Origin of the sequence: Streptomyces sp. BE20 (assembly GCF_036322525.1) — a bacterium.
GTDB lineage: Bacteria > Actinomycetota > Actinomycetes > Streptomycetales > Streptomycetaceae > Kitasatospora.
This window is the reverse complement of record NZ_JAQYWW010001223.1, coordinates 506,126-563,796: the sequence shown is the minus strand read 5'-3', so window position 1 is coordinate 563,796 and position 57,671 is coordinate 506,126. Positions and strand designations below refer to the sequence as shown.

Below are 57,671 nucleotides of genomic sequence, written 5' to 3'. Positions count from 1 at the left end.
TCGACGATCTCCGGAACTGGAAATCGTTATCGCTTCCGATAGTGGCCATGCTATCCGGGGTTTCGGGTGGTTCGCCGGAGGGAAGTGAGGATTGCCTCTAAAGGGTGATGCGAGGTTGCCGTTCCGGGAGTGGCCCCGGTTCATTACCCTCGGGTAGGTGAGCACTGGAACAGATCCCCTCGCCCCGCTGGCCCAGCTCCCCGGGGTGCCCGACGCGGTGGCCGAGGTGCGCAAGGCCGTCGACCGCCTCTACGGCCACCGGGTGATGCGCCGCCGCGCGGCCGAGGTCACCTCGGAGTCCGCCCTGCGGGGCGCCCGGGCCTCCGCCGCGCTGGCGGGGGCGGACTGGCCGCTGGAGGAGGTCCGGCGACGCAGCGACTTCGGCGCCGACCCCGAGGCCCGGGCGGTCGGCGCCGCTCTGCGGATCTCGGCCGAGGCCGGCCAGCTGCTCAGCGTCTGGCGGCACTCGCCGCTCCAGGTGCTGGCCCGGCTGCACCTGCTCGCGGTGGGGGACTCCGACGCCCCCGCGGGGCGGCCGCGCCAGGCGGGCGAGGGTGCCGACGATCCGTTCCCGCTGGAACTGAAGCCGGTGGAGGGCGTCGAGTCCGCGGTGCCGGGTGCGGTGGACGGGCCGGTGCCCGTGCTGCCCCCGGCGCCGGGTTCGGAGGAGGTCGCCGCCAGGCTCGACCAGCTCTCCCGGCTGCTGGTGGCCCGTGCGGAGGGGCAGGGCGTCGGCACACCGGCCCTGGTGGTCGCCTCGGTGGTGCACGGCGAGCTCCTGGCGCTGCGGCCGTTCGGCTCCCACAACGGCCTGATCGCCCGGGCCGCCCAGCGGATCGTGCTGATCGCCGAGGGGCTCGACCCGAAGTCGATCTGCCCGGCCGAGGTCGGCCTGGCGGAGCTGGGGACCGACGCCTACCGGCGGGCGCTGGCCGGCTACCTGGCGGGGACGCCGGAGGGGCTGGCCGCCTGGATCGGCCACTGCGGCCGGGCCCTGCGGCTCGGGGTTCGGGAGTCCACGGCGGTCTGCGAGGCGATGCAGCGCGGCATGGTCTGACCGGACGCGCGGTCCGACCGGCGTCAAGGGCGGTCGAGGGGGGGGCGGCCGGGGGTCCCGGGCCGGGAGGCGCCGGGACGAAAAGATGCGGCGGCACCTGATCCTGCCGGGTGCCGCCGCTGGCACAGATGCCGGGTGACCATGCATGCACCGGAAGTGCCCATCAGACGGGGATCCTGCCCGTTCGTCTGGTGCGGCGGCCCGACAGCGGGTCGGCTGCATGTGGGTGCTCAGTCATCTGTACGCGGTCCGTGGGGCCTGAACTGCGTTGTCGGTTTGACCTCTTAGGGGTCCTGACCGGGTCTCGCGGGCCGTGCTTCATTTGTATCGCGTTTCGGGCGAAAGGGGAACCCGAAACGAGAAGTCTTCGGCTTTTGCCCGTTTTGCCCCTCGGCTCGACGGTGGGTGCCCGGTGCTTCCCGCAGGGGTCAGGCCGTCGGGCGCCGCCGTCGCGCCACGTACCAGATCACCCCGGCCGTGAGCACCGCCGTGCCGATCGCCACCGCGGTCAGCACCGAGCCGCTCGGCGCCGAGAACTCCGGGAGCCGACGCCGGAGTTCCACCGGCCGGTCGAAGACCAGCACCGGCCACTCCCGGGCGACCGCCTCCTTGCGCAGCGCGCGGTCCGGGTTGACCGCCGAGGGGTGGCCGACCGCCTCGAGCAGCGGCAGGTCGGTCGACGAGTCGCTGTAGGCGTAGCACTCGGCGAGGTCGTAGCCCTCGCGCTCGGCCAACTCCCGGATGGCGGCGGCCTTGTTCTCGGCGTAGGCGTAGTACTCGATCTCGCCGGTGTAGCAGCCGTCCTCGATCTTCAGCCGGGTGGCGATCACGTGGTCGGCGCCGAGCAGCGCACCGATCGGCTCGACGACCTCGGAGCCGGAGCTGCTGACGATGACGACGTCGCGACCGGCCGCGTGGTGCTGCTCGATGAGTGAGGCGGCCTCGTCGTAGATGATCGGGTCGATCAGGTTGTGCAGGGTCTCGGCGACGATCTCGCGGACCTGCTGAACGTTCCAGCCCCGGGTGAGTGCGGAGAGGTACTCGCGCATCTTCTCCATCTGGTCGTGGTCCGCGCCGCCCACCAGGAAGACGAACTGGGCGTACGCACTTCGCAGGACGGCCCGACGGTTGATCAGGCCACCCTGGTAGAAGGGGCGGCTGAACGCGAGGGCGCTCGACTTGGCGATGATGGTCTTGTCGAGATCGAAGAAGGCCGCGGTCCGCGGGCCCGCCGGACGCGCCGGGGCGGCCGGCGGGCCGGTCAGGGGTGTCGCGTCCGACCCGGGCGCCCCGGCTGCCCCGGCCGCTCCGTCGCTCCCCGGGGCTTCGGCGGCTCCGGCGGTGGAGTCCGGGGACTCGTCGGCGTACTCGTCGGCGTTCTCGGTGGTGTCCACGGGAACCGAGGATAGAGGGCACCACAAAACGGCCCGCCATTCGGTGTACTCGTGGGCGTGCGGGTTTGTGTTTCTGGCCGCTCGGGTACACCATGGAAGTCACGGATCGTTCGCGACCGTGCTAACCCGGTCCGGCTCCTCCCCCCCGAGTCGGGCCGTGGATAGACGACCCCCGCTCTCCCCCCCGGCGGGGGTCGTCGCACGTCCGGGGCCATTTTCAGGGCTTGAACGGCTACTGTCGGGGAATCGGCCCGCCGGCCCGGCGGACATCTACGGGGGGTGTCGACGACGGGCCCCTTCGGGCGATTTGGTCACTCTCCGTAGATCATTGATCATGGCTGCCCTCAGCCCCTCGAACGCGCGGAATGGCCGGTCGAGGCGGCTCCCGCAGCAGCGCCCGGAGCGGTTGCTTCCCCTTGGTGCGGTCTATACCGGTTCTTCTCGGTGAGCCCGTTTCGTCAATTCTTTGCTCAATAGCCCCCCTTCCGAGTGAACGTTTTCCTCCACAACCCCCGAGTTGTCCACAGGGAATCGGAACCCGGCGGACGGAATCCGGATCACCGCCCACCGTGAGGGTCGGCAGCGGTCGCCGGGTCCGTGCTGCGGGCCCGCGGCCGGATGTCGCACCGACCGGACGTGTGCCCGGCCCGCCCCGTGCGGCCGGGCACCCGCACAGGGGAGCCGCCATGTCGAAGCCCACCACCGACCACGCCACCGCCAACGGTCCGGCGCCCACCCGACCGCTCGTCCTCACCGGGGACCCCGGCCTGGCCGAGCACCTGCTGCGGATCTGCGCGGCGGCCGGCACCGAACCGCGGCTGCTCCGGGGAACGTCGCCGCCGCGCGAGCTCTGGGAGGGATCGTCGCTGGTCCTGGTCGGCGACGACCGGGCCGAGCAGTGCGCCGGTCTGCCCCGTCGGGCCGGGGTGCTGCTGCTGGGGCTGGACCTCGACGACCCGGGGGTCTGGGTCAGAGCCGTCCAACTCGGCGCCGAGCACGTGCTCTTCCTGCCCGACGCGGAGGCCTGGCTGCTCGATCGGATCGCCGACGCCGTGGAGGGCGTCGGCACCCCTGCGCTCACCGTCGCGGTGCTCGGCGGGAGGGGAGGCGCGGGCGCGTCCACCCTGGCGTGCGCGCTCGCCGTGACCGCCGCCCGCCGCGGACGGCGGACCGTCCTCGTCGACGGCGATCCGTTGGGGGGCGGGCTCGACCTCCTGCTCGGCAGCGAGACGGCCGCCGGCCTGCGATGGCCGGACCTGGCCGCCTCACGCGGCCGGGTGAGCGGCGCCGAGCTGACCCGGGCGCTGCCCGCGCCCAAGCGGCTCACCGCGCTGTCCTGCCTGTCCTGGGACCGGAGCGACACGCTGGCCGTGCCCCCCGAGGCCATGCGCAGCGTGCTGGCCGCCGCCCGCCGCCGCGGTGGTCTGGTGGTGGTCGACGTGCCCCGGCGGCTCGACCCGGCGGCCGGGCAGGCGTTGGAGCAGTCCGACACGGCCCTGTTGGTGGTGCCGGCCGAGCTGCGCGCGGTGGCGGCCTCCGACCGGGTCTGCGCGTCCGCCCGGATGCGGATCGAGGACGTCAGGGTCGTGGTGCGGCCCGTGGGGCCCTTCGGCATCCCGGCCCGGAAGATCGCGCAGGGACTGCGGCTGCAGCTCGCCGGCGTGCTGGAGCCGGAGCCCGGCCTGGCCGCCGACACCGAGCAGGGCGTGCCGCCGGGCATCCGGGAGAGCGGCCCGCTCGCCCGCTTCTGCGAGACCTTTCTGGACGAGGTGCTGCCGCCGGTTCCGGCGGTCGGGGGAGGTGTGTACTGATGGTCCGTCTGCGGAGAGCGGGAGGCTCGGACGGCGTCGCGGGCCGCCGCGTCGGCGCGTACGAACAGCGGTCGCTCCGGAGCGTGCCCGTCGCAGGGCGCGTGCCCGCGCTCGGGCCGCCGCCCGAGCCGAACCCCTACGGACGGACGGCCCGGGAGGCACGGGCGGCGGCGCTGGTCGACGCCGTCCGGCTGCGGCTGGCCGAGTCCGGGGCCGCCCCGACGGCCGGTGCCGTCGCGGCCGCGCTGCGCGCCACCCGGCCGCCGCTCGGCGGCGACGACGTCCTCGACACCGTGCGCTCGCTGTGCGCCGAACTGGTGGGTGCGGGCCCGCTGGACCGGCTGCTGGCGGCGCCCGACGTCACGGACGTCCTCGTCAACGGACCGGACGAGGTCTGGGTCGACCGCGGCGGGGTCCTGCGCCGGGCGACCGGCGTCCGTTTCGCGGACGCCGGTGCGGTGCGGCGGCTGGCCCACCGCCTGGCCACGGCGGCCGGACGGCGGCTCGACGACGCACGGCCCTGGGTGGACGCCAGGCTGCCGGACGGCACCAGGCTGCACGCGGTGCTGCCGCCGATCGCGGCCGGCTGCACCCACATCTCGCTGCGGGTCTGCCGCCCCAGGCCCTTCACCCTCGACGAGCTGGTGACCGGCGGGGCCGTGCCGCCGAGCGGCGCGGAGCTGCTCGCGGGCCTCGTGCGGGCCCGGCTCTCGATGCTGGTCAGCGGCGGCACCGGCACGGGGAAGACCACGCTGCTGGCGGCGTTGCTGGGTCTGGTCGGTCCGGAGGAGCGGATCGTCATCGCCGAGGACTCCGCCGAGCTGCGTCCGGACCACCCGCACGTGGTCCGGCTGCAGAGTCGCCCGCCGAACCAGGAGGGGCTGGGCGAGCTGACCCTTCGGGACCTGGTCCGCCAGGCACTGCGGATGCGGCCCGACCGGCTGGTGGTCGGGGAGGTGCGCGGGGCCGAGGTGTCGGATCTCCTGGCCGCCCTCAACACCGGCCACGATGGCGGCACCGGGACCGTCCACGCCAACACCGCGGCGGACGTCCCGGTCCGGCTGGAGGCGCTCGGTTCGCTGGCCGGGCTGGACCGGGCGGCCGTGCACAGCCAACTCCGCGCGGCGCTGGACGTGGTGGTGCACCTCGTGCGGGAGCCGGCCACCGGGAGGCGACGGATCGCTGAGATCCACACCTTGGCCGGCGACCGGCAGGGACTGGCCGTCACCACCCCCGCGGTGACGTTCACGGCTGACGGCGGCGCGGTGCCGGGGGCCGGCTGGGAGCGGTTGACCCGGTTGCTGGCCGACCGGGGGGTTCGGCTCGCGGGCGGGCCGCCGTGACGGCGGCCTCGGTGCAGGTGGCGTTCGTCCTGCTGCTGGGTGGGTGCGGGGTGGGCGCGGTGCTGTTGCTCGGTCCCTGGAACGGGAGAACTCGGCGAGAGGCTGGTGGCGGACGTGGCGGTTGACCGGGTCGAACTCTGTTGGGCGGCGGCCCTCTGCGGGGCGGCGGCGGCCGGCCGGTGGTGCCTGCAGCGGCAGTTGGCGGGTGTCCGGCGGGCCGGGCACCTGCTCGCCGGCCGGGCCGGTGAGTCCGGCGAGGCCGGCGGATCCCGGGGATCCGCCGGTCACGGGCGGGGGCGTAGGCCCCGGCGGCGTGGAGCCGGGCCGTTCGGCAGCCGGGTGGGCGCGTCCTGGCGGGCCGCCAGGGGTGCACCCGAACTGCTGCTCCTGCCCGGTGGACTGGCGGCCGGATGGGTGACGGTCTCGCCCGTTCCGGCCCTGGCCGCCGCACTGGCCGCCCTGCCGCTGCGGAGGTGGCGGCTGCGGCGTGCGGCGGCGGCCGGGGCCGGACGCCGGGCGGCCGCGGTGGTGGAGCTCTGTGCCGGACTGGCGGGTGAGTTGCGCAGCGGAGCGACGCCCGAACAGGCGCTGCACGTGGTGACCACGCGGATCGCCGCCGACCGGGCGGAGCTGGGCCGGCTCGGGGCGGAGCCGGTCGCCCGGCTCGCGGCCGGCCGGTACGGCGCGGATGTGCCCGCCGCACTCCTGCTGCTCGCCGAGTTGCCGGGAGGCCGTGGAGCGGCTGCGATCGCCGCCTGCTGGCGGGTGGCCTCCGACGGTGGAACGGGCCTGGCGGCCGGTCTGGACGGGGTGGCCGAGGCACTGCGCGTCGAACGGGCGCTGTCCGAGGAGATCGCCGCCGAGCTGGCGGCGCCGCGCGCCACGGTCGCGGTCCTGGCCGGGTTGCCGCTCGTGGGGCTGTTGCTCGGCGCGGCCATCGGCGCCCGACCGGTGGACGTCCTGCTCCACACACCCGCCGGGCTGGCCTGCCTGGTCGCGGGGGCGGCACTGGAAGCGATCGGCCTGGCCTGGACGTCGCGCATCGTCCGGTCGGCGTCGGAGGACGCCCGGGAAACGGGTCCGTTCCGCGGCCGGACGGCCGAGGGCCGCCCGGAGCCCGGGTCCGGCCGGCGGTGCGGGATCACCCGGACCCGCCCTCGGGAGGGACGGTCGAGCGGATCGTTCGCAGGGAAGGTGAGGTCGGCGTGATGCGGGCGATGGACTGGACCGTCCTGGGCCCGGCCATGGCGGCGGGTGCGCTGCCGCTGAGCGGGTGGCGTGTCCGAAGGACGGCCCGGCGGCGGGCGGCGAAGTGGCGAACGGCCAGGGCACCGACAGCGGGGCCGCCAAGGGCCGGAGACGCCCCGGCCCGCCGGTGGCCGGGCGGTGTTCGGGCGGAGCCCGCCAACAGGGGAGCCGCCGTGGCGGAGCGGGCTCGGCGGGGGGTCGCGGCGCTCTCTGCGGGGATCGGTGCAGCGGCGTTCCTCGGCGGTGGGGCAGGCCCGGTGGTGGGTCTACTGGTGGCGGTGGGGTTGTACCGGCGGCTGCCGCGGGCCCGGTCCCCGGCGGAGCGGCGAGCCCTGTCGGACGAACAACGGCTGGTCCGACAGCTGCCACTCACCGCGGAGCTGTTGGCGGCCTGCCTCGGCTCGGCGGGCTCGCCGGCGGAGGCCGTCGCAGCGGTCGGCCGGAGCGTGGGAGCCCCGATGGGTCCCCGGCTGATGGCAGCGGCGGCGGAACTCGCCCTGGGCGCGCCGCCGGAACACTGCTGGCGCCGACTGGGCGAGGAGCATCCGCGATTGGCACCGCTGGCCCGCTGCCTGGTCCGGACGAGCCTCAGCGGGACCCCGGCGGCCGAGGCGCTCACCGGACTGGCGGGCGGCCAACGAGCGGAGGCCGTACGGGCGGCGCACACGCGGGTCCGCCGGGCCGGCGTGCTGGCCACCGTGCCGCTCGGGCTCTGCTTCCTCCCGGCCTTCGTCCTGCTGGGTGTGGTCCCGGTGGTGGTGGGGCTCACCTCTCGCTTCACACAGCAAATGTGACGCCTCGTCAAAAAAGTCGATCGGCACCGGACGCAGTGTGCGGAGGGCGCACGGTGGACGCCGCTCCGCCCGGCCCGGTCGACACCTGAATCGATCCAAGGAGAGAGAACCATGGATGCAGTGCTCAAGCCCGTGTTCGACAGCGGCAGTTCGCTCGGCCGACTGGTGCGGATGGGGAGGCGACGGGGCCGCTGGGCGATCCGTCGGATCCGGCGGGCCGGCCGGGCGAGGGCCCGCTCGGACGCCGGGATGACCACGGCGGGTATCGCGGCACATGCCGTGTCCCACAGCAATCGTGTCTCACTTCGGCGCCGCCATCTGAAGCTGTCGCGTCCTAGGGTGCAGCCTCAGTGTGTCGCATAACGAAGTGGCAGAACACTATCAGTGTGGGCGAGATCACGCTGGTGGGCCTCCCCATCGGCCTTCGGCCGATCCGGCAGTGCCGCGCCCGCTCCGCTACGCCCGGCCGGACGGCGGCCACAGTGCCCTTCCGCTGGACGAGCTTGGCTTCCAGCCGCGCGGAAGCCCCGGCGGGGGCTCCTCCGGACCCCGCCCCCGCCGGATCCGGTGGCACCGTGATCCATCGTGGCGACTGTGCCGATACGGCTCGCCGGCTAGCGCATGGGCGACCCTCTGGGTTCTGCCCGCAGCCGACATCAACGCTGCGGCCGCGGACTCGGGCTGTCTGGGCGCCAACGCCGCCGCCATCGGACTACGCTCTGTTCGCACGGATAGTCGGCGACAGGGCAAGGGCCCCAGTAGTCAGGGGCTCCCGCACTTTGCAGTGGGAGAGATCAGATGTGGGCAGAACTGGGGTTCCGGCAAAGTCCCTACGCGACAGATCCAGTGCCGGCGAATGAGGAGGGCGAGAGCCTCTTCGTAGGCCGGGGAAAGGTGGCAGAGAAGCTAACCCGGCGACTCACATCCACTCGAAAGCATCCGACGATCGAGGGAGAGAATGGGGTTGGGAAGACCAGTCTTGTCTCGATCGTCGGTTATCGCCTATATCAGGACTTCAAGCAAGGCCGCACAAGCTGTGCCCTGATTCCCCTGCCCAAGCCTTTCCAGCTCTCCGCAGAGGATAAAGCTGAATCTCTTGAGCGGCGGGTCTTGCTTTCGGTTGCGTCAGAATTGGTGAAGCGCCATGACGAGCTAAAGCAAGGCGGAGTTGACGTCCCCAATATTTCAAATCTTGAGAAGTGGCTCACCTTTCCCACCATTACCAGCGGGGGTGGAGGTGGGTCCGTCCTAGGCTTTGGCGCCACCGCAACTCGGGGGACTGCGGCAAATACGTCCTCCGGATTTAGCGAGGCGGGCTTCAAACAGATCGTCGACGACTATCTGAGGCAGTGCTTCCCAGCGCCGGAGTCTGGGGGTTTCATCTGCGTGCTGGATAATCTGGAACTTCTAGAGACGTCCCAAGCGGCGCGTACTCAGCTGGAGTCAATCCGAGACGGAATCCTTGCCCAGCATGGGCTACGGTGGGTCCTGTGTGGTGCGCGAGGGATCGTGCGTACCAGTGCCTCTTCCCCCAGGATGGAAGGTCGCCTCGCTGAGCCGCTTGACCTGCTGCCGATTGACGACGGAAGTATCTCCGAGGTAATTCAGCGTCGAATCCAGGCGTACCAGATCGAAGGTGCCGACGTGAAGGTGCCGGTTGGTCCGGAGTCATTTCGGAAGCTGTATGACATTCTCAACAGGAATCTTCGAAACGCTTTGGCGTACAGCGAAGACTTCTCACTTTGGGTGTACGAGGAGGAAGGGGCGGAGCTTTCGTCGGAGAGATTTGCAGTCGTTTTTGATGAATGGGTCCGCGCCACGGCCGCCAGGCATAATGACGACACGAGCCTAGGGGGGCGAGCGTGGGAGGTGTTCGATCGCTTGGCTGGAAATGGAGGAAGCTGCTCTCCGGGTGACTTTTCCGAGTTTGATTTCGAGTCCAGTCAAGCCATGCGCCCCCATGTGAAGAACCTTGAGGAGGCGAATCTGGTGATCAGCTCGGCCTCCGAGGAGGACAAGCGCCGGAAGACAATCTCTCTAACTCCGCGGGGATGGCTGGTGCGGTACGCGCGAAGCGGATTCGAGCTTCCTGCCGCCAGTACGGCCTGAGCCTTTCCAGGCAGGCTGGGGTCGCGTTTCCACGAGCGACCCCAGCCTGCCTGGACGGGTTGTGCTGGGGCCTTAGTAGTTCCAGGTGGAGCCGGTGCCTCGGTATTCCTCGACCGGGATCGGCTGGATGCCGGAGCGCATCCGGTCGGTGTAGAGCATGCCGTTGAGGTGGTCGATCTCGTGCGCGATCAGTCGTGCGAGGCCGAACTCGTAGGGCACCGTGGTCACGGTGCCGTCGAGGGCTGTGGAGGTGACGTCCATCCGCAGGGGCCGGGGGACCATGCCGCGGATGTCGAAGAAGCTGAGGCAGCCCTCGTACTGCTCGTCGGTCTCGTCGGAGACGGCGGTGACCTTGGGATTGAGCAGGATGATCGGCTCCGCGCCGGGGGTGGGCCGCAGCACGATTGCGACGGCGCGGGGGATGCCGATCTGCGGGGCGGCGAGGCCCATGCCCTTGGCGAAGGAGTGGACGCGGCCGATCCGGTCGATGGCGGCGAACAGTTCGTCGATCACCGTCTGAGCGGAGGCGCCCTCGGCTGGCAGATCGAACGGCTCCGCTTGGCGGTTGAGGATGGGGGTTCCCTGCTGGACGACGCCGAGGGACTGCATCTGCTGGCTGGGCCGCACCTCGATCACCTGGTCTCCTTGGTCTGCTGCTGGTCGGGACTGGCGCGGAAGCGCCATTCGAGGCGGAAGCGTGCGTGCAGCGGCGGGTCGTCGGTGGCCCAGGCGAAGCGCCGGCGGTCGCCAACATTGTGCCGGTCGACGGCGGTTCGAAGCGGGGCGGCCTCGGCGGTCATCGATGTCTCGGTGCCCCACACGACCGGGTCGAGGTCAGCAGGGAAGTCGAGGCGGACTGTGAGGTGCTCGGTGGGCAGCCGTACGGCGCGCTGGAACCAGCGGCCCCAATTGTCGGCGCCCACCGAGTAGGCGTACTCGATCCAGGTCGCCTCACCCGGATACAGCGGGAAGCGTCCCTGTTCGTTGTCGAACAGGAGCCAGACCTCCTTGAAGGCGTCCCGGTCGTGCTTGGCTTGCCACCGCATCTCCTCGCCCTGACATGAGGACGTGAGGTTCAACTCGGTCCAGGTGAGCGGGTGTTCGCGGTAGTGCGCGTTGGACCGCTCAGGCTCGCCCGGGTAGCGGTCGACGGCGATGCGGATCAGGTAGCGCGTGATCGGCTCAGTCCCGGTGTTCCTCAGCCTTCGGCGCATCGTCAGCCGGTAGGTCTTGCCGTCGAATTCGAGAACGGCCTCGTCGTGCTCGACCAGGATCGCGGAACCGGAAGCGTACGGCTGCTCGGGCCGACGCGGAACGGCCGGCCCCGCCTGCGGCCGGCTCCTCGCGCGGGCCCCCTCGTATTCGGTCCAGCGCCTCCAGATGGCCTTGCCCGCGTTCAGTGCCTCGTCGGCCCGGCGGGCGAAGTCCTCCGTCGGCTTGTGGCGGCCGGACTCCACGTGGCTGACGTAGGAGGGGTCGAAACCCATCTGACGGGCCAGCGCGCGCTTGGACAGCCCACGCACTTCCCGCCAGTGGGCGACCTCGGCAGCGAACGCTTCCGCCGCCGGGTCGACCACGTCGTCGTCGGCCTGCGTCTCCATCCGCCCCGCCCCCAGGTGAGTGATGAATGAACCGTGAGTGACCTTAACTCACCATCCCGTCACGACCCCGTCTGCGGCTGTCGTTACCCCATCGGCCGTGCACCTCAAGCGTCCGAACTGCAAGAACTTTCCATCTGCCGCCCCAACGCGAGGAGTTCGCCGTGCCCGAGTCCGCCAGTCGCCAGCGGGGCAAGCACCACGACCCCGTCGGAACGGTGCTCGGTGCGCTCTGGGCACTGGGCCACGCGGCCGTGATCGGTCTGCTTGGCATCGCCGTGCACAACCAGGCCGACCCCGGCCACCTCGGCGCCGAACGGGCCGCCAGCTACGTGCCCGACAGCGAGCCGCTCGCATAGCCCCTTGGGCTCCCGCCGTCCACCGGTCGGCGGGCGCGTCACCAGTACCACCCATCGCACAGGAAGGCCCCTTGATCGGGGCCGGACCCGATCGGAGTGCAACGACATGGAAACCAGGAACGTGATCGTCCCTGTCCACGACGGACCCCTCGACCTCTCCCGCCCGCACTTCGTGGGCATCGGCGGCGCCGGTATGTCGGCCGTGGCCCGCCTGCTGCTGGAGAGCGGCAGCCGCGTCTCCGGCTCGGACACGAGCGACACCGCCGCCCTGCGTGCGCTGGAGGACACCGGAGCCCGGGTCTTCGTCGGCCACACCGCCGCCAACCTGCCCGCCGACGCCACCATCCTGGTGTGGTCCAGCGCGGTGACGCCGAGCAACCCCGAGGTCGCCGCCGCCCGCCGCTCCGGCATCCCGGTCGTGCACCGCTCGGACGTGCTGGCCCACCTGATCGCCAGCGCCGAGCAGTCCGTCGCCGTCGCCGGCACCCACGGCAAGACCATGACCACCGGCATCCTCAGCGCCGCGCTGGGCCACCTCGACCCGTCGTACGCCATCGGTGGCACCCCCGTCGGTCGCCCCAACGCCCACCACGGCACCGGCGGCCTCCTGATCGCCGAGGCGGACGAAAGCGACCGCACCGCGGGCCGCTACCACCCGCGGGTCGCCATCGTCCTCAACGTGGACGACGACCACCCCGAGCAGTACGTCGACCTGAACGACGTCCTCGACACCATCGAGCGCCTGGCCCGCAATAGCTCCATCCTGGTCGTCTCCGCCGACGACCACGGCGCCCGGCTGCTGGCTGAGCGCCTGCAGCTCGCCCCCGGCCCGCGCGTCGTGACCGTGGGCGAGAGCCGGGACGCGGACGTGCGCGTGATGCGCGTCCTGTGGGACGGGGAGGCCAGCCACGTCACCGTGCAGGACACGGACGGGGCCTGGTACCAGTTCATCCTGGCCGTCCCCGGCCGCCACAACGCGATGAACGCCGCCGCCGCGTTCGCCGCCGGCCGCACGCTCGGAGCCGAGCCCGCCGACCTGGTGGACGGCATCAACGCCTTCCAGGGCGTCCAGCGCAGGCTCACCACTACCGGTCGGCACGGCGGGGTGACGGTGCTGGACTCCTACGCTCACCACCCGAGTGAGATCGCCGCCGACCTGACCACCGCCCGGATGCTCACCGAGGGCCGGGTGATCGCCGTGTTCGAGCCCACCGGCTGGACCCGCACCGCCGCCCTCGGCGAGGAGATGGGCCGCCGCCTCGCCGCCGCCGACGAGGTCGTACTCCTCGACGTGCACGCCACGGTCGAGTCTCCGCTCACCGGGGTCAGTACCGCGCCGATCGCCGCCAAGGTGGCCGAGCTGGGCGGCCGGGCCCACACCGCCGGTGACGACCGCGAGATCGAAGACCTGGTCGCCGAGATGGCCGGGCCCGGCGACCTCGTGGTGACGATGGGCACCGGGACAGCCAGCCGCGTCGGCAGGGCCGTCCTGCTGAGGCTGGCCGACGCTCCGGTGGCCGCACCGGCCGCGTAGTTAGAGCGTGATGTCCACGGCGTCGGGTTTGGCGAGCCGCATCGCGGTGTCCTCCAGCCCGACGCTGTGGGAGCCCTTGATCAGCACCACGTCTCCGGCGCGGAGGCAGGTCAGCAGCAGGTCGAGGGCGGCGTCCCGGTCCGGCACCAAGGTGGCCGTCACTCCGCCCTCGACCGCGCTCGCGCACACCAGGGCGGCTTCCGCTCCGCCGACCACGATGAGGTCCGTGACACCGGCCCGGGCCACCACTCGGCCCAGCTCCGCGTGGTGGGCGTTCGATTCCTCGCCCAGCTCACGCATTTCGCCCAGGACCGCAACTGCCCTTCGCCCGCTGGCCGCCATGGCGGCCAGCGCGGCCAGGGCCACTGCCATCGAATCGGGGTTCGCGTTGAACGCGTCGTTGATCACCGTCACCCCGTCCGGGCGCTCGGTGACGTCCATCCGCCCCGGCGTCAGCTGCTGGGCGCCGCTCAGCGCCTCGGCCGCCTGCCGCACGCTCGCACCGAGGCCGATCGCCACGGCAGCGGCGGCCGCCGCGTTGGCGACGTGGTGGGCACCGTGCAGCCCGAGCGTCACGCGTGCCTGTTCGCCCTGGTGGGTCAGGGTGAACGATGGGCGGCCCGCGGCATCCAGCGCAACGTCGATGGCCCGCACGTCCCCGACCTGCCGGCCGAAGGTGAGGACCGGTGCGAGCGTCCGCGGCGCCATCGACATCACGTACGGGTCGTCGGCGTTCAGCACCGCGAGGCCGTCGGCGGGAAGCGCCTCGACGAGTTCGCCCTTCGCGGCGGCGATCGATTCCTTCCCGCCCCCGAACTCGCCCATGTGCGCGGTCCCGACGTTCAGCACCAGGCCCACCTTCGGCGGGACGATGCCGGTCAGGTACTTGATGTGCCCGGCACCGCGCGAGCCCATCTCCAGGACCAGCAGGCGGGTGCTCTCGTCCGCCCGGAAGACGGTCAGCGGCAGGCCGATCTCGCCGTTGAACGACAGCGGCGTGGCCACCGTGGTGTCCATGGTCTGCAGCACCTGGGCGAGCAGGTCCTTGGTGCTGGTCTTCCCAGCCGAGCCGGTCAGGCCGATCACCGTCGGCGCGTTCAGCCGCTCCAGCACCGCGCGGGCCAGCGCGCCCATCGCGTCCTGCACGTCCGGCACCACGATCGCTGGCACCCCGACAGGCCGGGCCGCCAGCACCGCCACCGCACCCGCGGCCACGGCGGCCTCGGCGAAGCGGTGCCCGTCGGTGTGCTCACCGGGCAGCGCGATGAACAGCGCTCCTGGCTCCACCATCCGGGAGTCGATGACGCCGGGCCGGTCCACGAGCGCGTCCGGGTCCGGGGCGTCGTGCAGGGCGCCCCCGACGGCCTCGGCGATCTCTTGCAAGGTCATGGGGACCACGGTGGCTCCGATCCATCGACACCCGCCCCGACTCGGGGCGTCCTTCCATCGACGCTATCGGCTCCCCGGACCCTTGCCCGAAGTACCACGCATTCCGAACCAGACTGTGACAAAAAGGAAGATGGGCATGTCTGCTGAACGTCGTATCGCACTCGTCACCGGCGGCCGTTCCGGTGAGCGCGACCGCTCGCTGATCACCGGCGAGGCCGTCCGTGAGTCGCTGGTCCGCCAGCACCTGGCGCACGTCGTGCTCGACCCGACCGACAAGGACTTCACCGACCGCGTCCGCGAGACGGACGTGGCCTTCCTCGCCATCGCCGGCCAGTGGGCCGAGGACGGCAAGCTCCAGGGCCTCCTCGACAGCCTCAGCGTGCCCTACACCGGCTCCGGGGTACTGGCCAGCGCGATGGCGATGCACAAGCCGACCGCGAAGACACTGGTCCTCGCCGGTGGGGTCACCGTCCTGCCGCACATCCCGCTGCGAGGCCATGGGGACCCGCTGGAGGCCGCCCAGGACTGCGTGGCCGAACTCGGCCTGCCCGTCATCCTCAAGCCCGCCTCGGAGGGCGGCTCGATCGGCATGCGTGTGTTCCGGGACCTGAACTCGCTCGCCACCACGCTCACCCACGACACCCGCGGCGGCGAGTGGTTCATCGAGCCCTTCAAGGAGGGCACCGCGGTCACCTGCGGCGTCCTGGAGAAGGACGGCGCTCTGATGACGCTCCCACCGCTGGAGACCGTCCCCACCACCGCCGACTTCTACGACTACAAGGCCAAGCGCAACCCTGCCGGCCACCGTTACCGCTGCCCGGCCAAGCTCTCGGATGCCGCCCTGGCCACCATCTCCCACTCGGCCGTCCGGGCCCACCAGGTGCTGAACTGCGCGGGCTACTCGCGCTCGGACTTCCTCGTCAGCGAGGCCGGCGACGTGTACTGGCTGGAGCTCAACACGCTGCCCGGCCTGTCCCCGGGCGGCAACCTCGCCACCATGGCCAAGGCCTCCGGGATCAGCTATGACGACTTGATCCGCACCGTGCTGGCCAGTGTCCACACCGACGGGTACCGGCCGTGAGCGCCGCCCTTCCGCTGGCAGCGGCCGACGTCTACGACGCCCAGCGCAGACTACGCGGAGTCTCCGTCTCCACCCCCGCACTCTCCCACCCCGCGCTGGACGAGATCGCCGGACGGAGCGTGATCTGCAAGGTCGAAGCCCTGCAGCGGACCGGCTCGTTCAAGTTTCGTGGCGCCTACAACGCCGTCGTTGCCCTCAGCCCGGGTGGCCGCCAGCGCGGCGTGATCGGCGCCTCCTCCGGCAACCACGCCCAGGCCCTCGCGCTGGCAGGCCGCCTGCTTGGGGTGCCGGTCACGGTGGTCGTCCCGCACGACATCCCGCAGGGCAAGGTGGACGGCGCCCTCGCGCTCGGCGCCGACATCGTCACCCACCACCGCCAGCGCGAGGACCGCGACGCGATCGTCGAGCGCCTGGCCGCCGACCGCGGCTTCACCGTCCTCCCCTCCGCCAACTCCCAGGCGGTGATGGCCGGAGCGGGCACCGCCGCACTGGAACTGCTCTGGCAGGCTCCGGTGTTGACGGCGATCCTCGTGCCGGTTGGCGGAGGCGGACTGGCGGCGGGCACTGCCGTCGCGGCCAAGCACATCAACCCGAACATCAAGGTCATCGGGGTCGAGCCCCAGGCCGCCGACGACACCGCCGCCTCCCTGCGGGCCGGCCAGCTCGCCGAGCTGGCGGCCGTTCCGGACACCATCGCCGACGGGCTGCGGCACACCAGCCCAGCACCGCTGCCTTGGGAGATCAACCGCCAACTGCTGCACGGTGTTGTGACTGTGACGGATACCCAGATCGTGCAGGCTATGGGCTGGGCGTTCAAGTACCTCAAGGTCGTCGCCGAGCCGTCGGGGGCCGTCGCGCTCGCGGCCCTGGCCGGTCTCGACCTGCCGGCCGGACCGGTCGGTGTGATCATCTCCGGCGGTTCGGTGGACCTGGACGCCTTCCACCGCCTCGTGGCCACCCCACCGACAGCGAAGGAAGCAGCTCTTGCCTGACCAGCCCAAGCGCCACCCGATCCCACTGATCACCCAGTACGCCACCCCGGGCCTGATCAACGCCATCGCCTACGAAGGCCACCCGCCCGGAGACGACGACAACTGGCAGACCAGCGGGGCCCCCGACAAGGCCGCCTACGGCCACTGGTGCACCCGCATCTGCGGTATGGCCTGCCTGAGGATGGCCCTGTTTGCCCGCGACGGCCAGGCACCCACCCTCTTCGACCTCCTGAACGGGTGCCTCGCCTACGGCGGCTACGTCGAGCGGGAGGACGGCGGCGTCGGCGGCCTCTACTACCGGCCGTTCACCGAGTACGCCCTCGCCGCTCACGGGCTCCAGTCGGAGATCATCACCGACCTCACCCCCGACCGGCTGGTCACCGAGCTCGACCAGGGACGCCTGGTGATCGCCTCCGTCCACAAGGAGATCCGCCGGCCCGACCTGCCCACACCTGGCCGCGGAGGGCACCTCGTGCTCGTCACCGGTCACCGGGACGGCCAGGTGTCCTTCCGCAACCCGTCCGGCCACACCGCCGGAACTGTGGATGCCACCCTGCCGCTCGACCTGCTCGACTGCTTCGCCGCACAGCGCGGCATCGCACTGCACCTGTAAGTCGACCCGACCTTCTGCCGCTGTCGAGGCATCAGCCGCCGGGAGGCACATGACTCCAGGCAGTCCGGGCAGTCAGTCCGAAGAGGGCACGGCAGCGGCACCGTCGATGGAGGGGGTACATGCCGAACGGAGGCCATCGTCAGTAGGTGCGCAGGCGAAGGTGTACAGCTCGTCGAGGGAGAGTCCCAGCTCCGTGGCCAGGGCTCCAACGGTGAAGAACTCTGGCGTAGACGTGCGGCCCTTCTCAATGCTGCGAATGGTCTCGACCGAGATGCCAGCACCGCGAGCAACGACCTCGGCCGAGCGACCGGAAGCCCGGCGGGCCTGAGTCAAGCGAGAGGCCAGAGTCTGCCCGCGGCGCTGAGCGGCAGGATCTAGGCTTCTTCGTGACATGGGTGTAACTATACCTGTATAGTTACACCCATGACGGCAACCGCAGCATCCCCTGCCCCCAGTTGGCCTGAAGATGCGCTGCGCCTGAACGCCGTCTGCCCGTACTACACGATGTTTCCGCTGGACTTCCCACTTCAGCAGCTTGCCGCGCGCCCTGATGCCACCCGAGTGCTGGACCCGTTCTGTGGGCGAGGTACCACCCTCTACGCTGCCCGGCTGGCCGGCCTGCCCTCGGTCGGAATCGACATCAACCCCGTGGCCGCGGCCATTGCCCAAGCCAAACTCACCCGGATCACCCCCGGTGCGGTAGTCCGCCTTGCCCAGGAGATCCTGGGCGGCAGTGCGCGAGGTGCTGTGCCTGAGGGCGAGTTCTGGCAGTGGTGCTTCGAGCAGGAGACCCTGCGTGAGCTGGTGACGCTGCGCGAGGCCCTGCTGGGCATGAGCACTCCGACGGCAGTCATGCTGCGGGCAATTCTGCTCGGCATCCTGCATGGCCCCCGCAACAAGTACCTCCCGTCGTACCTGTCTAACCAGATGCCGCGCACCTATGCTTCCAAGCCCGCCTACGCGGTGAAGTTCTGGAAGACGCGAGACATGGAACCGGTGCGCATTCCGACTCTGGAGGTCATCGAGCGGCGGGCCAAGCGCCTGTTGGACGCGGCTCCGCTCGCCCATGGTGGCCGTGTCTACCTCGGCGACTCCGTCCAGGCGCTCAACGGCCTGCGGCAGAAGTTCGACCTGGTGGTCACATCCCCCCCGTACTACGGCATGCGGACCTACGTGGCCGACCAGTGGCTGCGCTCGTGGTTCCTCGGTGGACCTGAAGAAGTCCCGTACGGCTCGCATGGGCAGATCGCACGCCAGCCGAACCAGGAAGCATTCATCCAGGCACTCGCTGAGGTGTGGGCCGCCACCGCCCGCCGCTGCCGGCCGGGCGCTCGGCTGGCGATCCGCTTCGGCGCCCTGCCTTCCGCCCTGACCAACCCGGAGCACATGCTGCTGGCCTCCGTGAAGGAAGCTAAGGCCGGATGGGTCGTAAAGGAAGTCCGCCAAGCTGGCATCCCCTCCAGGAAGACCCGCCAAGCCGAACAGTTCGGTAAGGCCGGCAACGCTGTTGAGGAGATCGACATGATCGCGGAGCTGATCGGCCTGCCTCGCTGACCGAGTAACCCGGTTACTTTCCACAACTCCATAACGGATTGTCAGTGCACCGTGTCATGCTGTGGGGCCAGAGGAGTGAATCACTCGTCTGTGACGGCCCGAGCGTGGTGTGGGGAGAGTCATGTTCGACGCGGACCAGATCAAGGAGCTCAAGCAGCTGATCGGCGACCAGGTCGAAGCCGGCCGCGCGGAGCTGGACAAGCTGGTCGAGCAGGCCCATGCCATCCGCTCCGAGGTCCGGGTGATCAGGCCGCGGACAGCGACGTCGGTCGCACTGATGTCCTCCGACGGCGGCAACAACCAGGTAGCCTTCAACCCCTTCTACCTCCAGGTTGTCCGGGTCGTCGACTCCAGCGGCAAGGAGCTGTGCATGGAGGTCGTCTCCCCGATCTCCGATATCGACGCCCTCAGCCGCCGGCAGTTCCACGAAGACGGCAGCCCGCGGACCGCCCTCGGCAGGATGATGCACGGCCTTGGTGTCGCGAGGCTCCAGGATCTCTCGCCGATGATGTCCGGCAAGTCCGCCAGCTGGGTGCAGGTCTTCCGAGACCTCTGTGAGTGGGCCACGCTGTACGACCTGATCTGCCATCGCGACTACGCAGTGGACACCCTGATCGTCCGCGACGGCCTGCTCCGCAGCAAGATCTTCCATCGTGATCTGTTCGTCAAGATGGGCGAGTTGATCTACAAGGCCATCGAGCGCATCCAGCGCGAGGACCGCCGCAAGGTGTGGCTGGTCGGACTGGCGAAGAAGACCCAAGTCCTGGAGTACTACCGGCTGGCGATCTCACTATCCGGCGTGTTCGACAACGGTGCCGCCTGTTTCGCCAAGGTCCCCACCGAGATGCTGGACCAGGTGTACCTCTGGGACGAGTACACGAGGGACATCGAGGACGTGTCCACGGGCGAAAAGCCGAAGTTCAACATCGGCTCGATGTACTTCGTCCGCTTCGGGCCGTACTCCGGTGATCCGATCTGGACGGTGGATGTCATGTCCCGTCAGGACAAGGAAGCCCAGGCCATCTTCGGCTACCTGCAGGCCGATGCCGTGGCTGGCTTCCCCATCCCGCTCTACCCCAACTGCATCCAGCAGGCTGACAGCTTCTCCCGTGTCGCCGACCTGGACATGGACATCATCGAGGACTACCTCGTCGACGCCGTCCGCGGCCAAGTCGGTGCAGACAAGGCCCCGGTCATCGACGCCCTGCGGTTGGCCTCCGACGTAGCCGCTCGCCGCTACGAGTAACACCTCTTTCTGTCCGCCCCGCGCACTGTGGAGCAAGAACCGTCATGAGCCTGTTCGAGCGAGACAAAGTCGTCGGCACCTTCCGAGGCTTCGCCGAAAGCGGCATGGAGTTCCACGCCGATCTCGTCCTGCCGCACCACGACGACTTCCAGACCATGGCCATGCACGGCCAGTTCGTCCTCGTCCAGCTCGAACACGAGCGTGAGGCCATCCTGGGGCGAATCACCACCATCTCCTCGCAGGGCCGCTTGGTGTCCCCCATCGGCGAGGACTACGCCACTCGTGCCGTGCGCGATCAGCGGCCCATCCCCGACGAGCTGCGCGAGCGTTACCTGAAGTACAAGGTCGACATCCGCATCCTCGGTGTCCTCCGCATGGAGGGCGACAAGCACATCTTCGTTCCCAGCCACCGTCGGCTCCCGCATGTTGGTGCCCAGGTCGCGCTCCTGGGCGACGACCTGCTCGCCGAGGTCGTCAACGCCAAGGACACCGAGGACGGCGCGGTGCCCATCGGCTACCTCGCCTTCGGCGAATTCGTCTACGCTGGTAACGACAAGCGCGTGGGTGACACCTCCTGGATGCAGGTCCAGCAGCCTGCGATCATGCCGACCTTCCAGATCGACAAGCTCGTCGCACGCCGCAGCTTCGTCTTCGCCCGTGCCGGCTTCGGCAAGTCGAACCTAGTCAAGCTGCTCTTCTCCGCCCTGTACGAGACTCAGCCCACCGTCCCGCGCCGTTCCGGCGAGGCCCCGGTCGGCACGGTCATCTTCGACCCGGACGGCGAGTACTTCTGGCCCGACTTCAAGGGCCGCCCAGCGCTGTGCGACGTGCCTCACCTGCGCGACAAGCTGGTGGTCTTCACCAATCGCAAGGGCCCCAGCGACTTCTACCAGTCGTTCGTCGTCAACGGCGTCAAGCTGAACATCAAGGAGCTGCAGGCCTCGCGCGTCCTGGGCATCGCGCTGCCGCCCGAGAAGCAGGACCAGCAGAACGTCGTCAAGCTCAAGTCCCTCGACACCCCGCGGTGGAGCCGTCTCGTCGACCTGATCTACCGCGACAAGTACGGCGCGGACCGCGACCAGGTCCGGGAGATCCTGAACCTCACCGAAAGCCAGGAGGCCGAGACCAACGCCGCTATCGGCAACATGGCCCGCGTCGTCAACGCGCTCCACGACCCTGACAGCCGGCTCCTGAGCGCCCTGAAGGACTGCCTGTCCCAGGGCAAGCTCTGTGTGGTGGACATCTCCCAGATGCGCGGCTCTCAAGGACTCCAGCTCGCCGGCGTGATCCTTGGTGACATCTTCGAGCACAACCAGAACCAGTTCACCGAGGCCGACCCCAAGTCCATCCCCACCATCGCCGTTATCGAGGAGGCTCAGTCCGTCCTTGGCGGCTCCAGCCAGAGTGAGGACGGCCCCTTCATCTCATGGGTGAAGGAAGGCCGGAAGTACGACCTCGGTGCCCTGCTCATCACGCAGCAGCCAGGCAGCCTTCCGCAGGAACTGCTCAGCCAGGGCGACAACTTCTTCGTCTTCCACCTTCTCTCGCAGGGCGACTTGCTCTCCCTGAAGAAGGCCAACGCCCACTTCTCCGAGGACCTGCTGGCCACCCTCCTCAACGAGCCGCTCGTCGGCAACGGCATCTACTGGTCCAGCGCACCCGGCACGGACCGCCACTCGCGCCCCTACCCGATCTCTGTGCGTGTCCTCAGCTTTGAGGACTCATACACGATGGCCGACCCCGACTACTCGCTCCCGGCGCCCGACAGCTTCGCCGCCAAATCCCGCGCCGCCGTCGAAGAACGACGCTCCGAAGCGCTGGCCGCCTCCGTCAGTCTCGCGGCCACCCACTCCCAGGGCACCTCCAGCGCGGTCGCTGGAGAGGATCTCGCGGTAGACGACAGTGCCATCGCGATTGTCCACCTGCGTGACAACAAGCCCGAGTTCCACAGGGTGATCAACACGCCCCGCGGCATCAAATGGGGTCGGGTTGCCCACATGCTGGCTGAGAAGGCACCAGCTCATGCCCAGCGCGACGGGTCAGCCTTCACCTGGGGCAACGCACTGGTCAAGCAGGCCGTCGACCAGCTCTACCCGGGCCAGTGGATCTCTGTGGCCCGAGAGGACGCAGGCAAGTTCCCCAAGTTCATCATGCTCAAGGAGCACGCGCCGAAGGCCGAGCCGGAAGCGAACCAGCAAGCGGACGAGAAGCACGACGATGCTCTGTTCGACGTGGTAGAGACCGGTGAGGAGCCGCCCTTCTAGGCTCGTGCGTGCCGTCACCGAGAGAGGTGGGTCATGATCGACAGCGAAGGCACCCCACTGACCCGGGCCGAGAACGATCTCTTTGAGACGCTCTCGGCCCGGTGGACGATGCACATCCTGCTGGCTCTCCAGAACTCCGGTGAGTGTCGATTTGGTGAGGTCCAGGACGCTGTGTCTGGCATCTCCAACCGTGTGCTCTCCAGCCGCCTTGCTGGTTTGGAGATCAGCGATCTTGTGCTCCGAACCGTCACCGCGACCCGGCCCGTCACCATCACCTACGGGCTCACCGCCCATGGAAGGCGTGTTGCGGGCGCTCTGAATCGGGTGCGTGACATAGCTAGGGAACGTCCTGACAACGAGGGAGTCCCCAACGAGGAGGTCAGCCACATAGTCGGCGAAGGCTGAACAGAAGGCCAGCACACCCGCCCAGCCGTACCCACCCCAGCGCGGTGCCGGGCCGGGGTGGGTGTCCCTACCTGGTTGCGGGGACCCATTGTCAGCGAGGGTGACATGACGGCTGTGCCGGGTAGCCTTGCCGGACTGCACCCCTCTGTATGCGCGAACCACCGCTTGGAGGGGGTAACGGGAGGTGAGTGTGGAGCTGCGCTGGGAGGCCGATGGCCACCTTCGGCCTGGCCGGTACCAGGTTGACCTCGAAGAAGCCGAGAGCCTTCTCGTTCACGACCCGCAGTTCGCCGGGTCCCCCACGCGGGTGGACATCTGGAACGGGCTCGAGCGCTACCTTGTCCGGTTCTGGTCACTTGAAAACGACTACCAGTCGGTACTGGGCGGGCGCTCGCTGGTGGACCGCCTGTGGCTTGGCGGCAGCTTTGTTAGTAGCCGCTTCGATCCGAACAATATCGACTTGACGGTCTTCATCGACCACGAGGCCGAGTCTCTCCTACGCAATCGCGAGGGTGCAGGGTGGCTGACTAAAGCGTTCGAACGCAAGAAAGCTCTCGAGGAATTCCGCGTCAGTCCCCTGCCTGTCCGGTACCACAAGGTGGTGTCCCCCTTTCGGCTGAAGGAACTCAGCCAGGTCGAGCGCGATTACCTTGCTGGTCGCGGGGGCTGGGATGACTGGTGGCAGCGCAGGCGGGCTTCCGATCACGTCAAAGATGGCCCTACCGTGGAGACGGTCCGGCCCGTGCGAGGCTACCTGGAGGTGACGCTGTGAGTGCCACCCGTGCCCGCCTTCTCGCCAAGCACCAAGCCGAGCTCGACCAGTGGCACCTGGAGCAGGCCGGCCAGCCGGTGCTATCGGAGGACGAGTACGACACCCTCCAACGAGTCCAGTGGCTGGAGGGCGCCCGTTCCTACGATCCGGGTGCGAACCTGGCGGAGGAGTTCGTCCTTCGCCTGCGCGGGGAGGCCGCCGAGGCTGGTGGCCTCGACCTCTCAGTGGGTGGGGCCCTGCTCAAACCGCTCCATGAGATGGTCGCGGCGGCAGCGGAGCGCGACGTCAAGCTCCTGCTGGTCGGCGTCTCCCCGGGCAGCACCGTTCTCCACTTCAGGCCGCAGGACGAGGTGCCGGCCGCCGTTGACGGTGACCAGTCCCAGCTGCCCGTCGAATCCGCGGTACGGAAGATCATCGAGCTCGTCGATGCTGCGGAGGCTGGGACACGGTCCGAGGTCTGGGGGGAGACAGAGAAGGGTCTGGGGCATCTCGCCCGGGTCCTCGACAACTTCGACCTGACAGCGGACTTCCGCTGGATGGACTCGGCAGGTGGGGTGAAGTCGTCCTCACTCACTGAGCGCGGACGGGCGAACGTCCTGACCTGGCACGCTCCTGTTCCCTTGGCCGAGCCGTTCCAGATGGGCATCAGCGGCCGGATCACCGAACTCAAGGGTGACTCTGGCGAAGCCAAGGTCAAAACGGGGGCCTCGCGGAAATCGAAGGCCTACACGGTGCACTTCGAACCAGGGCAGCTCATCAGCCTGCACCTGACACTCGGGACGAGCGTGGCCTTCACCGTCGAGGAGCGCACCCGGATCACCCGGGGTGGGGACGTGGTCTCGGAATACCACTTTGTGAGCTGGGACAACCCTCCGTCTGAGTGAGACCCGGCTCCCGGGGCCGCCCGGAGTTGGCCCCCGGGAGCCGACGTCCTCACCCGCCACCATCACCGCAACCGTCCGCCCGACCGCGACGTTGTTGCCATGGCCCCCTGGTCCTCCGGCAGCGCCGTCACCGGATACCGCCGGGCCGGGCAGTGGCCCACCGGAAACCGGGTAGGCATCGCCCTGCACGCGTGAATCCGGCTTGCCTTCTGTCACCAGCGGAACGCAGGCCGAGAGGCTGTGGCGGGTCGGCCGCCAAGGTACAAGTCTGTGCTACTGCTGCTGGCCTACCGGCTCGGCCGATTCGGGTTCACGCGGGCCCTGACCGGCAGGGTGGTGATGTTCTCCGGGTGGGCGAGCGCCTTGCGGAGACGCTGGATCTCGTCGTGTTGGGCGGCGAGCCGGGACAGCGCAAGGGTCTGGAACTCGACCAGTTCTGCGATCCGGGTATCGCGCCGGGTGACGCGCTCCCTCAGGTCCGCGTTGTCGGCCTTCAGGCGGGCGATCTGGCTCTGCCTGGGGTCAACGATCTCCCCAGCGTCCTGGAGGGCCTTCAGGCGGCGCTCGAACTCCTCGGCGAGGTGCTGGTAGGGGCCGGGCCGAGTGGTGCCGTCCCGGTTCTTCTTCGGGTAGAAGCCGGTGCGGGTAACCCCGGCCTCCGTGGCCAGCGTCTTCAGGTCGGCCTTGCCTCCGGGCGGCAGGTCGCCCCGCAGGAGCCGGTCGATGGCCGCGCGGATGGCCTCCTCGTTGCGAGCGCGGGTGTCGTCGCTGATCCGGGCCATCTCATTCCCCTCCGTGGGCCGCGTTAGCCGTGATGATCTCGTCGACCACCCGCTGGGCCCGCTCCAGTTCCGGCATCAGCCGCGTTTTCTCTCCCTTGGGGAAGCGCGGGTTGGCCAGGAAGACCTTGTTGGTGGCGGCCTGACTCTGCCATACGGGCAGGTGGCAGGGGTGGTGGGTGGCCTGTGGGCAGCGGGCCGAGTCGCACATCCCCGCCAGCGGCTTGGTAGCCTCAGGCGTCCCGGCGAGCTTCAGGCACAGGGCCTTGGACGGGTCGCGGAACCAGCAGTAGTTCGCCGCCTGCAGGTGGAGGCTCTTGGACTGCTGCCGCAGCAGCATCTCCAGGCGGCGCTCATTGTCGAGCACTGCGGCGGTGCCCACCTCGTGGTCCTTCAGGGCGGCGTCGATGTGCTCGAACGCCTTGATCAGGTCCCGGGCGCCGGGGCCTGCCGGCATCCTTCCGGCCCGGTAGTCGTTGAACGCTTGCCGGGTCAGCTCCAGGTGGTGGCCTGCCGCCGCACGCTGCACCTCGGCCTGCAGCGAGCCCTGCGATCCGCCGGGCCGCATCGCGTAGCCCTCGGTGGTGACCACGCTGATGTGCTTCAGATGGATCTTGGCCGCCAGTAGGCCGCCAGGACGGTGGGACAGCTCCAGCGCGAGGGTCTTGCGGAGCATCCGGCCGTTGACCGGGCCCGGTGGGATCGCGGCCAGCCCCAGCCGCTGACCGGCGGGGCCGTTGACCCACTGCCGCAGTCGGCTGTGGAGATGGGACATGTGCCCGGCGAAGACCGGGTCCTTGCCCCCAGCTTGCCTCAGCTGGGCCGCGAGCTTGACCGCCCGCCAGGCGGGCTCCAGCACGACCCATTCCTCATCGACGCCGCCCAGCGGCTTGCCCTTGATGAGCTTGCTCGCCAGGCGGAACCGCGAGGTGCCGCCGCGCACCTCGACCGGTTCCTGCGCGGAGTCGCCTGTCAGCTCGTCCAACTCGCTGGCACGCATGCCGCTCAAGGCCGCCACCAGAACCCGGCACGCCGCCGCGGTGATCTGGACTAGATCCCGCAGGCCGTCGGCCGTCAGCGGTTCTGTCCACGGCACCAGCGTGTCCGGTGCGTCCGCTCGGGGAACGAGCGCCGCGTTGCGTCCGAACGCGCCCGCCACTCCTACCCGGTCTAGCGCTTCCATCAACAGCGGCCGGAGGAGCGGGATATGGGCGTCGAAGACCGAGCCGTAGCCGGTGGCCTCCCTCCAAGGGGCACTGAAGTCCAGCCGCAGCATCGGGTCGTTCGGTGCCCAGCCGCGTGTGACGCGCCTGTTCACGAGGCGCTCGTTGCACTCCGGCAGCGGCGACTGCTCGCGGACGTAGCGGTCCAGGACCGCCTGGAACGCAGCCATATGCTCGGCGGTGATCCGCTCCACGCACTGGGACTCGAGCCGGCTCTCCAGGGTCTCGAACTCCGCCGTGAGGAGCGGGCCCACAGTCTCCACCAGGAACAAGGCCGCGGCAACGGTGGGAGCGAACACCTCCTCCGCGACCGGAAGGGTGTCGCCCGCGTAGTTGACCTTGCGGCCCACCACCTTGACGATCGTCTGCTTCGGCCACGGCTTGAAGCCGGGCCGGTAGGCATCGGCGCTGAACACCTTCCCGTATCCGGCCAGCTCCTGCACCGGCTTGAGAACGTTGGCCATCGTGCCCGGGGCGATCTCCCGTCCGTTGCCGCGCACTCCCTGGACTCGCAAAGCCTGGTAGGCATCGCAGTGCTCCTGCAACACCTCGGCCAGACTGCCCAGTCCCTGCCCGGTGACGAAATTCATCCAGGCCACTGTCGCCTTGGTGAGGTGCGAGACCGTCGCGGGCTTCACCGGAGCGCGATTCGCGTCCGGGAGAGCAAGCACGGTCTCGTGCATGGGCGCCAGCACCGCGAAGACGTACTCCTTGGCTGTCAGCCGCAACGACGGGTCCACGATCTTGGTGAAGTCCGCACGACGGCTGCTGGGAGCTAGCGCCCTGGGCAGACCGACCACACCGGAGAAGTCCCAGAAGTCCTCGTCGAACACCGGGACCTGGAAACCCGCTTCCACCTCCCAACCCGCAGCCTGGCACACGTCCAGACCCGCGAATGGCGACGCCGCCGCCCACTCGCGCGGGATCGGCCCGGCTGCGACCGTGACAACCTTCCGGTGTCGACGCTCGTTCATTCGCTGGTCTCCTCAGGGCGAAGCGGCAGCTCGGCGTCGATGTCCTGCACCGTGGCAGACGCCTGCGCGAGCACGGCGGGGTCAAAGCGAGACAAGATGTCGTGGGTGAGCCGGTCGGCGTACGGGCCGAACACCGCGATGAACTGATCAACGGTCATGCGGCGCGACTGCCGGGCGAAGTACGCCTTCAACCGCAGCAGGTTCGGCGCATGGCTGGGCGCGAACACGGCCAGCGGGCACAGCAGGCACACCCACGGCCGTGCCGGGCACGGCTTGCCGGCGGGCCCGTGCAACCCGGCGTACTGGTTCGCACAGGCGGCCGTGAAGACGTCCATCTCGCCGCTCAGCAGCGCGGCCAGCGACTCGTCGTCCAAGCCCAGCCGCTCGAACGCCTCCGGCTGCCGGGCGGCGAACTCGGCCGCCTGCTCGTCCGTGAGGACGATCGCAGGCCGTGCCCGCCGCAGAACATCCGCCTGGGCATCCTCGATGATCGCCGCGATGGCCTCCGCCTGTGCGGGAGTCGTCGTCGAGACGTAGTGGCTGCCTTCGACGTCGCGCGTGTGATTGGGGTCGATGCGAGTGCGGCCCGTCCAACCCTGCCGGGCCAGCCGGTTGTGGTAGGTCGTCCGTATGCGCCCGGAATGCAGCACCACCGGAAGGCCCTGGTGATCCTTCAGACCGATCTCCGCCGAAAGGGCCCTGCGGGCCTTGTTGCCCGCCGTCCTGACGGCGGCGAGCGAGCTGATCGCGAGCACCTCCGGCCCGTCAGACCTGTGCTGATCCGCGAACAGCCACAGGTCCGAGGCGACATCCGCACGGGCCAGCCGCCGCAGCGGCGCCGACAGCTCCAGCCAGGCCTCGAACAGGCGAATCGCGCGGGCCGGCAGGGTCACCGACTCCGGGCCCCGCCGGTGCTTGACGTAGTCCATCAGCGCGGACCGGTCGCCGGTCCAGGTGAAGTCCTCCAGACCCAGGTCCCTGATCCCGTCCGGGACCACCCCGCTGTAGACGCCGAACAGCAGCTTGGCGGCCACCGTGATCCGGCCCGGGGGGAACAGCGCGTCGCGGACCTCAAGCAGTTCCTTGCTGCGGCCGTAGGTGAACGCGACCGTCGACACACCCAGTGCCGTCGCGGCGTCGTGCACCTTCAGCGGGCCGCGCGCCGCGAACAGTCGAGCGTAGTTCCGCCGGTTCAGGCCCCGGTCCGAGGGGTCCGGGTCCTGCTCTGACAGCGCCAATACCTCACGCTGAAGCGCGAGATGGCCCTTCACAACCGCGCGCAGTGCCGCCTCGATCTGCCGCGACTGGTCCTCCGTGTACGGCTCCAGCGGTTTGTCCCTCGGGCGGGGCTTGACGGGGGTGCCCTCCAAGTGTGCGCGCAAGCTCGCGTCGACGCGGTCGCCGCACCCCTGCAACAGTCTCCGACTCGACGCGACACGCTGCCCGGTCGTGGCTAGCCAGAAGGGCAGCATGTGGACGGGACGAAGGTCTTCGACACCGCCGAGGAACCCCGCTTCCGCGAGCAGGGCGACCGTTGTCCGTAGCTGAGACGTCATCACCACGGCGGTGCCGCGGCTCTTCCACGGCCCGAGCGGGTGCGTGAGCTGCACAATGCCGTGCGCCAGGTCCTCCGTCAGCCGCGGGTTCGCGGACCCCTCAAGATGGCCGGCCCAGGCGGTGCCGTCGGGAAACGTGAACTCTATCCGCAGCGGCTCGTGTTCGACTCGGGTCACCATGAGCCGTCCTCCTCTTCCTCGAACTCCGTCATCGCTTCCGCCCAGGCCGGGTCGCCGTCCCTGCCCGCGGACTCGTACAGCTCCGCGTAGATCCGGTGAACGTCCAGGCGCTGGATGTAGATCTCCGTGGTCGTGACACTGGAATGGCCGAGAAGGTCCCGCAGGACCAGGAGGGGGTCCTGCTTGGTGAGGTATAGCGCGAGCGCGGCGTCCTCGTGGGCGTTCGCGACCAGCGCGGCGGCCTGCTGGTAGTAGCCCTTGACCAGCAGTTCCAGCGTCGCCATCGCGAAGGTGTGTCTCACGACGTGGGGGCCGACGATCGGAAAGCGGGGCTCGAAGTCCCGTCGGATGCGCTCCGAGGTGCGGCGGAAGACCGTGGCCCAGTCGGTGAACGGCGTGCCGTCTGACTTCAGCGCGATGATCGCCGGAGTCCCCTCCGGCGTCACCAGCCGCAGCCGCTCGTTCAGCGTTAGCTTCCGCCACGACACCCGGCGCCCGTTGACCTTCCCGCCCTCCCAGTCCGGGGCGGTGATCAGCAACGGCTCACCCAAGCGAGGGTCGGGCCGGTATTCACGGCCGTCCGTGAGGGAGGCGCGGTCCAGCTCGATGTACTGGCGCATCCCCGTCAACGCGTCCCAGTCGGCCCACGTCTCGCGGGCCTTCTTACCCTTCGTGATCTGCGCGGCCAGCGGGAACCGTACCGGCACCTCGGTATGACGTGCAGGCGGCGCCGGCAGCTCGTACGTCAGCAGGTGAGTAAACTCCTGGGCCCGCAAGCCGCTCGACTTCACTAGCGCGCCCATGGCGGCGTTTCGACCCAGATGACGACCGCGGAAACCGTCCAACTCGCCGTCCGGCCGCAGCCCCGCGAGCGCTCGGACGAACACCTGCCAGAAGTCCGATTCCAGGTACTTCACCGTCACATGCGGCTTCGCCCGCCGTACCGTCGCCGTGTTTCGCAGCGTCGTCTTCACGCCAGCCTCGGTCAACCGACGGACGACCGCATACGTGAACGGCACCGCGGCGCAGTACCCCTCATCGACAGCCCACCTGTAGAAGCGCGCCACCGTGTTGACGCTCTGGTTCCAGGTGCCTTCGTCCCACCGGGCATCCAGCGGCCCGGCGAACCGGTACTCCGAGAAAGCGCTGAGCGCGGCCCGCACCTCGTCACGGTCGCCGAACGGGTCGACCTTCGAGGTGGCGAGGAACTCCAACCAACTCCTGATGGCTTGTGCGTACGACTTCCAGGTGTTCCTGGCCGGGGCGCCGCTGATCGGCAGTTCCCGCAGCCACAGGTTCGCCACAGATGCTGGGCGGAGGGTGCCGCTCTCCTCGAAGACCAGGTCGTCATCCACCAGCACCGGCATGCCCTCGGGGATCAGCGGGCGTCGACCGAGGCCCCAGGTCTCCCAGTCGTTGGGCTTGAAGAAGATCAAGTGCATGTCCCGGAGACTAGCTATGCAACACGCAAGAGTGCAATAGATAATGACTGTGCTTCAGATTGTCGACCAGTCCAAAGAGACACCAGAACTAAGCAAGGATTACGGCGGAATACGCGGTCGGCACGCTCGGGGCGTGCGCGCTGGCTGCCGGGCTCTACAAGGTGGTGACCAGCCCGGCGGTCATCGGAGCCCTCACCGACGTCCTGGACCGTGCGCTCCATGCGACCTGAGACACCGTCCGCAGGGCGGTGTGCCCGGCTGCTTCCTGCCGGCTGCGGCCCCTGTGCCACCCGTTCCGGTCGGCTCGCCCCGACCGGCCGGAACGGGCGGCGCCGGCGGCGGGGCGACGGTGGCTTCGTCACCGCCGAAACCGCTGTCGCGCTGCCGGCGCTGGTGCTGCTGGCCGCGATGCTGGTCTGGGCCGTACTCGCGGCGGGTGCCCAGGTGCGGTGCGTGGATGCGGCGAGGGAAGGAGCAAGGGCGGCGGCGCGGGGCGAGGCGGATGCCGCCGGGATCGCGCGGGCGGTCGCCCCGCCGGGGGCGGAGGTCCGGATCGACCTGGCGGCGGACACGGTCCGGGTCACCGTGGACGCGCCGTCCACGGCACCGGGCGGGCTCGGGAGCGTGCTCTCGGTCCGGCTGGGTGCGGCGGCCGTGGCAGCGCGGGAGGACACCTTGCGGGGCGGAGAGGGAGGTGCCGGCCCGTGGCCGACCTGACGCGCGCCGTGGCTCGGGCGCGCAGCTCGCTGCGGTTCCGCTCCGGTCGGGCGGGGGCCCGCGGCGGCGGGCACGACGGCGGGTCCGCGACGGTCTGGCTGGTCGTGTGCGCGCTGTTGGGCTGCGCGGCGTTCACCGTCCTGCTGTCGGTGGGTGTGGCGGTCGGCGCCCGCCACCGCGCGGAGTCCGCCGCCGACCTTGCGGCGCTCGCGGCGGCCGACCGGCTGCTGCTGGACGCGGACGGCGGCTGCGACCGGGCCCGGGCCGTGGCGGCCGCGCAGGCGGCCACGGTGGTCTCCTGCACGGTGGACCGGGAGGCCGATGCCGTCGACGTGGTGGCGGAGGTGCCGGTCACCGGGCTTCCGGTCCGCCTGCCGGTCGGGCCGGCGCGTGCCAGGTCTCGGGCCGGCCCGATCCGTGCGGCGGTCGCCCCGACGGACGAGGAGGCGCGCGCCGCGGTCGGCGAGGCCGTCACCGCAGTGGTCGGCCCGGCGGTGACGGCCGCCCAGACCGAGGGCACGGGCTCATGAACCTCCGGCTTCCCCGGCTTCGCACGCCTCCCCGACGTCCCCGACCTCCCCGGCCGCGGTCGTCCGTCCCTCAGGCTCCGCTTCGACCGCGTCCGCCGCTTCCGCCGGTTCGGAGCCGTCCGCCTCCCCGGTGGCCGCTGCCGGTTCCAGCCGCTCCGCGGCCGGCACGGCGGGCGCTCCTGCGAGCAGCACGTCCAGCATCCGGACGGCCGCCGCCTTGTCCAGCGGGTCGTTCCCGTTGCCGCACTTGGGCGACTGCACGCAGGAGGGGCAGCCGCGTTCGCACTCACAGGCCGCGATCGCCTCCCGGGTGGCCGTCAGCCACTGGACGGCCCGCTGGAAGCCCCGCTCGGCGAATCCGGCACCGCCGGGGTGGCCGTCGTAGACGAAGACGGTGGGCAGTCCGGTGTCCGGGTGGAGCGGTACCGAGACGCCGCCGATGTCCCAGCGGTCGCAGGTGGCGAAGAGCGGGAGCAGCCCGATCGAGGCGTGCTCGGCGGCGTGGGCGGCGCCGGGCAACTGGTCGAGCGGGATGTCCGCGTCGAGGAGCTGGTCCTCGGTGACGGACCACCAGACCGCGCGGGTGCGCAGGGTGCGCGGCGGCAGGTCGAGCTTGCTCTCGCCCATGATCTCGCCGGTGGAGATCCGCTTGCGGAGGTAGCCGACCACCTGGTTGACCACCTCGACGGAGCCGAAACTGAGTCGGCCCTCGCCCCAGTCGACGGTGGTGTCGGTGGAGAGCACCGAGATGGAGGTGATGTCGCGGGCGGCGGTCGTGTAGGGCGGGTCGGCGGGTTCGACCAGCGCGACCGAGTTGTCGAGGTCGAACTCCCGGACGAGGTAGCTGCGGCCCCGGTGGAGGTGGACGGCGCCGGTGTGGACGGTGGTGTGGGCGGCGGAGGCGTCCACGGTGCCGAGCAGCCGCCCGGTCGGGGCCTCGACGATCTGCACCGGGCTGCCGCCGCTGCCCCGCAGGTCGACGCCGTCGGCGGCCCGTTCGCGGCGGGTCCAGTACCAGGCGTCGCCGCGACGGCGGAGCAGCCCGCGTCGCTCCAGTATCGGCAGCAGCGGTCCGGCGGAGGGGCCGAACAGTTCCACGTCGGTGTCGGTCAGCGGGAGCTCGGCGGCGGCCGCGCACAGGTGCGGGGCGAGGACGTGCGGATTGTCGGGGTCCAGCACGGTGGCCTCGACCGGGGTGGCGAACAGCGCCTCCGGATGGTGCACCAGGTAGGTGTCCAGCGGGTCGTCCCGGGCGATCAGGACGGCGAGGGCGCCCTGGGCCTCGCGCCCGGCCCGTCCGGCCTGCTGCCAGAGCGAGGCCCGGGTGCCGGGGTAGCCGGCCATCAGGACGGCGTCCAGGCCGGAGATGTCGACACCGAGCTCCAGTGCGGAGGTGGAGGCGAGGCCGAGCAGCCGGCCGGAGTGCAGATCGCGTTCCAGGGCGCGGCGCTCGTCGGCGAGGTAGCCCCCGCGGTAGGCGGCCACCCGGTCGGCGAGCGGGCGGCCGAGCTGGTCCTGGGTCTGCAGGGCGACCAGCTCGGCGGAGCGGCGGGAGCGGACGAAGACGACGGTGCGGATCTCCCGTTCGACGAGGTCGGTGAGGAGGTGGGCGGCCTCGGCGGTGGCGGTCCGGCGGACCGGCGCCCCGTGCTCGCCGACGTTCTCGGTGAGCGGCGGCTCCCAGAGCCCGAAGACCACGGGCCCGCGCGGGGAGGCGTCCTCGGTGACCGCGTCGGCGGGCAGGCCGGTGAGCCGCCGTGCGGTGACGGCCGGGTCGGCGGTGGTGGCGGAGGCGAGGAGGAAGGTGGGGTCGGATCCGTACCGGGCGCAGATCCGGCGCAGCCGCCGCAGCACCTGGGCGACGTGCGAGCCGAACACGCCGCGGTAGCTGTGGCACTCGTCGATCACGACGTAGCGCAGGGTCTTGAGGAAGGAGGACCAGCGGGCGTGGGCGGGCAGGATGCCGCGGTGCAGCATGTCCGGGTTGGTGAGCACGTACGAGGCGTACTGGCGGACCCACTCGCGTTCCTCGGGCGGGGTGTCGCCGTCGTAGAGGGCGGCCCGGACCCGGGGCGGCGCGAGGTCCGCGGTCCGGCGGCGCTGGTCGGCGGCGAGTGCCTTGGTGGGGGCGAGGTAGAGCGCGGTGGCGCCGCGCCCGTTGCGGGCTTCGGTTCCGTCCAGCAGATCGGAGAGGACGGGGGCCAGGTAGCCGAGGGACTTGCCCGAGGCGGTTCCTGTGGCGATCACCACAGTATGGCCGGATTTGGCCAGATTCATTGCTTCTGCCTGATGGGCCCAGGGGCGTTCCACGCCCAGGGCCCGGGCGGACTCGACGATCTCGGGCCGGATCCAGTCGGGCCACGGTGAATAGCGGGCGGCCCGGGCGGGAAGGTGCTCCGTATGGGTGAGCCGGTCCGACCGCCCGCGGGTGGTGGACAGGGTCGTGAGCAGTGCCTCGGGCAGGCTGTGACGCGGCGGCATGAGGACCCAGTGTGTCACCGGAGTGACGGAGAATCGTCCCAAGCCATCGTGCGGGCATGGTCACAAGTGGTTGAATGTGGCCGTGTCGGCCGTACGGCCGGGGGTCGCAGCGCCGAGGCTTGCCGCATTGGCTGGGCGTGCCCGAGGCTTGTGACCATGCGGTGGCGGCCGTCCGGCCGAGGATCGCAATGACGTAGCAAGGCAAGGTGCTGGAGGTTCCGTGGACCTGTCCCTGTCGACCCGTACAGTCGGCGATCGCACGGTCGTCGAGGTTGGCGGCGAGATCGATGTGTACACCGCCCCGAAGCTGCGTGAGCAGCTGGTCGAGCTCGTCAACGACGGCAGCTACCACCTCGTCGTCGACATGGAGGGCGTGGACTTCCTGGACTCCACCGGGCTCGGTGTGCTGGTGGGCGGTTTGAAGCGGGTGCGCGCCCACGAGGGTTCGCTGCGACTGGTCTGCAACCAGGAGCGCATCCTCAAGATCTTCCGCATCACCGGCCTGACCAAGGTCTTCCCGATCCACAACTCGGTGGACGACGCGGTCAACGCGACCGACTGACCCGACCGATCCGGCCGGGTCGGCCCTCCGTGGTCGGCCCGCCCGATTCTCAACGCGGCCGGGAGCCGGGGCCCTGTTGCGGCCCCGGCCCGTCGGTCCGCCCAGGGGCCGGCTGACGTCGGCCCGCAGCGGCCGTATGCCCGGCCCCGGTCGGAGCACCCCGAGGGGGAGAGATGGCAACCGTCGAACTTCGATTCAGTGCGCTTCCCGAGCACGTCCGTACGGCCCGGCTGGTCGCCGCGGCAGTCGCCAGACGAGTCGGGGTCGACGAGTCGGTGCTCGACGAGGTGCGGCTCGCCGTCGGTGAGGCATGCTCCCGCGCGGTCGGTCTGCACCAGCGTGGTGGCATCACCGGCGCGGTGCGGGTGGCCCTCATCGACCAGGAGAAGCGTTTCCTCATCGAGGTCGAGGACGAGGCCGGCCTCGACACCGTCCCGACCGCCGCCGGTTCGGCGGAAGGCGTCGACCCGGACGAGGACACGCTCGGTCTCGCGGTGCTCACCGGCCTGGTCGAGGACCTTGAGGTCACCAGCGGCACCGGTGGCGGTCTGATCCGGATGAGCTGGCCGGTCCCGGCCGACGTGCTCACGGGCTGACCGGCTGGTCCCGGCAGGCCCGCCGGAGGTCGTCGCTCGCGGGCCGTGCGATGACGGCTGGCCGGACACCGGTGGTCGATCACCCGGGGCGCCACGCCTCTTCGAGCGGGAGCCCTCCCTCGCAGTTCCTCCCTGCTGCGTGCCTCGTCGTACCTTCGGCACGCCCTCGAACTGTCTCCGTTCCGACCTTCCGGCGACGATCGGAGCACAGGCGCGGCCCGTACGGGCGGGAACCGGGGGTCGTGCGGCGGCCGTGTAGGTTCGCTGTTCGACGACCGAAACCGAAAGGGCTTCTCCCGGTGAACAAGCGACTGCTGGCCGTACCCGCGCTCGGCGCGCTGCTTGCGTTCGGCGCCGTCGGCTGCGGCGACGACAACAGCAAGCAGCTGGACTCCTGGGCGGTGAAGGTGTGCGGCGGGGCCAAGGACCCGATCGCCCAGGCGCAGGCCGCGCTGGCGGACACCGGCCAGGTGAAGACCGGCGAGGTCCCGGTCGACCTCCAGAAGCGTCTCTCGGCGGACATCGGGCGGCTGGCCAAGACCAACCAGGACATCGCTGCGGCCATCGACGGCGCGGGAGCGCCGAAGGTGGACGACGGGGCCACTCTCCAGAAGGACACCGTCGCCGAGCTCACCAAGGCGGCCGACGGGTACCTGGAGGTCCAGAAGAAGCTGGACGCGCTGCCCAACACCGACCAGGGGAAGTTCGCCGACGGACTCCGCAGCATCTCCGACCAGATTCAGCAGCTGGCCTCGCTCTCCACACAGGCACAGGGCAAGCTGCAGCGCGGCGAGCTGGGTGCGGCGATGGCCAAGCAGGAGGGCTGCAAGCCGGGCACGGCTGCCGCGGCTCCGTCGGCGGGCGCCACGGGCACGGCGGCTCCCGGTACTCCGGCTCCCGGCACGGCGGACGGTACGAGCCCGGCGGGCAGCCCCGCCGCGACGGATCCCGCCGCCGCTCAGCCTTCCTCCGCCCCCGTCCCCTCGGCGAGCTGACGGACCGCACCCGCACCTCCCGCACCCGCACCTCCCGCACCCGCACCGGTATCCCCGACCGAGCCGTTGTCGCCGTCGGACCCGCTGTTCCGCCCCCCTCGTCCGCCGCCCCTCGGCCGCCCCTCGCCCGACCTGCCGAGGGGGCGTTCGTGCTGCTCGAATCGCTGTCCGCCCGGTGGGACGTCCCTCCGGGCCCGACCCGGCCCCGGAGCCCCGCCGCGGGGTCGGCGCGTGGACCTGCACGGATCCGTCACGGGGCCGTTGAGGAGCTTTCGGGGGACCTTCGAGGGGTTGCCGAGGGGAGCGGGGGCGACCGGGCGGGGGACAATGTCGGGGTGATCAGTAGCCCCGTTCTCGACCCGACCCGCCTCGCCAGACTGCGCGAGGCCCTGCTCGCCGCCTCGTACACCGCCGACGGCTGCCTGGACCTGCTCGGGCCCACCGGGTACGCGGCGCTGGCCCGCAGCGAGGCGGTGCCCGCGCTGCGGGCGACCCGCGGCGGCAGCCCGCTGGAGACGCTGGTGCGGCTCTTCCTGCTGCAGCAGCCCGTGCCGTACCAGGCGGCCGCCGCCGCGCTGCCCGTCGAGGACTGCCTGACCGACGGTTGGCTGCGGACGGACGGCGATCTGGTGCGGGCCACCGTCGACGTCCGCCCGTACGCCGACGAGGTCGCCGGTCTGCCGAGCGCGGACGCCTGGGTGGTCTCCGACCTGGGTTGTGCGGTCGGCGGCGCCGGCGGGATCGGGTCCGGTGAGACCGCGCACGGGGTGGCCCGCAAGGACCTGGTGCTCGGTGTGGGGGGCGCGTCCACCACGCTGGCCAACATCACGGTGCGCCGGCCGGTCAGGTCCGCGCTGGACCTCGGCTCGGGCTCGGGTGTGCAGGCGCTTCACGCGGCCCGGCACGCCCAGCGGGTCACCGCGACCGACGTCAACGCGCGGGCGCTGCGCTTCACCGAGCTCACTCTGGCGCTGTCCGGTTTCGACCACGCCGAGACCGCCGAGGGAAGCCTCTTCGAGCCGGTCGGGGAGCGGAAGTTCGACCTGATCGTCTCCAACCCGCCGTTCGTGATCTCGCCGACCGGCCGGTTCACCTACCGGGACGGCGGCATGGCCGGCGACGACCTCTGCCGCAGCCTGGTCCGCTCCGCCGCCGCCCGGCTGGAACCGGGTGGCTACTGCCAGCTGCTGGCCAACTGGCAGCACGTCAAGGGCGAGGACTGGCACGACCGGCTGTCCGGCTGGGTCGCGGGCACCGGGCTGGACGCCTGGATCGTCCAGCGTGAGGTGCAGGACGTCGCCCAGTACGCCGAGCTGTGGCTGCGTGACGGCGGTGACCACCGCGGTCCCGGTGGCGACTACCAGGCCCGGTACGGGGAGTGGCTGGACGCGTTCGAGGCAGGGCGGGTCGAGGGAATCGGCTTCGGCTGGATCACGTTGCGCGCGGGTGGCGCCGAGCGGCCGACCGTCCGGGTCGAGGAGTGGCCGCACCCGGTCGAGCAGCCGCTCGGCCCGCACATCGAGGAGTGGTTCGACCGGCAGGACTTCCTGCGGACGCACGACGACGCGGCCCTGCTGGCGGCCCGGTACGTGCTGGCCGACGAGGTCGTCCAGGAGCAGGTCGGTGCGCCCGGGGCGGAGGACCCGGAGCACGTGGTCCTGCGCCACAACCGGGGCATGCGGCGCGCCACCAAGGTGGACACGGTGGGCGCCGGGTTCGTCGGCGTCTGCGACGGGACGCTGTCGGCGGGCGAGATCGTGGACGCGATCGCGCAGTTGCTCGGCGAGGACCGGGTGGTGCTGCGGGACCGGGTGCCGGAGTCGCTGCGCATGCTCACGGAGCAGGGGTTCATCAGCCCCGTGGCCTGATCGCGCCCTTCGCGACGTCCCGTCGTTTCACGCCCCCGCCGCCACGCGCAGCCAAGCGCGATGCCTTGCGCTCCCTCGCGCTCCCTCGGGGTCGTTCGGGGGCCCTTGGGGTTCCCCGCGTCCTTCCGGGTCGGCTTCGGGCCGTCTGCGGTCGTCCGATTCACCTCTCCGTATCCCCTGGTTCGCCGGACGGCCTCCGGGTGTCTGTCCCCCGTTGGCCCCCGACTGTGAGGCTCTGTCCACAGGCTGTGGACAAGGCTGGGGGCTCGGGGTGGAGACGACGACGGCGACGGTCGGGGGCCTGATACTTGCCCTCTTCGGCGGCGCACTCCTGTTCTGGTGCGCCGCCGAAGTGCGCCTTCGCCACCGGGTGCGCCGTCGGGGCGTGCCGACCGTGGCCACGGTGGTCGCCGAGTCCGATCCGCACGGCGGACTCGACAGCGCACCACTGCTCTCCTACTCCGCGTCCGTGCAGGCCGGGTACGCCGCGCCGGCCGCCGTCCGGGCCGGGACGGCGGGAACGGCGGTGGCCGCCACGGCGGCGCCGGGCCGGATCGGCGAACTGGTGCTGACCCGCCCGCGCGGCCGTACCCCGCTGCGCCGCCCGGCCGGTCTGTCGCCCGGCGCGTCCGTCCGCATCGCCTACGACCCGCGCCGCCCCGGGCTGGCGGTGCTGGCGGCGGAGGAAGGCCCTCGGGCGGTGGTCGCCGACCTGCTGTGGGCGACGCTCGGCCTGGTTTGCCTGTCGGCCGGGGCACTCCTGCTGGTGGCCGCCTCCTCGGCCTGAGACCGGCCCGAGACCGCGCGCGATCTGGACCTCTATCCGGGCCGCGACCTGGCCCGAGACCGCCGAGGCCCGGCCCGCGACCCGTCCCGGGCGCCGTTCCGTGCCGGCCGCCGCGGTCCGGAGTTTCCGTACCGCCGGCGTCCCCGCCGGCCCGTGCCGGTCCCCGCAGGCCCTGCCGCCCGTCTGCCGCCCGCCTACCGTCGGCTCGGCGCAGGCCGACCGGATTCTTTGTTGACAGATTTGGAAATCCGTCATTCCATCCTTCGGAACCCACCGAAGCGCCCTCCGCAGGGCGCGATCCTCCGTCGTCGGGTTACCGTTCGAGTGGCGTCGGTCGGCCTTGCCGGTGAAAAAGCAGGATCCGTCCGTTTGACAAGGGTGGCCGGGGTACGGTCACACTCCGCTGGTGGGGTCGTCGTACAGCGGCGGCCCCGGGTCGGTGGAGGGGTCGGGCGGAGCGCAGCCCGTGCTGCCAGCGCCGACCAGCTCACATAACGACCGGGAGAGAAGAGCGAAGGTGTCCCCGAGCAGCGAGACCGCGCACGGACAGCGACTCGTCATTGTCGAGTCGCCGGCCAAGGCGAAGACGATCAAGGGCTACCTTGGCCCCGGCTACATCGTCGAGGCGAGCGTCGGGCACATCCGCGACCTGCCGAGCACGGCCGCCGAGGTCCCGGACAAGTACACCGGCGAGGTGCGTCGCCTGGGCGTGGACGTGGATCACGACTTCGCTCCCATCTATGTGGTCAACGCTGACAAGAAGTCCCAGGTCAGCAAATTGAAGTCGCTGCTCGCGGAGTCCGACGAGCTCTTCCTCGCCACCGATGAGGACCGCGAGGGCGAGGCCATCGCGTGGCACCTCCAGCAGGTGCTCAAGCCCAAGGTGCCGGTGCACCGGATGGTGTTCCACGAGATCACCAAGGCCGCCATCCAGGAGGCGGTGCGCAACCCGCGCGAGCTGAACCAGCGCCTGGTCGACGCCCAGGAGACCCGCCGCATCCTCGACCGCCTCTACGGCTTCGAGGTCTCGCCGGTGCTCTGGAAGAAGGTCATGCCGAAGCTGTCGGCGGGCCGCGTGCAGTCGGTCGCGACCCGGCTGGTCGTCGAGCGCGAGCGCGAGCGGATGGCCTTCCGCTCGGCCTCGTACTGGGACCTGGTCGGCACCTTCGGCACCGGGCGCACCCCGGCGGACGCGGCCAACCCGGAGACCTTCGGGGCCCGGCTCTCCTCCGTGGACGGCAAGCGGATCGCCAGCGGCCGTGACTTCGGCCAGGACGGCCGCCTGAAGTCGGGCAGCACCGGCACCCTGCACCTGGACGAGCAGGCCGCCCGCACGCTGGCCGTCGCCCTGGAGCAGACGGCGTTCTCGGTGCGCGGCGTCGAGTCCAAGCCGTACCGCCGCTCGCCGTACGCGCCGTTCCGCACCACCACGCTCCAGCAGGAGGCCAGCCGCAAGCTGGGCTTCGGTGCCAAGCGGACCATGCAGGTGGCCCAGAAGCTGTACGAGAACGGCTTCATCACCTATATGCGTACCGACTCGACCACGCTGTCGGAGACCGCCGTCACCGCCGCCCGCGTGCAGGTCACCCAGCTGTACGGGGCCGACTACCTGCCGGACGCGCCGCGCACCTACGCCTCCAAGGTGAAGAACGCGCAGGAGGCGCACGAGGCGGTCCGCCCGTCCGGCGACCGGTTCCGCACGCCCGCCGAGACCGGCCTGACCGGCGACGACTTCCGGCTCTACGAGCTGATCTGGATGCGCACCGTCGCCTCCCAGATGAAGGACGCGGTCGGCCAGTCGGTCACCGTGAAGGTCGGCGGCCGGTCCGCCGACGGCCGGGACGTCGAGTTCTCCGCCTCCGGCAAGATCATCACCTTCCACGGCTTCCTCAAGGCCTACGTCGAGGGCGCCGACGACCCGAACGCCGAGCTGGACGACCGCGAGCGCCGGCTGCCGCAGGTCACCGAGGGCGACCCGCTGGCCGCCGAGCAGCTCAACCCCGAGGGGCACGCCACCAAGCCGCCGGCCCGCTACACCGAGGCCTCGCTGGTCAAGGAGCTGGAGGACCGGGAGATCGGCCGCCCCTCCACCTACGCCTCGATCATCGACACCATCATCAACCGCCGGTACGTCTTCAAGAAGGGGACGGCGCTGGTGCCGTCGTTCCTCTCCTTCGCCGTGGTCAACCTGCTGGAGAAGCACTTCGGCCGGCTCGTCGACTACGACTTCACCGCGAAGATGGAGGACGACCTCGACCGGATCGCGGCGGGCGAGGCGAAGTCCGTGCCGTGGCTGAAGCGCTTCTACTTCGGCGAGGCCGCCGGTGAGGGCGCGGCCACCGGCGGCGCCGCCGAGGCCGGCAACGGCGACGGCGACCACCTGGGCGGTCTGAAGGAACTGGTCACCGACCTCGGCGCGATCGACGCCCGGGAGATCAGCTCGTTCCCGGTCAGCGACGCCATCACCCTGCGGGTCGGCCGCTACGGCCCCTACGTCGAGCGCGCCTCCGAGGTCGAGGGGGAGCCCGGCCAGCGCGCCGACATCCCGGACGACCTGCCGCCGGACGAGCTGACCGTCGAGCTGGCCGAGGAACTGCTGGCCCGGCCCAGCGGTGACTACGAGCTCGGCGCGGACCCGGTCAGCGGCAACATGCTGGTCGCCAAGGACGGCCGCTACGGGCCGTACGTCACCGAGATCCTGCCCGAGGGCACGCCCAAGACCGGCAAGAACGCCGTCAAGCCGCGGACCGCCTCGCTGCTCCAGTCGATGTCGCTGGACACCGTCACCCTCGACGACGCGCTGAAGCTGCTCTCGCTGCCGCGCGTGGTCGGTGCGGACCCGGAGGGCGTGGAGATCACCGCGCAGAACGGCCGCTACGGCCCGTACCTCAAGCGCGGCACCGACTCCCGCTCGCTCACCAGCGAGGAGCAGATGTTCACGGTCACGCTGGAGGAGGCGCTGGCGATCTACGCCCAGCCCAAGCAGCGCGGCCGCGCCGCCGCCGCGCCGCCGCTGAAGGAGCTGGGCACCGACCCGGTCAGCGAGCGCCCCGTGGTGGTCAAGGACGGCCGCTTCGGCCCGTACGTGACCGACGGCGAGACCAACGCGACGCTCCGCAAGGACGACGAGGTCGAGACCATCACCCCCGAGCGCGGCTACGAGCTGCTCGCCGAGAAGCGGGCGCGCGGACCGGTGAAGAAGACGGCGAAGAAGGCCCCGGCCAAGAAGGCGGTGGCCAAGAAGACCGCGGCGAAGACCACCACCACCAAGACGGCGGCGGCCAAGACGGCGGCCAAGAAGACCACCACCAAGACCGCCGCCAAGAAGGCGACGACGGCCAAGAAGGCAACCGCGAGCAAGGCCGCCGCCACCGACGAGGGCTGACACCCGATCGGCGGCACCGGGCCCGCGTCCGCTCCGGCGGCGCGGGCCCGGTTCGTTCGGGGGCAACGCGCGACGGGCGTGTGCGGACTCTGTCACAACCCTGCGATGGCGCCCGTCCGGAGCTGCGCTCCCCTCTTTTGCGCCATGCGCCGACCGCTACGCTGACGGTATGACGAGCGCGGAGCAGCCCACCCCCAGCGTCGCCGAGGCCGCGAGAGCCGGCACGCCCGACCTTGCCGAGGTCGCGCCGGCCGGAACCACCGGCGAGCGGGTCCGTGCGCTGCTGCGCCTGCGCCCGTACCGCCGGCTCTGGACCACCCAGCTGATCGGCGGCACCGCCGACCGCCTGGGACTCCTGGTCCTGCTCGCCCTCACCGTGATCGCCGCCGCACTCGGCGGACAGTTCGGTGACCTGCCGCGCAGCCTCGCCTTCGCCGTCGCCGCCGTCTTCGCGGCCCGGCTGGCGGCCACCGGGCTGGTCGGCGCCGCCCTGCTCGGCCCGGTGCACGGGCTGCTCAGCGGCAGGCTCGACCGACGCTGGACGCTGCTCGGCGCGGACGCCCTGCGTGCCGTGCTGATCGGTGTCGCGCCGTGGTGGATCGTCTGGCTGGGCTCCGGCCCGAAGCCCTCCGGCGCCGCGACCTGGGTGCTGCTCGCGACCGTCTTCGTGACCGGCGCCGCCGAACGGGTCTGGGCGATCGGCAAGGCCGCCGCCGTGCCCGGCCTGCTGCCCCCCGCCAACCCCTTCGCCCCCGCTGCCGAGCGCCGCCCGTCCGCCGCCAACCTGGCGACCGTCCGGAGCCTGGACCACCGCACCGGCTGGGCCACCGTGCCGCTCGCCGCCGCCGCCCTCGTCGCGCTCACGCTGCTCAACAACATCTTCGCGGCGCTCGGCTCGGACTGGCTGCGCGCCCACCAGACCACCTTCGCCGCCGTCGGCGCGGCGGTCCTGTTCGCCGTCTCGGCCGTCCGGATCCACTTCCAGGAGCTGCCCGGCGGCGCCGTCAAGGTGGCCCCGCACTCCCCGCTGCAGGGCCTGCGCGCCCCGACCGACGCGACCCCCGGCCCGGCCATGACCAAGGGCCGCACCGGCTCCGCCCCGTACTTCACCTTCGCGGTGGCCGCCGGGTACGCCGCGACGGCCGGTGTCTGCGCGCTGGCACTGCTCACCGCCGCCGAGCACCGCGCCGGGCCGATCGGCTACGGCCTGCTGGTGCTCGCCGCCACCGGCGCCCCCGCGCTGGGCGTCCGGATCACCCGGGCGACCCTGCCCTCGCTCTCCCGCCGCCGGCTGCTCGCGCTCGCCCTGCTGACCGAGGGCGTCGCGCTGATCCTGGCCGGCCTGGTGCTGGACTTCGTGCTCGTGCTGCTGCTCACCGTGCTGGCCGCGGTGGCCGCCGGGATCGTCATCACCGCCGGGCGCGGACTGCTCGCCCAGGAGGTCGAGGAGGCCCGGCTCCCCAAGGTCACCGAACACCTGTACGCGGTGCTGCGGGTCGTGGTGGGCGCCGCACTGATCGTCGTCCCGCTGATCGCCGCCGCCTACGGGGACGTCGCGTACGGCGAGGTCGAGCCCGGCTCGTTCACCTTCATCCACGGTGGCGCGGCCCTCGCGGTCGCCACCGCCGGACTGCTCACCCTGGTGCTGGCGGCCGTCGTCCTGCTCCGGACCGACGACCGGCGCGGCACCGCCCCGTTCGGCAAGGACCTGCTGGACGCCCTGCGCGGCGCCACCGGCCCGGCTCCCCACCGCACGGCGGGCACCGGCTTCTTCATCGCCCTGGAGGGCGGCGACGGCGCCGGCAAGTCCACCCAGGCGCAGGCGCTCGCCGAGTGGATCAGGGGCAAGGGCCACGAGGTGGTGCTCACCCGCGAACCCGGCGGCAGCCCGGTCGGGCAGCGGCTGCGCGGCCTCGTCCTGGACGTCGGCAACACCGGCCTCTCGCACCGCGCCGAGGCGCTGATCTACGCGGCCGACCGGGCCGAGCACGTCGAGAACGTCATCCGCCCCGCACTGGCCCGCGGCGCGGTCGTCATCACCGACCGGTACATGGACTCCTCGATCGCGTACCAGGGCGCCGGCCGCGACCTGGCCGCCACCGAGGTGGCCCGGATCTCGCGCTGGGCGACCGGCGGGCTGCTGCCCAACCTGACCGTCGTCCTGGACGTCGACCCGACCCGGGCCCGGGAGCGGTTCACCGAGGCGCTGGACCGGCTGGAGTCCGAGCCGACCGAGTTCCACCAGCGGGTCCGGTCCGGCTTCCTCTCGCTCGCCGCCGCCGACCCGGCGCGCTACCTCGTCGTCGACGGCAGCCAGCAGCCCGGCTTCGTCACCACCGCGATCCGCCACCGGCTCGACCGGGAGCTGCCGCTCTCCGAGCAGGAGAAGGCCGCCCGGGCCGAGCAGGAGCGCCTCGCCCGGGAGGAGGCCGAGCGGCGCGCCGCCGAGGAGGCCCGCAAGCGCGCCGAGGAGGAGGCCGCCGAGCGGAAGCGCCAGGAGGTGCTGGCACAGCTCCGGGCCGAGCAGGCCGAGCAGGAGCGCCTCGCCAAGGAGGAGGCCGAACGGGTCGCCGCCGAGGCTGCGCGCAAGGCGGCCGAGGAGGCCCGCAAGCGCGCGGAGGAGGAAGCCCGCCGACGTGCCGAGGAGGAGGCCAGGCGGCGCGCCGAGGAGGAGGCCCGACTGGCCGCCGAGGCCGCCGAGCGCAAGAGGCTCGCCGAGGAGGCGGCCGCCCAGGCGGAGCTCCAGCGGCAGCGCGAGCTGGCGCGGGAGGAGCAGCGCCGCCGGGCGGAGGAGGCGCTGCAGCGGGCCGAGGAGGCCCGGCTGGCGCAGGCCGCCGCGCTGGCGGCCGCTGCTGCTGCGGCGGCCGAGGCGGAGGGGCGGGCCGACCGCTCCGGTGCCGTGCCGGACGACGCGGTGACCACCGAGCTGCGGATCGTGAAGGACCCCGGGGCGCAGGCCCCGAAGGGGCGTGGCGGCGAGGACGCGACGCAGGAGATCTCCGAGCGGGACCGTCGGGCCGCCGTCCGCGCCGCCGAGGCGGCGGGCGGTCCGGTGGGCGCGGGTCCGGCGGGCGACGCCGCCGCGACGACGAAGCTTCCGGTCGTACCGGGGACCCCGGGCGCTCCGGGTGTTCCGGGCGCTCCGGGTGCTCCGGCGGACGAGACCACCGTCCTCCCTCGGGTTCCGGCGGACGAGACGGCCGTCCTGCCCCGGGTTCCGGCGGACGAGACGGCCGTCCTGCCCCGGGTCGAGCCGGGTCGGCGGGGCGACGCGGTGCCGCCGGGGCTCTGGCGGGACGAGCGGCCCGCCGACGCCCCGCCGGCGAACCGCCCCGCCGACCGGCCGGTCGACAGTACGCGTGAGCTGCCGGTGGTCGACCCGCAGCAGCCGCCCGCCACGGAGTCCCGGCCGAGGCCGGACTGGGCGGAGGAGACGCCGATGGACGACCTGCCGAGCCTCACCGACACCCTGCTCGGCTCGCGGGACGAGTGGGCCCGCTGGGGCGACGGCACCGGCCAGGGCGCCCCGGCCGGTCCGGCGGGTCCCGTTCCGCCGAACGACGCGGACGGGCGGGACGGCCAGGGCGGCCAGGACGACGGCAGGGGCAAGGGCCGCCGCTGGGGCCGACGGGGCTGACCGGCGAGCCCGACCGGCTGGGCCGACCCCCATCGCGGGACGGCTCACGAGGGACCACCGACGGCGGGCGGTGCTGCCGGGGCGAGGCTCCGGCGGCACCGCCCGCCGTCGTACCGGCCACGTATGCTCGACGACGGAGACGGCGCCGGGGCCGCCGTCCGACATCCCGGTCCCCACCGCCACCAGCGGTCCGTACCGCTGCGGCTACCGCCAACCGGTCCGCGGCACGGCGGAGCCGTCCGGGGTGGGGTCCGAACCTAGCTTGGGAGCAGCAGTGGCCGTCTGGGACGACCTGGTGGGCCAGGACCGGGTGGTCGAGCAGCTGACCGCCGCCGCCCGGTCGGCCGGGGCGACGGTCGCCGCCGGACGCGGAGCCGCGACCGGGGCGGGCGGCAACGCCTCGCTGATGACGCACGCCTGGCTGTTCACCGGTCCGCCCGGGGCCGGCCAGATCACGGCCGCCCGCTCCTTCGCCGCCGCCCTCCAGTGCACCAGCCCCGACCTCGCGCTCGGCGGCACGCCCGGCTGCGGCTTCTGCGACGGCTGCCACACCGTGCTCGCGGGCAGCCACGCCGACGTGAAGTACGTCCGGACCGACGGCCTGTCGATCGGTGTCGGCGACATGCGCGCCCTCGTGCTGCGCGCCTCCAGCTACCCGACCAACGGCCGCTGGTCGGTGATCCTCGTCGACGCCGCGCACCGCCTCACCGAGGCCGCCGCCAACGCCCTGCTGAAGGGGGTGGAGGAGCCGTCCCCGCGCACCGTCTGGCTGCTCTGCGCGCCCTCCGTGCAGGACGTGCTGCCGACCATCCGGTCCCGCTGCCGCATGCTGGTGCTGCGCACCCCGGCCGCCGAGGCCGTCGCCGACATGCTGGTCCGCCGGGACGGCGTCGAGCCCGGGACCGCCCGGCTGGCCGCACTCGCCGGCCAGGGGGACATCGAGCGGTCGCGCCGCCTCGCCGTCGACGAGCAGGCCCGGACCCGCCGCGACGAGGTGCTGAGGATCCCGCTGGAGGTCGCCGACATCGGCGGCTGCCTGGCCGCCGCGCAGCGCCTGGTGGACACCGCCAAGGCCGACGCCGAGGCGCTCGCCGAGACCCAGGACGCCCGGGAGACCGACGACCTCAAGGCCGCGTACGGCGCGGCGGAGGGCAGCAAGACACCGCGCGGCATGGCCGGGGCTGTCAAGGAACTGGAGAAGCGGCAGAAGAGCCGCGCCACCCGTACCCGCCGCGAGACGCTGGGCGTCGCGCTGCTCGACCTGCTCGGCTTCTACCGGGACGTCCTCGCGATCCAGCTCGGCTCGACCGGAGCGCTGGCCAACGAGGACCAGCGGCAGGCGCTCGGGCGGGTCGCCCAGTCCGGTCCGCCGGAGTCGACGCTGCGGCGGATCGAGGCCGTGTTGGCCTGCCGGCGCGCTCTGGACCGGAACGTCGACCCGCTGCTCGCCGTCGAGGCGATGACGGTGGCCCTGAGGGCGGGGTGAGCCTCCGGGCCCGCGCGTAGCAGGGAGCCGTGCGGAAGCCCTGAGATGCGTGCGGGTTCCGGCGGGTCCGTGCGCCGGCACCGGCCCGGGAGCGGCTGCGCCGAGCCCCGGACCACCCCTCGGGTACGGCTTCCCGCCTACCCGGCGTCCCACCTTCGAGTGAACGAGCGATACGCGCCGGGCACAGCCTCGTGCGGCCGCCGGGTCGTCTTGCACGCTGGGGGCCGACTGAGCCCCGGTCCCGGGGCCGTCGCGTCCCGTACGGCGCCGGGCCCGGTCGTCCGGCCCTCCCCGAGGTGGTGCGTCCCATGGTCGGTTCGCTTCTGGTCGTTCCCCTGCTCGCCGCCGCGGGGGGTGGGATCTGGCTGGCGCGCGGCGCGCTGTTGCGCTGGCGCGATCTACGGGCCGCCGAGACGTACGAGCTGACCGGCGACCAGCGGCCGATGCTGGTACGGGCGGCCGGGGCGATGGTCTGCGGGATCTGCGTCACCGTTCTTACCCTGCTCACGGCCCTGGGCGCCTTCGGCGACCTGGCCGGGGTCGGCACACCGACCGGGTCCGCCGCCGACCGGTCGGCCGACGGCGGGGGAGCGGACCGTCAGGCCGCGCCGCCGGAGTCCGCGGGCGGAGCACCTGCCGCGGCCCCGGCTTCCGCCGTGGCTGCGGTTCCTGCGGAAGCCGCCGGCGCGCCCGCCCCGCCGCCGGTGGTCAGCCGGTTCGACAGCGTCGGCCGACCGGGCGGCGGAGAGCTGCTGCAGTCGGCCGTCCCCGGCCCGGACGGCCACCCGCGGAACGTCCGGGTCTGGCTGCCCGCCCAGTACGCGAAGGACCCGAATGCCCGCTTCCCGGTCGTCGTGATGCAGGCCGCCGGCCCGGGGAAGACCGCCGACACCGAGGTCCCCGACGTCTTCGAGGGCCTCTCCTCCGCCGCCCAGGGCGCCAAGGCCCGCCCGTTCATCCTGGTCGCCCCCGAGGCACCGATCGGCACCGGGCACCCCTGCGACCTGCTCGCCGCCGCCCCGATGGCCGTCGCCGACGACGCTGCGCTCCGCACCACCATCGCCGCCACCTTCCGCACCCTGCCGCCCGGGCCGGCCGGCTGGGGCACGCTGGGTGTGGAGGGCGGCGCGCCCTGCGCCGCGGCCGCCGGGCTCGCCCGCCCCGACCTCTACGGCGCGGCCGCCGCCGTCTCCGGCCGGTACGACACCGCCGCACTCGCCCGGACCGGGGCCGAGGCGCCCGCCGCTGCCGCCCCCAAGCTGCTGCTCGCCGCAGGCAAGGCCGACACCGCCGGGCTGGACGCGGCCCGCAAGCTGCAGTCCACGCTGCGCTCCGGCACCGGAGCCGCCGCCCGCGCGGAGGTACGGATCTCCGACAACGCGCAGGACTACTCGGCGGACCGGATCCGACTGCGCCTGGTCCGGCAGGCGGCGCAGTACCTCGGCGAGGCGCTCGCCAAGGCGTCCTGACCCGGCCGGGCGGGCACTACGCTTCCCGGTACCGGTGCCCGGAGCGGCACTGGTACCCGGTGGCGGAACCCGGCGGCGGAACCCGGACGGCACCGAAGCCACCGGACGTGATCAGCTGAGGGGGACCCCTATGCCGGCCGAGCTGCGGGCCGACCGTGAACGGCGTGCGGGTGTGGTCGCCGCGGCCGCACTGCTGGCGGCCGTCGGGCTGGTGTTGGGGGGTTGCACCCCGACCGGGACGACCACCCCCGGCGCGGCCTCCTCCGACACGGTGCCGCCGGCCGGTGACGCGCCCGCGTCTGCCCCGTCCGCTCCCGCCTCCGGTTCTGCCTCCGCTTCCGGCCCCGCTTCCGGCTCCGCGCCGGCAGCGGCGCTCGCGGGCGCCCCCCGCCCCGCGGCCGCGCCGCTGGAGCCGCTGCCCGCCGCCGTCCCCGCCGCGCTCGTGTCCTACTACGGGCAGCGACTCGCCTGGCAGCCGTGCGACGACGGCTACGAGTGCACCACCTTCAAGGTGCCGCTGGACTACGACCGCCCGGCCGGCGGCGACCTCACGCTGGCCGCGGTCCGCGCCCCGGCCGTCACCGGCTCCGGGGCGGCGGGCGCCGCCCGCGGCGACCGGCTCGGCTCGCTGCTGCTCAACCCGGGCGGCCCCGGCGCCTCCGCCGTCGAGTACGTCGAGGGCGTCGCCCGCACCTACGACAGCGGCGTCCGCGCCCGGTACGACCTGGTCGGCGTCGACCCGCGCGGAGTCGGCCGCAGCGCCCCGGTGACCTGCCTGGACGGCGAGCGGATGGACGCCTACACCGCCGTCGACATCACTCCCGACGACCCGGCCGAGATCGACGCCCTGGTGGCCGCCGCCAAGGAGTTCGCCGAGGGCTGCCGCCGGCAGGCCGGGGACCGGCTCGGCCACCTGAGCACCGTCGAGGCCGCCCGCGACCTGGACGTGCTGCGGGCCCTGCTCGGCGACGAGCGGCTCAACTACGTCGGCAAGTCGTACGGCACCTTCCTCGGTGCCACCTACGCGGGGCTCTTCCCCGGCCGGACCGGGCGGATGGTGCTCGACGGCGCGATGGACCCCTCGCTCGACTCACTGGCCGGCAACCGCACCCAGGCCGGCGGCTTCGAGACCGCCTGGGCCGCCTTCGCCCAGGACTGCGTCAAGCGCGAGGACTGCCCGCTCGGCCGGACCGAGCAGAAGGCCGGCGAGCAACTCGCCGCCCTGTTCGCGGCGATCGACGCCCACCCGCTGCCGACCACCTCCGACAGCCGCCGGCTCACCGAGGCGCAGGCGACCACCGGCGTCATCCAGGCCATGTACGCGGACTTCCTCTGGCCCCGGCTGCGCACCGCGCTGGCCGACGCCCGGGCCGGCGACGGCACCGGCCTGCTGAAGCTCTCGGACGACTACTACGGCCGGGAGCCGGGCGGCTCGTACCCCAACCTGATGTTCGCCAACATGGCCGTGAACTGCCTCGACCTGCCCGCCCCCTTCGCCGGTCCGGACGACGCCGCGCGCGCCGTGCCGGACTTCGAGCGGGCCTCGCCGCGCTTCGGTCGCGACATGGCCTGGATGGCGCTGACCTGCACCTACTGGCCGGCCCGGCCCACCGGCGCGCCGCACACCGTCCGCGCCTCCGGCGCCACGCCGATCGTCGTCGTCGGCACCACCCGCGACCCGGCCACCCCGTACGCCTGGGCGCAGGCGCTGGCCGGGCAGTTGGAGTCCGGTCGGCTGCTGACCTACGACGGCGACGGCCACACCGCGTACGGCCGCCACGACACCTGTCTGGACGGCGCCGTCAACCGCTACCTGCTGGGCGGCGAAGCCCCGGAGAACGGGAAGCGCTGCGGTCGGTGAGGCGGTCCGGGCGGGAGGGGCGGGACGGGTCCGACGGCCGGGGGAAATCACCTTCAAGCATCCTCCGGTGCGACGTTACGATGAGCGCCCCTCGCTCTCCCCGTCACCCCCACCGGAGCCCACCGTGCTCGGAGTCAACGACCTGGCGACGTACGTCCTCGGCGCCCTCGTGATCATCCTCCTCCCCGGCCCCAACTCCCTCTACGTCCTCTCCGTCGCCGCCCGCAAGGGTGTCCGGACCGCGTACACCGCCGCCGCCGGGGTCTTCGTCGGAGACTTCACACTGATCAGCCTCACCTCGCTGGGCGCCGCCTCCCTCCTGGAGGCCAACCCGGCCGTCTTCGCGGTGGTCAAGTTCGGCGGCGCCGCCTACCTGCTCTGGATAGGCATCGGCATGCTCCGCGCCGCCCGCCAGCTCTGGCGCGAGCACCGCGCAGGCGCCGACGCCGCCCCCGACGCCGCCCCGGAGCCGACCGAGCGCCCGTTCCGCCGTGCCCTGGTGATCAGCCTGCTGAACCCCAAGGCCATCCTCTTCCTGCTCTCCTTCTTCACCCAGTTCGTGGACCCCTCCTACGGCAGCCCCGTCCTCTCCTTCGCCCTCCTCGGCGGGATCCTCCAGACCTTCAGCGTCCTCTACCTCACCCTCCTGATCTTCGCCGGCACCACGCTCGCCGCGGCCTTCCGCCGCCGCAAGCGCCTCTCCGCGGGCCTCACCAGCGGCGTCGCCGCCCTCTTCGCCGGCTTCGCCGCCAAGCTCGCCGTCTCCTCCGCCTGACGGCACCTCCTCGACCCGGTACGGATCACCGCCGAAACCTGTGTAGACTGGCCCGCGTTGCCGTCACCACCGGCAACGTTGCCGCCTTAGCTCAGTTGGCCAGAGCAACGCACTCGTAATGCGTAGGTCGCGGGTTCGAATCCCGCAGGCGGCTCCGAGAAGGCCCAGGTCAGATGCCCGCTGACCTGGGTCTTTGTTGTTTCTCGGCATTCGGGCAGACGTCGACGGCGCGCTACAAGATCGCTTGCGTGAGCGACGCGTGAGCGCGAGTGTTGATCTTGGGTTAACCCTTGGCGTTCTTGGCCTTGGACTGAGCCTTCTTCGCCGCCTTCCGCTTGGCCTTCTCGGCTTCGGCTGCCCCTTGGCGCGGGCCTCGGCTTCGGTCTTCCGCTGAAGGGGGACGAGCTTCGCGGCAGCCTCGGCGGCATCCTTGGCGATCTCGGGCACGACGCTGGTGTAGATGTCCGAGGTGATCTTGATGGAGGAGTGGCCGAGCATCTCGGACACCACCTTCATGTCGACCCCGCCGGCGAGCGCGAGGGTGGCCGCGCCGTGGCGGAGGTCGTGCCCGCGCCCCAGGACCTGCGCGCCGAACTCCGAGCAAGCAGAGGTCTTCGCCTGCGCCCAGCGCTCCCAGATCCGCGCCGACCATACGGCGGCAGCCGGTCTGCGACAGGCGGCCCGCGACCTTGTGCACGCCAGCAGCGGCAAGGACGGCGGCACCCTCACCGTCTTCGTCGTGGCCCTCGTCTGGGCCGCGATCCTCTCCCAGCGCTGGCACACCGCCAAGGGCCATGCCCCGCAGGCCGAAGCCGCACGCCGAACCGTCCAGCACCTCCGGGTCGCCTACGACCAGGCCGCCACCGACCAGCTCGCCTTCCTCGCCCAACGCCAGCCCAAGGAGCAGACCCGCAATACCTTCGCCAGCGACGTCCGCGCCGCCATCCCCGACCACGCGACACGGATCCTCGCCGACCCCAACTGGCCCGCCCTCGACACAGTCCTCGCCGACGCCGAGGCCGGCGGCTACATACCCCACCAGCTCCTCACCGAGGCAGCCGCCCGCCGCGAACTTGGCAGCGTTCGCCTGCCCGCCCAAGTCCTCATCGCCCGCATCCAACACACCAGCTACAACCCCGCACCCAACCGCACGGTCGAGGCGGCACTCCTGCGCTCGTCCGCCGCCCCGACCGTCCGCCACGCCACCACCAACCCGCCGCCCACAACGACTGCCCTGCAGCGCCACGGCACCCAGCCCCGACACCGCTGACCACGAGCGACCGAATTCGGCTGCCGCTGCGGTCGACCACCAGTTGGTGGTCGACCGGAGCATGTTCTCTCAGTCCTTGAGCGCGATATCCAGATATGCCTGCACTGGCTCGAAGATCCCGTACGGGACGTATTCGGGGATCTCTGCAAGCGCCACCCACGCCAGTGCGTCCAGTTCCCGTGGGTCACCGACGGCAGCGGTGCCGCTGACGATCTCGCAGGCCATGTACGACATCCACCGGCCAGTCTCTGGGTGGACGCGCTCGCCGAGGACCTTGATGGCGGCCACGTTCAGCCCCGTCTCCTCGGCGGTCTCGCGGACAGCTGCTTCCTCGGGAGACTCGCCGGGCTCGATCTTGCCCGCCGGGAACTGCCACACAAGCTGGCCCTCGCTGACCCGGCGCCGGACCATCAGCACCCGACCCTCACGGATCACGATCGCGGCAGCGACCCCTGGGGGCCCGTCTGAAGGCGGGAGCATCGGCTACTCCATCTCCGCTGCTGAGACCGCCACGGGGCGGAGCAGGTCGAGGACGTGGGTCCAGTTGTACTTTTCGCGTCCCCCGCCGGCCTTGGGCTTGTGGGGGACGTAGTCGCCGAGCAGGACGCCCATCGACCGGAGCCGGGCCAGGCTCTCCCCGTATGCGGGGTGCGCGGCTTGGGCGGAGTTGACGTAGGGCTGGACGGCCACCGGGATGCCGAGGCCATACGCCTCGCAGAGGATGCCGAGCGCGAGGGTGTCCGAGATGCCGGCGGCCCACTTGTTGATGGTGTTGAAGGTGGCCGGGGCGACGGCGATCGCGTCGGCCGGGGGCAGCGGCTGGGGGATGCTCGGCGTGCGCCAGGCGGAGCGGATCGGGTAGCCGGTCTGGGCTTCGACGGCTTCCTGGTCTATGAATCCGAGCCCGTTCGGGGTCGCGATCACGCCGACTCCCCAGCCCTCGGCGTGGGCAGCGGTGATCAGTTCGCCCACTCCGTCGGCGATGCCCGACGCGCAGACGACGACGTAGAGGAACGGCTCGCGGTGCTCGGTCAAACCTGGACTCCCAACTCCTGGCAGAAACGGCGAAGCTCCGGGATGGCACCGCGCCGGTCGCGAGCGGCCATGTCACCGGCCAGCTCCAGCACGCTGGGCCGTCGACGGATGTCCTCCGAGGCACAGCTCTCCGCGATCCTGAGCGCTTTGTATCCCTCGGCCAGTCTGCCTTGCTGGCTGTAGGCCCGTGCAGCCTCCACCCACAGTGCGGCCCGGCGCTCGGGGACCGGGATGCGCCTGCGCATCAGGGGCTGGGCCGCTTCCAGCGCCGTTCCCGCGTCGCCGAGGACGACCGAGGCGCTCACCGAGTGGAGTGCGACGTTGGTCGGACTGAAGTTCGCCCAGGCTTCTGGGCTGTCGAGGTCGACGTAGCGCGCGACCTCCTGGGCCTCGGCGAGGAACTCAGCGGTCGTGGCGCGGTCGCCGCCGGCGCTTGCGGCCGTCACCCCGCGAAGGAGCATGAGCCCCAGCGCGGCGAGGTACTCGGGTGGGCGCCGGTCGTAGCTGCCGGAGAGCTGGTCGGCGGTGTGCCGGATGAGGGTGACGGCGGGCGCGGTGTGCCGGTCGCGCGCGAGGACGTGCGCCTGGACGCGGACGCTGGAGGCCATCACGACGGGGTCGGCGCTCCGTTCGGCCTCGGCCATGGCACGGCCGACCGCCAGCCAGGCGTTGCCGTGGTCGCCGAGCTTGAGCAGCAGGCTGACCGCGGTCTGGTACGCCGTGGCGAGGAGGCCGGACAGGACTTGATCGTCGCCGCGGGAGGCATCCTGGGCCTGGCGAAGGTCGGCGATCAGCGAGGGCAGAGCGCCTTCGAGTTCGGCGTACCGGCAGGTGTAGAACAGCCTCCGAGCCTGGGAGAGCCGGGCCGCGAGTGCGGCCTGGGGTTGTGGCGCGTGATCGGCTGGAACAGGTCCAGGCAGCAGCGCCTGGACCAGCTCTATCCCCACGCGGGGACGGGGCGTCGGGGTCGCGAGCGCGGCGACGCTCGCGGCCAGGAAGTTGCGACGGTGCATGTCGTCCGTCCTGCTGTCCGCACTGGTATGGGAGGACAGGCCGAGGCTTTCCAGTGGGATGTCGAGCACGGCTGCGACAGCGCGCAGGACGTCGATGTCCTGCGTCCCCTTGCCGCTCTCCAACCGGCTGATCTTCGACTGGTGGTAGCCCAGTTCGGTGGCCACGTCCGCCTGCGACCGGCCGCTCAACACTCGCGCGCGGCGGATCACCTCTCCGATCCCACCCGCAGCGGAGTGTCCTGTGGCCGTCCGCGACATGGCTTCTCCTGCCAATGCTGATCCTGCCCTGGCGAGCCGAGCGTAGCCGCACCAGGACAACCCGTCATGCACGATCTGCATGGATCATGCACGCGGAGCCGTTGCCCTAACCGTGGTGCATCGAGATGGAGTTGTCTGGTCGTCAGCAGCTCGACCATCTCGCAGCTTGCGGTTCCCCGCTCCCGCATGACCGAGGCCCATCTGCGGTCTCTCGCATGCGCGGCTCCACCCAGCGGCTAAGGAGAAGCGCCGATGACCCTCCGCTCGGATGCCCAGAGAGGCGCTACCACGCATCAGCGGGACGCGGACGCGGTGGCCGTTCCTCTCGCTTCGGAAGACGGCCGGGCGTCGAACGCAACCGCGAGCCCCTCAGATCACGCCGCTGAGCGTCGCGCGCGCCTCGCCACCGCCAGCACCCACGCCCGAGAGGTCCTCGGCCGCCACCAGTTCGAGGACGGCCGGTGCAGCGACGGCTGCGGCCCCTGGCCGTGCAACAGCGTTGTCGACGCGGTCCAAGCCTGCGACGGTGATCAGTGATCGCCTCCACTCACGCTCGGCGTATCTCGTTCATCGGCACCAAGCGCGACCACGTCCCGCCGGCCCGGGAAGCCGTCGTCCGAGTCGCGCGCTCGTGGGGGATCGACCCGACTTCGCTGGGCGACATCGCGCTGGTCGCCGACGAGTTGCTCGCCAACGCGGTCATCCACGCGCCAGGAAGACTGCTGGCCGGCATCTACCTCTCTCCGGACGGCGACCGGGTGGTGATCGAGGTCTACGACCCGTCGCGCCGGATGCCCACCGGCGCCGCGAACTTCGGCAACGACGAACTGACCACCGGTCGAGGCATGCTGCTGATCGAGGGCCTGTCGGAGACCTGGGGCGCGGAACCGACGACCCATGGCAAGAAGGTCTGGGCCGAACTGGCGGTGCCCGCTGTCGCGGTACCTGAGCACCCTCGCTCGGCCCGCCGGGCGGCATTCATCGCGAGCGTCGTCCGCACCGACCGTCCCAGGCCCCGTCCCCACGTGCCCGCCTGGCCAAGCGCCCGCGCGTACAGGTGGTTCTCGCAGCACCGCTCGCCACGTGCCCACCGACTCCGCCCGTACCGATGCAGGCACACCGGCCGGGCGGTGACGGGGCCGGTCGCCCTTTCCCCCGGGGGCGGCCGGCCCAACCCCAGGTGACCTGCCCGACACAGCCGTATCTGCTCCACCCCAACTCGGCTCTACGGAAGGATGGATGGATGAGTGACTGGGAGTTTGTGAAGGGCAGAACGGCCACGCAGGGCGCGGTGTGGAGGTCCACCGACGGCCTGCTCTACAAGCGGACCGGCGGCGAGGATCTGCGGGTTGAGACCGAGTTCCAGCAGCTGGCCGCCGGCCTTAATTACCCGGTGCCGGAGATCGTCGACAGCGGCTCGGAGAACGAGAGCTACTTCGTCATCGAGCGCGCCATCGGCGACAGCTCGCTTCACGAGGAGGCGCTGGCCGACGCCAGGCAGAACGGTCAGGTCAGCTACCAGGTGATCAGCACGGCGGCGGCCGTCGCATCGAAGCTCCTGCAGGCCCAAGCGAGGCACCCCCTCCCCGCCACGCCGTGGTTCGAGAAGGCGGCCTTCGCGGCAGAGGTCTTCGAGGAGAACCCGGACCTCGACACCCCGCGCGTCCACGAAGCGGTCAAGCACGCCCTCGACCGGCTGGCCCAGCTCCCGATGGTGCACGGACATCTCGACTACGGCCTGCCCAACGTCCTCCAGGCCGGTGTCATCGACTGGCAGCACCACGGACCGGTCCCGCTCGGCTACGACGTCTACCCCGCGCTCGACATCGTGGCCTTCAAGGGCGGAGGCAAGGGCTACAGCATCACCCCGGAACAGCGCACCGCCTACACCGGCGCACTCGACGAGACCACCGCATTCCTGATCGGGCAGCGGGTCAGCGAGCACCTGGGCGACTTCCTGCTCGTCAAGTGCTTCTTCTTCCTCGCCCTCATGCGGCCCACCGACCCCACACGGCACGACAAGCACATCAAGTGGCAGTACCGCCGCACCCTCTTCACGATGGGACTTGATCAGTATGAGTCGTCCAACACGATCGACACCGGCACCTTCCCCACTCTGGAACGGTTCACCGCTGAACACCGGTAGGCCGGTTCCCACCGTTCGCGACCGCGACTACCTGATGGACCACCACGGAGTCGTCTTCAAGGTCATCGGCGACAGCCACCCCGGCAGCCACTACCTCGGCTACGTCAAGTACCACCCTGACGAGAAGGGCGACCGGCGGCTCTTCGACCGGACCTACCGGCAGAACAGCGTCGTGTCGAAGTCCTTCGGCATCCTCGCC

Annotated in this window: 48 protein-coding genes, 1 tRNA gene and 1 pseudogene (1 of these 50 cut by a window edge); 35 read left to right on the top strand and 15 right to left on the bottom strand. The window is 71.5% G+C overall.

The window, feature by feature from the left end:
* Positions 1–157 precede the first annotated feature (157 nt).
* A complete protein-coding gene (locus PUR61_RS44855; protein WP_329885721.1) occupies positions 158–1,057 on the top strand; it encodes an oxidoreductase in 900 nt (299 codons plus the stop codon).
* Between the two features lie 428 nt (positions 1,058–1,485).
* On the opposite strand, the gene PUR61_RS44850 is transcribed toward PUR61_RS44855, so the two are convergent.
* Positions 1,486–2,322, bottom strand: coding sequence for an HAD family hydrolase (locus PUR61_RS44850; protein ID WP_329885759.1), 837 nt, complete (start codon positions 2,320–2,322; stop codon positions 1,486–1,488).
* 815 nt (positions 2,323–3,137) lie between these two features.
* On the opposite strand from PUR61_RS44850, the gene ssd reads away from it, so the two are divergent.
* The 5 genes from ssd (at position 3,138) to PUR61_RS44825 (ending at position 9,756) form a co-directional block, all read left to right on the top strand.
* Positions 3,138–4,262 (top strand): septum site-determining protein Ssd, encoded by a 1,125-nt coding sequence (ssd, locus tag PUR61_RS44845; RefSeq protein ID WP_329885720.1) that lies wholly within the window; start codon positions 3,138–3,140, stop codon positions 4,260–4,262.
* Positions 4,262–5,605: a TadA family conjugal transfer-associated ATPase gene (locus tag PUR61_RS44840; RefSeq protein WP_329885719.1), complete on the top strand. Its 1,344-nt coding sequence runs from the start codon at positions 4,262–4,264 to the stop codon at positions 5,603–5,605. Before ssd ends, PUR61_RS44840 begins: the two co-directional genes overlap by 1 nt.
* Before the next feature lie 114 nt (positions 5,606–5,719).
* A complete protein-coding gene (locus PUR61_RS44835) occupies positions 5,720–6,814 on the top strand; it encodes a type II secretion system F family protein (RefSeq protein ID WP_329885718.1) in 1,095 nt (364 codons plus the stop codon).
* 317 nt (positions 6,815–7,131) lie between these two features.
* Positions 7,132–7,647, top strand: a complete 516-nt coding sequence (locus PUR61_RS44830) for a type II secretion system F family protein (protein ID WP_329885717.1) — start codon at positions 7,132–7,134, stop codon at positions 7,645–7,647.
* A gap of 798 nt (positions 7,648–8,445) precedes the next feature.
* On the top strand, positions 8,446–9,756 hold the full coding sequence (locus tag PUR61_RS44825) for a hypothetical protein (RefSeq protein ID WP_329885716.1): 1,311 nt from the start codon (positions 8,446–8,448) through the stop codon (positions 9,754–9,756).
* Between the two features lie 72 nt (positions 9,757–9,828).
* Here PUR61_RS44825 and PUR61_RS44820 read toward each other — a convergent pair whose 3' ends face one another.
* Both PUR61_RS44820 and PUR61_RS44815 read right to left on the bottom strand, forming a co-directional pair.
* Positions 9,829–10,392 (bottom strand): peptide deformylase, encoded by a 564-nt coding sequence (locus PUR61_RS44820; protein ID WP_329885715.1) that lies wholly within the window; start codon positions 10,390–10,392, stop codon positions 9,829–9,831.
* A complete protein-coding gene (locus tag PUR61_RS44815) occupies positions 10,389–11,357 on the bottom strand; it encodes a helix-turn-helix domain-containing protein (RefSeq protein ID WP_329885714.1) in 969 nt (322 codons plus the stop codon). Before PUR61_RS44815 ends, PUR61_RS44820 begins: the two co-directional genes overlap by 4 nt.
* A 161-nt stretch (positions 11,358–11,518) precedes the next feature.
* Here PUR61_RS44815 and PUR61_RS44810 point away from each other — a divergent pair, with 161 nt between their 5' ends.
* Both PUR61_RS44810 and murC read left to right on the top strand, forming a co-directional pair.
* The gene (locus PUR61_RS44810) at positions 11,519–11,713 is read left to right on the top strand and encodes a hypothetical protein (RefSeq protein ID WP_329885713.1); all 195 of its coding nucleotides are present in this window, start codon (positions 11,519–11,521) and stop codon (positions 11,711–11,713) included.
* A gap of 106 nt (positions 11,714–11,819) precedes the next feature.
* Complete coding sequence (gene murC, locus PUR61_RS44805; RefSeq protein WP_329885712.1) at positions 11,820–13,247, top strand: UDP-N-acetylmuramate--L-alanine ligase; 1,428 nt, start codon at positions 11,820–11,822, stop codon at positions 13,245–13,247.
* On the opposite strand, the gene PUR61_RS44800 is transcribed toward murC, so the two are convergent.
* Complete coding sequence (locus PUR61_RS44800) at positions 13,248–14,645, bottom strand: UDP-N-acetylmuramoyl-tripeptide--D-alanyl-D-alanine ligase (RefSeq protein ID WP_329885711.1); 1,398 nt, start codon at positions 14,643–14,645, stop codon at positions 13,248–13,250.
* A 127-nt stretch (positions 14,646–14,772) separates the two neighbouring features.
* Here PUR61_RS44800 and PUR61_RS44795 point away from each other — a divergent pair, with 127 nt between their 5' ends.
* Genes PUR61_RS44795 through PUR61_RS44785 form a run of 3 tightly spaced genes read left to right on the top strand, consistent with a single transcriptional unit; the run spans position 14,773 to position 17,322 of the window.
* Positions 14,773–15,717, top strand: coding sequence for a D-alanine--D-alanine ligase family protein (locus PUR61_RS44795; protein ID WP_329885710.1), 945 nt, complete (start codon positions 14,773–14,775; stop codon positions 15,715–15,717).
* On the top strand, positions 15,714–16,709 hold the full coding sequence (locus PUR61_RS44790) for a threonine ammonia-lyase (RefSeq protein WP_329885709.1): 996 nt from the start codon (positions 15,714–15,716) through the stop codon (positions 16,707–16,709). Before PUR61_RS44795 ends, PUR61_RS44790 begins: the two co-directional genes overlap by 4 nt.
* Positions 16,702–17,322, top strand: coding sequence for a C39 family peptidase (locus tag PUR61_RS44785; RefSeq protein ID WP_329885708.1), 621 nt, complete (start codon positions 16,702–16,704; stop codon positions 17,320–17,322). The genes PUR61_RS44790 and PUR61_RS44785 overlap by 8 nt, the downstream gene beginning before the upstream one ends.
* A 72-nt stretch (positions 17,323–17,394) precedes the next feature.
* Here the strand turns inward: PUR61_RS44785 and PUR61_RS44780 are convergent, their stop codons facing one another.
* Complete coding sequence (locus PUR61_RS44780) at positions 17,395–17,715, bottom strand: helix-turn-helix domain-containing protein (protein WP_329885707.1); 321 nt, start codon at positions 17,713–17,715, stop codon at positions 17,395–17,397.
* Positions 17,716–17,745: 30 nt separating this feature from the next.
* Between PUR61_RS44780 and PUR61_RS44775 the strand changes: the two genes are divergently transcribed.
* The 6 genes from PUR61_RS44775 (at position 17,746) to PUR61_RS44750 (ending at position 24,447) form a co-directional block, all read left to right on the top strand.
* Positions 17,746–18,876: a site-specific DNA-methyltransferase gene (locus PUR61_RS44775; RefSeq protein WP_329885706.1), complete on the top strand. Its 1,131-nt coding sequence runs from the start codon at positions 17,746–17,748 to the stop codon at positions 18,874–18,876.
* 121 nt (positions 18,877–18,997) lie between these two features.
* Positions 18,998–20,122, top strand: coding sequence for a hypothetical protein (locus tag PUR61_RS44770; protein WP_329885705.1), 1,125 nt, complete (start codon positions 18,998–19,000; stop codon positions 20,120–20,122).
* A gap of 44 nt (positions 20,123–20,166) precedes the next feature.
* Entirely contained in the window at positions 20,167–22,386 is a 2,220-nt protein-coding gene (locus PUR61_RS44765; RefSeq protein ID WP_329885704.1) for an ATP-binding protein, read from the top strand.
* A gap of 33 nt (positions 22,387–22,419) precedes the next feature.
* Entirely contained in the window at positions 22,420–22,791 is a 372-nt protein-coding gene (locus tag PUR61_RS44760) for a winged helix-turn-helix transcriptional regulator (RefSeq protein WP_329885703.1), read from the top strand.
* 184 nt (positions 22,792–22,975) lie between these two features.
* Positions 22,976–23,563 (top strand): DUF6932 family protein, encoded by a 588-nt coding sequence (locus PUR61_RS44755; protein ID WP_329885702.1) that lies wholly within the window; start codon positions 22,976–22,978, stop codon positions 23,561–23,563.
* Entirely contained in the window at positions 23,560–24,447 is an 888-nt protein-coding gene (locus tag PUR61_RS44750; RefSeq protein ID WP_329885701.1) for a hypothetical protein, read from the top strand. Before PUR61_RS44755 ends, PUR61_RS44750 begins: the two co-directional genes overlap by 4 nt.
* 287 nt (positions 24,448–24,734) lie before the next feature.
* Here the strand turns inward: PUR61_RS44750 and PUR61_RS44745 are convergent, their stop codons facing one another.
* From PUR61_RS44745 to PUR61_RS44730, 4 genes are read right to left on the bottom strand one after another with little or no spacing between them, the layout of a single operon-like run.
* Positions 24,735–25,229, bottom strand: a complete 495-nt coding sequence (locus PUR61_RS44745; RefSeq protein WP_329885700.1) for a hypothetical protein — start codon at positions 25,227–25,229, stop codon at positions 24,735–24,737.
* 1 nt (position 25,230) lies between these two features.
* Positions 25,231–27,423 (bottom strand): hypothetical protein, encoded by a 2,193-nt coding sequence (locus tag PUR61_RS44740; RefSeq protein ID WP_329885699.1) that lies wholly within the window; start codon positions 27,421–27,423, stop codon positions 25,231–25,233.
* Positions 27,420–29,159: a hypothetical protein gene (locus PUR61_RS44735; RefSeq protein WP_329885698.1), complete on the bottom strand. Its 1,740-nt coding sequence runs from the start codon at positions 29,157–29,159 to the stop codon at positions 27,420–27,422. Before PUR61_RS44735 ends, PUR61_RS44740 begins: the two co-directional genes overlap by 4 nt.
* Positions 29,153–30,601, bottom strand: coding sequence for a site-specific integrase (locus PUR61_RS44730; RefSeq protein ID WP_329885697.1), 1,449 nt, complete (start codon positions 30,599–30,601; stop codon positions 29,153–29,155). The genes PUR61_RS44735 and PUR61_RS44730 overlap by 7 nt, the downstream gene beginning before the upstream one ends.
* Positions 30,602–30,699: 98 nt before the next feature.
* On the opposite strand from PUR61_RS44730, the gene PUR61_RS44725 reads away from it, so the two are divergent.
* From PUR61_RS44725 to PUR61_RS44715, 3 genes are read left to right on the top strand one after another with little or no spacing between them, the layout of a single operon-like run.
* On the top strand, positions 30,700–30,831 hold the full coding sequence (locus PUR61_RS44725) for a DUF4244 domain-containing protein (RefSeq protein ID WP_329885758.1): 132 nt from the start codon (positions 30,700–30,702) through the stop codon (positions 30,829–30,831).
* On the top strand, positions 30,821–31,318 hold the full coding sequence (locus tag PUR61_RS44720) for a TadE family type IV pilus minor pilin (RefSeq protein WP_329885696.1): 498 nt from the start codon (positions 30,821–30,823) through the stop codon (positions 31,316–31,318). Before PUR61_RS44725 ends, PUR61_RS44720 begins: the two co-directional genes overlap by 11 nt.
* Complete coding sequence (locus PUR61_RS44715; protein ID WP_329885695.1) at positions 31,306–31,848, top strand: Rv3654c family TadE-like protein; 543 nt, start codon at positions 31,306–31,308, stop codon at positions 31,846–31,848. Before PUR61_RS44720 ends, PUR61_RS44715 begins: the two co-directional genes overlap by 13 nt.
* On the opposite strand, the gene PUR61_RS44710 is transcribed toward PUR61_RS44715, so the two are convergent.
* Positions 31,843–34,329 carry a DEAD/DEAH box helicase gene (locus PUR61_RS44710; protein ID WP_329885694.1) on the bottom strand — a complete coding sequence of 829 codons (2,487 nt, stop codon included), beginning with the start codon at positions 34,327–34,329 and terminating at the stop codon, positions 31,843–31,845. The two genes, PUR61_RS44715 and PUR61_RS44710, sit on opposite strands and share 6 nt — an antisense overlap.
* A gap of 220 nt (positions 34,330–34,549) precedes the next feature.
* Between PUR61_RS44710 and bldG the strand changes: the two genes are divergently transcribed.
* From bldG to PUR61_RS44650, 12 genes are all read left to right on the top strand, one after another.
* Positions 34,550–34,891 carry an anti-sigma factor antagonist BldG gene (gene bldG, locus PUR61_RS44705; RefSeq protein WP_327678470.1) on the top strand — a complete coding sequence of 114 codons (342 nt, stop codon included), beginning with the start codon at positions 34,550–34,552 and terminating at the stop codon, positions 34,889–34,891.
* Positions 34,892–35,064: 173 nt separating this feature from the next.
* Positions 35,065–35,487 carry an ATP-binding protein gene (locus tag PUR61_RS44700; protein ID WP_329885693.1) on the top strand — a complete coding sequence of 141 codons (423 nt, stop codon included), beginning with the start codon at positions 35,065–35,067 and terminating at the stop codon, positions 35,485–35,487.
* 299 nt (positions 35,488–35,786) lie between these two features.
* A complete protein-coding gene (locus PUR61_RS44695; RefSeq protein ID WP_329885692.1) occupies positions 35,787–36,482 on the top strand; it encodes a hypothetical protein in 696 nt (231 codons plus the stop codon).
* A gap of 335 nt (positions 36,483–36,817) precedes the next feature.
* Complete coding sequence (locus tag PUR61_RS44690) at positions 36,818–38,350, top strand: DUF7059 domain-containing protein (protein ID WP_329885691.1); 1,533 nt, start codon at positions 36,818–36,820, stop codon at positions 38,348–38,350.
* 271 nt (positions 38,351–38,621) lie between these two features.
* Positions 38,622–39,137 (top strand): DUF3592 domain-containing protein, encoded by a 516-nt coding sequence (locus PUR61_RS44685; protein WP_329885690.1) that lies wholly within the window; start codon positions 38,622–38,624, stop codon positions 39,135–39,137.
* 517 nt (positions 39,138–39,654) lie between these two features.
* On the top strand, positions 39,655–42,522 hold the full coding sequence (topA, locus tag PUR61_RS44680; protein WP_329885689.1) for a type I DNA topoisomerase: 2,868 nt from the start codon (positions 39,655–39,657) through the stop codon (positions 42,520–42,522).
* Between the two features lie 169 nt (positions 42,523–42,691).
* Positions 42,692–46,159: a dTMP kinase gene (gene tmk / locus PUR61_RS44675; RefSeq protein WP_329885688.1), complete on the top strand. Its 3,468-nt coding sequence runs from the start codon at positions 42,692–42,694 to the stop codon at positions 46,157–46,159.
* A gap of 274 nt (positions 46,160–46,433) precedes the next feature.
* Positions 46,434–47,645, top strand: coding sequence for a DNA polymerase III subunit delta' (locus tag PUR61_RS44670; protein ID WP_329885757.1), 1,212 nt, complete (start codon positions 46,434–46,436; stop codon positions 47,643–47,645).
* Between the two features lie 308 nt (positions 47,646–47,953).
* Positions 47,954–49,114, top strand: a complete 1,161-nt coding sequence (locus PUR61_RS44665) for a hypothetical protein (protein ID WP_329885687.1) — start codon at positions 47,954–47,956, stop codon at positions 49,112–49,114.
* A gap of 130 nt (positions 49,115–49,244) precedes the next feature.
* Positions 49,245–50,975 carry an alpha/beta hydrolase gene (locus PUR61_RS44660; RefSeq protein WP_329885686.1) on the top strand — a complete coding sequence of 577 codons (1,731 nt, stop codon included), beginning with the start codon at positions 49,245–49,247 and terminating at the stop codon, positions 50,973–50,975.
* A 124-nt stretch (positions 50,976–51,099) separates the two neighbouring features.
* Positions 51,100–51,750 (top strand): leucine efflux protein LeuE, encoded by a 651-nt coding sequence (gene leuE / locus PUR61_RS44655; RefSeq protein WP_329885756.1) that lies wholly within the window; start codon positions 51,100–51,102, stop codon positions 51,748–51,750.
* 80 nt (positions 51,751–51,830) lie between these two features.
* Positions 51,831–51,904 (top strand) — tRNA-Thr (locus tag PUR61_RS44650).
* Positions 51,905–52,257: 353 nt separating this feature from the next.
* On the opposite strand, the pseudogene PUR61_RS45690 reads toward PUR61_RS44650, so the two are convergent.
* The 5 genes and pseudogenes from PUR61_RS45690 to PUR61_RS44625 all read right to left on the bottom strand — a co-directional run.
* Positions 52,258–52,473, bottom strand: a pseudogene (locus tag PUR61_RS45690) (hypothetical protein); the annotation flags it as partial.
* Positions 52,474–53,089: 616 nt separating this feature from the next.
* The gene (locus PUR61_RS44640) at positions 53,090–53,500 is read right to left on the bottom strand and encodes an NUDIX hydrolase (RefSeq protein ID WP_329885685.1); all 411 of its coding nucleotides are present in this window, start codon (positions 53,498–53,500) and stop codon (positions 53,090–53,092) included.
* A 3-nt stretch (positions 53,501–53,503) separates the two neighbouring features.
* Positions 53,504–54,055 (bottom strand): flavoprotein, encoded by a 552-nt coding sequence (locus tag PUR61_RS44635; RefSeq protein ID WP_329885684.1) that lies wholly within the window; start codon positions 54,053–54,055, stop codon positions 53,504–53,506.
* Positions 54,052–55,326: a helix-turn-helix domain-containing protein gene (locus PUR61_RS44630; protein ID WP_329885755.1), complete on the bottom strand. Its 1,275-nt coding sequence runs from the start codon at positions 55,324–55,326 to the stop codon at positions 54,052–54,054. The genes PUR61_RS44635 and PUR61_RS44630 overlap by 4 nt, the downstream gene beginning before the upstream one ends.
* A gap of 369 nt (positions 55,327–55,695) precedes the next feature.
* Entirely contained in the window at positions 55,696–55,842 is a 147-nt protein-coding gene (locus PUR61_RS44625) for a hypothetical protein (protein ID WP_329885683.1), read from the bottom strand.
* Between the two features lie 17 nt (positions 55,843–55,859).
* Here PUR61_RS44625 and PUR61_RS44620 point away from each other — a divergent pair, with 17 nt between their 5' ends.
* The 3 genes in view from PUR61_RS44620 to PUR61_RS44610 are tightly spaced (at most 59 nt apart) and all read left to right on the top strand, a layout consistent with a single transcriptional unit that may run on beyond the window.
* Positions 55,860–56,510 carry an ATP-binding protein gene (locus tag PUR61_RS44620; RefSeq protein WP_329885682.1) on the top strand — a complete coding sequence of 217 codons (651 nt, stop codon included), beginning with the start codon at positions 55,860–55,862 and terminating at the stop codon, positions 56,508–56,510.
* A 59-nt stretch (positions 56,511–56,569) separates the two neighbouring features.
* Positions 56,570–57,472: a phosphotransferase gene (locus PUR61_RS44615; protein ID WP_329885681.1), complete on the top strand. Its 903-nt coding sequence runs from the start codon at positions 56,570–56,572 to the stop codon at positions 57,470–57,472.
* Positions 57,473–57,506: 34 nt separating this feature from the next.
* On the top strand, positions 57,507–57,671 hold the 5' portion of the coding sequence (locus PUR61_RS44610; protein ID WP_329885680.1) for a nucleotidyltransferase domain-containing protein. The gene runs 831 nt beyond the window's last position; the window shows 165 of its 996 coding nt (coding positions 1–165); the start codon lies at positions 57,507–57,509; its stop codon lies beyond the right edge, outside the window.

Coding starts and splice junctions, on each gene's coding strand:
- ssd (WP_329885720.1), top strand. CDS start 3,138: ATGTCGAAGCCCACCACCGACCACGCCACCGCCAACGGTCCGGCGCCC.
- PUR61_RS44840 (WP_329885719.1), top strand. CDS start 4,262: ATGGTCCGTCTGCGGAGAGCGGGAGGCTCGGACGGCGTCGCGGGCCGC.
- PUR61_RS44825 (WP_329885716.1), top strand. CDS start 8,446: ATGTGGGCAGAACTGGGGTTCCGGCAAAGTCCCTACGCGACAGATCCA.
- PUR61_RS44815 (WP_329885714.1), bottom strand. CDS start 11,357: ATGGAGACGCAGGCCGACGACGACGTGGTCGACCCGGCGGCGGAAGCG.
- murC (WP_329885712.1), top strand. CDS start 11,820: ATGGAAACCAGGAACGTGATCGTCCCTGTCCACGACGGACCCCTCGAC.
- PUR61_RS44795 (WP_329885710.1), top strand. CDS start 14,773: ATGTCTGCTGAACGTCGTATCGCACTCGTCACCGGCGGCCGTTCCGGT.
- PUR61_RS44780 (WP_329885707.1), bottom strand. CDS start 17,715: ATGTCACGAAGAAGCCTAGATCCTGCCGCTCAGCGCCGCGGGCAGACT.
- PUR61_RS44775 (WP_329885706.1), top strand. CDS start 17,746: ATGACGGCAACCGCAGCATCCCCTGCCCCCAGTTGGCCTGAAGATGCG.
- PUR61_RS44770 (WP_329885705.1), top strand. CDS start 18,998: ATGTTCGACGCGGACCAGATCAAGGAGCTCAAGCAGCTGATCGGCGAC.
- PUR61_RS44765 (WP_329885704.1), top strand. CDS start 20,167: ATGAGCCTGTTCGAGCGAGACAAAGTCGTCGGCACCTTCCGAGGCTTC.
- PUR61_RS44760 (WP_329885703.1), top strand. CDS start 22,420: ATGATCGACAGCGAAGGCACCCCACTGACCCGGGCCGAGAACGATCTC.
- PUR61_RS44745 (WP_329885700.1), bottom strand. CDS start 25,229: ATGGCCCGGATCAGCGACGACACCCGCGCTCGCAACGAGGAGGCCATC.
- PUR61_RS44740 (WP_329885699.1), bottom strand. CDS start 27,423: ATGAACGAGCGTCGACACCGGAAGGTTGTCACGGTCGCAGCCGGGCCG.
- PUR61_RS44735 (WP_329885698.1), bottom strand. CDS start 29,159: ATGGTGACCCGAGTCGAACACGAGCCGCTGCGGATAGAGTTCACGTTT.
- PUR61_RS44730 (WP_329885697.1), bottom strand. CDS start 30,601: ATGCACTTGATCTTCTTCAAGCCCAACGACTGGGAGACCTGGGGCCTC.
- PUR61_RS44720 (WP_329885696.1), top strand. CDS start 30,821: ATGCGACCTGAGACACCGTCCGCAGGGCGGTGTGCCCGGCTGCTTCCT.
- PUR61_RS44710 (WP_329885694.1), bottom strand. CDS start 34,329: ATGCCGCCGCGTCACAGCCTGCCCGAGGCACTGCTCACGACCCTGTCC.
- PUR61_RS44700 (WP_329885693.1), top strand. CDS start 35,065: ATGGCAACCGTCGAACTTCGATTCAGTGCGCTTCCCGAGCACGTCCGT.
- tmk (WP_329885688.1), top strand. CDS start 42,692: ATGACGAGCGCGGAGCAGCCCACCCCCAGCGTCGCCGAGGCCGCGAGA.
- PUR61_RS44665 (WP_329885687.1), top strand. CDS start 47,954: ATGGTCGGTTCGCTTCTGGTCGTTCCCCTGCTCGCCGCCGCGGGGGGT.
- PUR61_RS44660 (WP_329885686.1), top strand. CDS start 49,245: ATGCCGGCCGAGCTGCGGGCCGACCGTGAACGGCGTGCGGGTGTGGTC.
- PUR61_RS44640 (WP_329885685.1), bottom strand. CDS start 53,500: ATGCTCCCGCCTTCAGACGGGCCCCCAGGGGTCGCTGCCGCGATCGTG.
- PUR61_RS44630 (WP_329885755.1), bottom strand. CDS start 55,326: ATGTCGCGGACGGCCACAGGACACTCCGCTGCGGGTGGGATCGGAGAG.
- PUR61_RS44615 (WP_329885681.1), top strand. CDS start 56,570: ATGAGTGACTGGGAGTTTGTGAAGGGCAGAACGGCCACGCAGGGCGCG.